The organism is Kitasatospora cinereorecta (assembly GCF_024172095.1).
In the GTDB taxonomy this organism is placed as follows: domain Bacteria; phylum Actinomycetota; class Actinomycetes; order Streptomycetales; family Streptomycetaceae; genus Kitasatospora; species Kitasatospora cinereorecta.
The window spans coordinates 1-57,671 of the sequence record NZ_JAMZDX010000004.1; the positions used below are offsets into that span (position 1 = coordinate 1).

Consider the following 57,671-nt stretch of genomic DNA (forward strand, 5'->3'; position numbering starts at 1 on the left):
CCGTGTGGCGCCACCGTGGGGCGGCCAGCACCTGGCTCCTGGGATTCCAGACGGTCGAACGATCGGGTGGAAGCGTTGGACAGCGGTGTGGATGGATGCACGACTTCCGTGAACCCGAGGCCGTCCTTCGGGCCCATGCCGGCTCCTGGCTCGGACAGTTGAGCGGCCTGGACCGCGCCGACTACGACGACTGGCCGTCCTACCTTTCTGCGACGCACCAACGGCTTTGCGCAATGCACGGGCTCGACCCGGGCCACATGAAGGGCGACAGCGCTGTGACCTGGATCGGTATGGCTGCCTCCGAGCTGCTTCACGGCGGCGACATGGGGGCCGCCTTGGCCTTCCTGGCCGATGCCGAGGTCTTGGTCGCCATGGGAATGGTGGCTGATGGGCCGGATCGCTGCTGCTGACCCCAGACCGGTGGATCCGGGCTCAGCCACCCGACATCAGGAGTTCAACCTGAGTAACGCGACAGCGCGCCGGCCACTCCGGCGACAGCCTCCACGGCGGCCTGACGGCCACCCAGACCCCCACCACTCAGGCACCGGCATCCCGGCACCCAACAGACCCGCCAAGCCCGAACGAGGGCCGGCCCGAACGGCAGCACAACAGGCAAGAAGGCGGGGCACAGCGGGCGGCCACCCCGAACGGCAGGCAGACCGGCGGGCGCAGCAGCGGCGTCTAAAGCACTACAGATGATCTTGTCAGCTACGTTTCGTCCGTGACGAATCAGCAGCAGGGCGACGACCAGGACGACATCCACAGCATCCGTGAACGCAGTGAGATCCCGGAGCGGTTGCCCACCAGGACGTGCGAGTGGTGCGGGGAGGAGATGACCTACCCGCCACGGCGCTGCGAGGACAGCTGAGAGTTGTGCGCCGCGTGCAGCGCATGCTTGTGCGACGACGAAGGCGACGAGGTGTGCCGGAAGTACCCCGACCAGTCGCACCGGGGCTGACGACGGCGCGCTCCTGGTCGTGCTCGTCGTCCCGGTGCTCGTGGCCGGTGGGACTGTCGGCCGGAGGTCACGGCGGTAGGTGATCCGGATGACGCGCGGTACGCGAGTCCGCGGCTGCCGGCGAACCAGTCCCGGCTCGATCCGAGCGGCCAGGAGTCGGCCTGGGGCGAAGCCTCGGTTCCGGACGCCGGCACTCCTCGACGAAGACCGGCCACCATCCTTGGCCCCGGTCACCTTGGCCCGGGCGGCTACCTGGACCGGCGCAAGGAGCAACAGGCCAGCTTCGGAGTGCACCCAACAACCCCGCCCCGGACGGCGGCGTAGCACGCCACTCGGCGCATGTGTCGGCAGCGGTGGCGAAGGCCGTCTCGCCCCCGGTGTGGGCGTGCCGGCGGACGTCGCCGAGCTCACCGGCCGGTCCCTTGGGCTGACGCCCATCATGACAGCCAGGATTCGAACCGCTGACGCAGTCGCCGAGTCCGGGCGCAGCCGGCGTTCCAGGCGCAGGGCCGCCGCCCGCGTGCACCGTCAGGAAAGCTGTCGGGCGCCAGGAAGGCCGCCCGACAGTAAGTTGCCAGCCTCAGAGCGAGTCTAGGTAGGCCACGGCTTCGTGTGGGGGCATGATCATGTGCGCGCCCAGCGCCGCGAGCGGCGACTTCTTCGTTTCCTTGAAGAAGTTCTGGTCCGAGGTGACGTACACGTCAGCACCCGCCTGGATGTGGGTGTGCAGCCCCAGACCATCCAGCCGCTGGTTCCGCCACTTGCGTTCCGCCCTGTTCTGCGTTCGGCAGACCGTCGGGCACTGCCTGGTCATGATCGAACGGTGCGTCGGGAAACAGCACGTTGTGGATTGCCTCGAGTTCGGTTGCCGGTCGACTCGTTGCCCCAGACTGCCCAGTCCCAGTAGGTGAAGTTGTAGTCCCAGATTACGACCGGCTTGAGGATCTCGAGATGGTCCAGCCCCGCGGGCCACAACCCGCCGCTGGAAAGCCGCGATCCTCGGTGCAGACCCGTCCGGCTTGGTTCCTCCGCCGCAGTCGTGGCCGCCAGCCGAACTATGGCAATGCCAGCGTCATGGCGCTCGATCAAGGTCTGCACGCTCGCGGCAGCAGGCCGGTTCTCTTCGATGTCGATCAAGCAGTTTGTTCCAAGGTGAAGGTGAGCACGCACGTTCCTTATGGCAAGAGGTGGTACGGCGGATCCCCGTGCACTCGCAACGCGCGAACCACGACGTTGTGCTCCCCGGCGGTCACAACGAACTGGATAGGAGAAGCCGCGGCCCACCGAACTGGCGGACCGCGCTTCGGCTCCTTGGCAGCATCAGGCCGCAGCGTGCTGAGGGGAACATCGGCTGGGCGCCCGTGACGCGCTCAGGAGGGCCGTGCAGCCGGTCTCGCCCAGGTACTGGACAGGTCGGGCTGTGACTATCCGGCGGAGCCGCAGGCGGTCCGCGGTACCTGGCGGGGTGGGGATGCGGTGGTGGCCGGTGGCGGGTCGAGGTCGGCCCGCCACAGCATGACAGTCATCTCCAGGTGCTGCACCCCTGGTAGCCGTCCGGCAGGATCCGGCCAGGCTCTACCTTCAGGCCGCGCAGCGCGTCGTGGAGGGGGGTTTGAGTCCCAGAGCAGCACCGTGCGACCGGCGTCAGGCCGGCCAGGTCGGCGAGTGCCGGCCGAGCTCGACCGCGTCGGCGGGAGCGCTGGAGGTGCGGGGGCCCCGGTCAGGCGCAGCATGCGGTCGTAGAGGGTGGCGCCGTCCCGGTCGAGGTCAGTGAGCCGGCGGGGTGGCGGGGGTGTCCGAGCAGCCAGGACAGCGGCGCAGCGCGACCCGCACACGGCCCCGAACGGCGGCGCAGCGAGGCGAATTTACACCACCACCAGCAACCAATCCGCCAAAACAACCCAACGGAATTACCGGCGGAATTCATACCCGAAAACCCGCCCACCACACCCCACCGACCCCCGCCCCGGCCCCACCGACCCCGACCTGCATCGACCACCACACACAGTTACCAATGCCCGGACACCCACCACCCTCGGACACCCCCAACAGGTCCAACCAAAGGTCCAGACAATCCAGCGTACGGGGCCATTCCACGCCCAACAACCCAAACAGGTCACACCCAGCGGTGGGGCGGCGGGTAGAGCTTCGCGTGCAGCACCCGCACCTCCCACCACGGATCGTCCGGGACGGAGACCAGCGCGGCGTTCGCCGTGCAGCCGCCAAGTCGGCTGGTGACGGGAACGCGGAACTTCACCCAGGTTCTGCTGTTCTCCGCAAGGCTGGGCTCATGGCTTCCGTGGTCTTCCGTATCTCTCCGATCGCCGGGGAGACGACCTTCTCGCTGGTTAGCCGGGTCGCTGCCCGCTACGGCCTGGACGACGCCGCTGTGCTGACGCACTGGCAGTTGCTCAGCCACCAGCCTCGGCATGAGGGCGGTGCGCTGCGGGCGGACGCCGAGGTGCTGCCGGATGCGGCGGGGCGGCGGGTACTGGCCGGGTTGTGCGGGGTCGACGAGGACGTGCTGGGGCGGGCGTTGCCGGCGTGGGGGCTGGACGACAAGAAACTGGCCTCGCAGGCGGCTGGCAGCGGCCCTGGGGCGGTGTGGCGGGTGGGCGGCGCGGCGGTGGGGCCGGTGGCGTTCGGGTGCCGGTGGTGCGCAGCCCGGCGGGCCGGAGCGCCGGTGCGGGTTATGCGGTACGCGCAGCGGTGGGAGCGGGTGTGTACGCGGCACGGGCGGTGGCTGCTGGACGCCGATGCGGACCAGGCGTTGGAGTTCCTGGACGTGCGCGGCCTGCCGGAGATCGTCGAGGCGCAGCGGCGGTGGGTGCGGGTGGCGAGGCGTGCGGTGCGGGCGGGGGTTGGGCCTGGGGAGGTGTTCGCGGTGGCGTATGCGGTGGTGTGCCGGTGGTGGGATCTGGCGTTGGAGTGGCCGGACGAGCGGGTGTGGCCCGCGCGGCTGCACGCCCTGGCGGGCGGGGACGCGAGCGGGGACTTCTGGCGGTGGCGGGCGGTGGCGCGGGACGCGGCGGTCTTCCCGGAGGTGGTGGAGGTCGCGCGGGCGCTGCTGGATCCGGTGATGGCCGAGTTGGTCTGGCAGGACAGCGGGGCCGGGCGACCCCGGGCGTTGCCGGCGGACGGGGCGTTCTGCCGGCAGCTGGGTGAGCGGGTGGGGCGCCGGTGGTTGGGGCCGCTGGCGGCGGTCGACTTCGGCGGGCCGCTGATCGCGTGGTGGAGCGGTGATCCGCCGGCGCCGCGGCGCGGCCGTGCCCCGCGGCCACAGGGACGAGTTGTGGTGGGTGCGCCGTGAGCTCCAGCCGACGAGCATGGCGGCGCAGCTGCGGGCGCTGACGAAGGAAGCGAAGCTGCCGGGGTCGGGGACGGTGTGGCGCTCGGCGGTGGCGCCTGAACGGCGCGCGCTGATCGGCAACTTGCTGGACGACGCGCAGGAACAGCTGATCCAGCTGCGCGGGGCGCAGCGGGGCAGCAGTGCGGAGGCGGCGGAGCGGCTGCTGAAGGGCCTGGGTTGCGGCATCGACCGGCTGCAGCAGGCGGTGCGGGAGACGGTGGGGGCCGCGTTGGAGGCCGGAGTGCGAGTCGAGGACGTCGCGGCGTGGGCGGGGCTGTCCCCGGATGCGCTCGCCGAGGTGCTCGGGGATGGTGGCCGGGCGGTGCGATAGAAGGGGTCTGGCGGGTCGTCGGGCCGGGGCAGGCCGGCGCTGTGTAGGACGGCACCGGGCTTGGGCTTGGTGGTGGGGTGTGGGCCCGGGTGAGAACGCGGGTGCGTATGGGGCGCTCTACCGCACCAGGTCACGGGGTGGGGCGGGAACGGGGAAAGCCGTCCGCGTGGGCGTGTGTGGCGGGTTGGCTGAGAACCGTGAGCAGCGTGAACGGTTGGGCCGGGGCGGGTGGGTCCGCGGGCCCGGTGGATGTGGATGGGCGGGCGGGGTTCGAGGCGGTGTTCCTCGATCCGGTCGGCCAGGAGGTGCGGCAGCGGTGGGAGGACGCCTGCGTGACGGTGGCCTTCGAGGACCTGGCGCCGGTGTCCGCGTTCCCGGTGCCGCCCGGGAGGCGGTGGGGGCCGGGGCTGTGGTGGTCGGCCACCACCGGGCGGCACGTGGTCGCCGGGTCCAACGCGATGCGCGCCCAGCTGATGGTCCTGGACCGCGACCCGCAGGTGACAGGGCTGGCAGGGCGGCCGGTGCGGCTGGTGTGGCGCGACCATGGGGGCTCGGTGCGCTCGTGGGTGCCGCAGCTGTTCGCGCGCTACGCGGACGGCACCGCCCTGCTGGCCGACTGCCCGGGGCATGCAAAGGCGGGCGGTGAGCGGGCGCTGCGCGGCGCGCAGGCGGCCCGGGCGGCGTGCGACCTGGTCGGCTGGCACTACCGGCGCCTGGAGCCGCTGGATGCGGTGTTCGCGGCGAACCTGAGGTGGCTGGCCGGCTACCGCCATCCCCGCTACCAGGGCCGCCCCGGGGTGGCGGACGCGCTGCTGGAGGCGTTCGAGCGGCCGCGGCCGCTCCTGGAAGGCGTTCAGGCGCTCGGCCCCCCGATGACGGTTCTACCCGCCGTCTTCCACACCCTGTGGCACGGCCGGCTGAGTGTGTCGTTGGAACGCCCGCTGCACCAGGGCGTCCTCGTCGGCCCGGGATCCGTACAAGCCATGGCAGGAAGCAGCGGGATGGGGACAGCCGGGGTGGCCGGCGATTGTGGCGGGGGTGGGATGTGAGCGCGGCGCCGCGGCGGCGTGGCGGGCGTCCGGTGCTGGCGGTCGGCGGGCAGGTCCGTTTCCGGGGGGCGCGCTGGCAGGTCGTCGGCCTGGCCGGACAGCGCGTCCACCTGGTTGCCGACGAGGGGGAGGAAGTGGTGCTGGCCGGGCGCCTGTTCGCCGACCCCACGTTCGCCCTCACCGGCCCCGAGGCCGACGGGAAGGCGGAGGCGGCGCCGCAGTGGGGCCTGTTCGAGACCGCCCCGGCGGCGGCCCGGGAACGGGCGCTCACGTGGCGCCGGCACATCCGCGAGGTCGAGACCGGCCACCCCGACGGGGCCGACGCGGGCGCGGTGTCGGGCTTCACGCTGCCCATCGCGGCCGCAGCCTCCTCGAAGGTCTTGTCCTCGAGGTAGACCATGCTGACAACGGTCCGCTGCCGCTCGGGCAGCCGGCCGATCAGCTCCACCACCAGCGCCCCGAGGTCCGTGGCATCGGCGTGCGGCATGGCGCCGTCCCACGACACGGTGAAGTCGTCCTCGGCCGGCAGTTCCACCACGACCAGCCTGCGGTGGCGCCGGTAGAAGTCCCTCGCGGCGTTGCGGACCGCCGTACGCCCGTACGCCTTCAGACTCCCGGGCCGGCCGCTGATCCGCTCCCAGGAGCGGAACAGCCGCAGGTGCGCGTCCTGCAGCACGTCCTCGGCCACGTGGTGGTCGCCCCGGCTCTCGTACAGCGCCACGGCCCACAGCGCGGGCCGCGTCCGGGCGACGAAGTCCGGGAACCCGGAGTACGACTCCGGTTCCCCGGCCGCGTCCTTGATGGAAGCGTCCTTCGTCACGCAGCGCTCCGCAGCGCCGCCCGGGCGTCCGGCGTCTCACCGGGGACCCACACCGCCCACAGCGGCGCCCCGGCCTCGAACTGGACCACGGCACCACCCGCGGGCAGCGCCCGCACCACCTCCACGAAGGTGGCGCGTCTCTCGCGTTCCATCACCACGCTGTGCTGCAGGCGGAGCATCAGCTCCGCCGCAGCCAGCAGGCGACGCGAAGCGAAAAAGATCAAGGGCGGGACCAGCATGGGCGCGAAGGCCCACACGGGTCCCGACCCGAGCAGAGGCGACCCCATCGGTCGGTCCCCTTTCTCGTGCAGTCGTTGGCATCTGACGTCTCGTCGGCCCAGCATCCCGGACCTCACCCACAACCACTCCCCCAACCACCCGAATCCGGATACCCACCCCCGGGAAGTGACTCAGATCACATCGAAGCTCGGTTTCGGCCCCGCCCCCGTACCCCGCCGCCCGGCCGCGCAGACACCCGACACCCGCGCTGCGGCAGGCACGGGCACCGGGTCTCCCGGGAGCAGACCCCGGCCCAGACACCCCGCCCACCCGGAACCCGGCGCAGCACGCCGCGGCCGACGGGTGCGCTGGCGGCGCCACCGCCCCGGCCGGATTCCGCGGGGACGCGGGGCCGGGCTGTACGGGGTGGCGGAGATACAAGAACCGTCACCTCCCCGGGGCGGCACGGGGACCGGGCTACAGCGCAGGGCAGGCGAGGCCGAGGTGCGGCCTGGCGGCCCTCTGGTGCGGGGCTCTCCCCGGGCCAGCCACCGGCGACCGGCCCCGAACAGAGGCAGACGGCCCAGGCCAGCCGGAAGGACGGACCCGGGGCGTCCGAGAACGAGCGGAGCAGAAGGCTGCCGAAGGCACTGCGGAACCGGGCCGGCGAGGTGGCATGGACGGACCGGTGAAACCCGGCCGGACCGGTCGGGCCCCAGCCCCGTGGGCGCAGCCGGGCGCGGCCGGTGGATCGGTGCAGGCCCGGAGAAGGCGGGCGTACCCAGGGATCGCAAGCATCCGCGTGACCCGGAAGTCACAGCGCTCTTCGCACATGCAGCCGAGCGGTCGAGCGGTCGAGCAAGCCCACCCCCGCGCACAGGCGTCCCTCTCCTTCTGGCGTTGGTCGTGGGAGGCCCGGTCGTCCGGGTTGTCCAGCGCGTCGAGCAGACAGTGCGGGCCTGCTGGTCAGCCTGGCGACAGCCAAGATCCACGACCTCGACCATGAGAAGCCCAGCTCAACAAGCTTTTGAGCTCAGCCAACCCACTGCCACCCAACCCGCTGACGCCACCCCACCCACTCACACCCTGGGGCGGGGCCTGCGCTACATCCTCTCCTCCGTGAAGGTGCTGTCCGAGGGCGTGGACACCTTCGACTGCGACAGCGTGTTCTTCGCCGAGAGGAGATGTAGGGGTGCAGGTTCAGGCGTGGAAAAGGGGCGGCCCGCCGGTGAACCGACGGGCCGCCATGAAAGATGAGATTAGCGAGTGAACGGCTGGCGAAACATCCGATCAAACTCGCGCGTATGAGATTTACATTTCGAGAACTTCACTAAGCGTCAGAAATCGACATTGCCAAGTTTGCGCGTCGACTCGAACCGGGAGCGCCCCGATATAAGATTCACCAGTTCCCTCAAAAAACTCCCTCGAGTTACACGGGAAAATAACCGCCCCATCGATCTCGTAATATCGACAAGGATCCACTACGAGCTCCTCGCCAGGCAAGGAGACCAGGCTCGAGACGAATTCCTCGGCCACCTGTCGCGCAAAATCGATATCCGCAGACAAAGCCCCTGCCACCACTAGGGATTAGTCGCCATAAACTGAAAGTTAGTCATTCTTGAAACATAATTCGCATGTCCGGTTTGTCCATCAAGGAATAGCACATCACCCTTTTTATTCAAAACATTGAATGCGTGATAGATTCCTGGAGTTTTCGCAGTGGGGGGGATATATCCAATCACGATCCCCCTTGCACCGTCACCCGACTTATTTATGTCACTTACTATATTACTCAAACTACGAACATGGAACCGGCGGCCCATAATTTGCTCGATGAGCTTCTTATCTCCACCCTGCAGCCAAGGAACGGCCGACGCGGGCTTTCCGGCCAGCAGGTAATCCAGCGCGACGGCACATGCCCTGCAGTTGGTTTCCCCGCCACCAGGATTGATCATCGCCTTCAGGGTGGGAACGTTCGGCGTCTTGTACTTCCCCCCGAGGATTGTAACGCCTTCGCCACCTTCAAGGAGTCTGATATTTCCAACTTCGGCAGCTCCACCCTCTGTGGCGGCTAGGTCACCCAGGGTGGCCTTGAGGAGTGCGCCTTCCCCGGCTGTGAACATGGTGACAGCTGTCCACATGCATGCCTCGTCTTGATGATTCCATCCGCAATTCCAGCCGTCCCGGACAGGCTGCGTAGCAACGTCCCACCAAAATTTTCCAACGTCACTCATTGAAATCGAGCTGCCGGGCCCTCCACACGCCCCGCCTGACAATGTGCAGGGTCCATGCTTGTCCTCGGGAATATCGGAGAACTCAGGATTCCCGGCCGCATCATCCTGGCATTCCTGTTCGCATGTTGCCCCACCTGCCTCGCCGCCACCGTAGAAGTCAGGCTGGCGGAGCAGGCCCGTCGGATCACTCCCGCCGATGGGGTTGTCGCCGGCGTAGGTGTAGCCGCCGAGTTGTTGGGCGTCGGTGGTTTCGAGGACGGGGTCAACGCTGATGAAGCGGCCGAGGATGGGGTCGTATTGGCGGGCGCCGACGGTGGTGAGGCTGGTTGCGGTGCTGGTGGGGGCGTTGAGGAAGCCGCGGTTGTCGGGCCAGGTGGCGGGGGTGCCGCGGGGGGCGCCGTAGGGGGTGAACTGGCGCCAGGTGGGGGTTTGGGCGGTGTTGTCGAGGTTGAGGCCGTTGGTGCCGTGGGGGTCGGCGATTTCGAAGCGGTAGTTGGTGCCGGTGCCGGTGCGGACGACGGTGCCGCCGCCGGGGAGGGCGTAGTAGCGGACGGAGCTGAGGGTGTTGGTGGTGGTGTTGAGGGTGACCTGCTGGCCGGGGAGGTAGAGGGTGGTGGTGCCGGGGTCCTTCTGGAGGAGGACTTGGCCGTCGGCGTCGTAGACGTAGCTGGTGTTGCCTGCGGTGCCGCCGGTGATGGCGGTGAGGTGGCCTGCGTTGTCCCAGGTGAGGTTCTGGGTGCCGCCGGTGGGGGTGGTGCGGGTGGTGGTGTTGCCGGTGGCGTCGTAGCGGTAGCTGGTGCTCGCGCTGGTGGAGGTCAGGGTGTGGGGCTGGGCGGCGCCGTTGCCGTTGTAGGTGTAGGTGACGGTGGTGTCGGTGCCGCCGGTGGTGGAGTGGTCGGTGTGGGTGGTGCGGTTGCCGAGCTGGTCGAAGGCCCAGTCGGTCCAGTAGGCGCCGCCGGTGATGGCGTCACCGACGGTGGAGTGTGCGGCGGGGGTGGGGGTGGCTGTGCAGGAGTCGGTGGCGGTCCAGGCGGTGGTGAGGCGATCCAGCTGGTCGTAGCGGTAGCACTGGGTCTCGGTGGTGGCGCCGAGGCGGGTGGAGGTCTGCCGGGTGGTGTTGCCGGCGAGGTCGTAGTCGTAGTGCTGCAGGTCGACGTCGCTGGGGGTGCCGGTGTTGGAGCGGGAGACGCGCTGGTCGGTCAGGCGTCCGGTGTGGTCGTCGTAGGTGTTGGTGATCCAGCCGAGGTTGGTGTCGCCTCCGAGGGTCGTCTGGCCTACGTGGCCGTAGGCGTCGTAGGTGACGTCCTGGACGTAGCTGTAGCTGGTGGTGCCGAGGCCGGCGGGCAGGTCGAAGGCGGTGCTGTAGGCGTGGCCGACGATCTCGGACGGGAGGCCGGAGCCGAGGGGCAGGGTGTCGTTGTCGAGGAGGCCGGTGTGGGGGGTGTAGCTGTGCTTGAAGGTGTAGTTCTTGCCGAGCAGGGCGCCTTCGGTGCTGGAGGGGATGGTGTAGGTGTCGCCGAGGGACTCGCCGAAAACGTTGAAGCCGAGGGACTGGGTGATGTAGGCGGCGCCGCCGTTGTACGCGGTGGTGGTGGTGGCGTGGCCGATCGGGTAGGTGACGTTCGCGACGGCGTTGTCGTTGTCGTACACCCAGGCGGCGAGCTGGTTGGCGCTGGACTGGCCCGCGGCGGGGGCGGCGTAGGTTGCGGTCTTGCGGTTGAGGGTGTCGTAGGTGTAGCTGACGGTCTTGGCGCGGGAGTCGGTGGACTCCTTGAGGTTGCCGGCGCCGTCGTAGGTCATGGTGCTGGCGCCGGCGTCGGGATCGGTCTTGCCGGTGGCCTGGCCGAGCAGGTTGTAGGTGGTGGTCCAGGTGGATCCGGCGGCGGTGGTGGTGTTCTGCTTGCCGTGCCCGTCGAAGCCGTAGGTGATGGCCTGGCTGGTGCCGCCCGAGACGGTGTAGGTGCCAGTGAACGGGTCGACGGGCGGGGCGACGGTCGGACGGGCGGTGAAGTCGTCGAGCTCGACGGTCCGGCCGAGCGGGTCGACGACGGTGGTTTTGACGGTGCCGCCGGCCGGCGGGACGACGGTGGTCCGGTCACCGTTGTAGACGGTGGTGGTGACCTCCTGGACCGCCGAGTACTTGAAGGAGGTGTCGACGACGGTGCGGCCGAGGCCGTCGTAGGTGTAGACGTCCTGGTTGGGGACCGTGGCGTCCTGGGGAGAGGGCGCGAGCGCCAGGACGGGGTTGTTGTCCTTGTCCCAGAAGGCGTTGTTCTTCTTGCGGACCCAGCCGCGGGAGTCGTAGGACGACTCGCTGAGGAGCCGTCCGCCCATGGGGGTGGGGTCCTGGGTCTGGCGGACACGGCCGAGGGAGTCGTACAGGGTGTACGAGGTGATGTAACCGAGGCCGTCGTTGAGCTTCTGAGTGGTGGTCCCGGACACAGAGGTCTGGGACACCGTGTAGCCGAAGACCTGGTTGGCCGCCGCGGTGGTAGGGCGGGAGTTGAGCCACACCGAGGTGAGGCGGCCCAGCGTGTCGTACCGGGTGGTGGAGACAACGCCGTTCGCGTCCGTCGCGGTCAGCGGCAGGCCGCGGACCGGGGCGATCGTCGAGCTCGCGGTCTGGTTCTTGGCGTTGGTGACGGACCGGCCGGTGGTGAGTCCGACCGCGTTGGTGGTGTAGGCCGTGGTGGTGGCGTTGCCGTTGCCGTCGTAGGTGACGAGCGGGCGGCCGTAGGTGTCGTAGGTGGCGCGCTTGGCGGTCTGCCAGGTGAACGCGCCGGCGGTGTAGTCGGCGGCCTGGCGGACCATGGTCACGTTGCCGACCGTGGGCGCGGCGGCCTGCGGGAACGCGGTGGAGAAGCTGGGGTCGTCGTAGAAGGTGCGGGTGGCGGAGACGACCTGCGCGGGGCGATTGACCGAGGCCGGGGCCGTGAGCGTGTTGTAGCCGGCCGGGGCGGACGGCTTGGCGCCCTGGGTGTAGCCGGCGCAGGCGACCGAGTCGCTCTCCTGGGAGGCGGCGAGGCCGATCAGGTTGAGCGTGGTGTTCGCCGGCGCGTACGTCACCGTGGCACACGCGTCGTAGACGGCGTTGACCGGGACGGTGTGGGTGTAGGTGGCGGTGAGGAGGCCGAAGCCGGCGTCGCCTGTGTTGGCGTTGTAGGTGCTGTCGGTCTCGGTGTAGCGCCAGGTGGTGCTGCCGCCGGTGGTGACGGCCTGCCGGGTGAAGGTCTCGGCCGGCTTGACGGTGTTCGCGGTCAGGGCCGCAAGGCCGGTGCGGGTGCGGGTGGCGGTGGCGGGCGAGATCCAGTACGAGGTGATGCTCGAGTGGTCGACCACGCCGCCGTCACCGAGGTACGCCGAGGTCTCCAGGGCGCTGCCGGACAGCTGTGGGCTGTCGGCGTGGGTGCCGCCTTGGGAGTCGGTGAGGGTGATGCTGCGGGTGGTGGTGGGGGTGAGGTAGTCCCCGTCCATACCCCGGTAGTAGTCGGTGACGCTCTTGGTCTTGTGCTCGCTGGTGCCGTTACCGCTGCGGCTGGTGACGGTGGCGTACCCGCGGAACTGTCCCCAGGTGCGGTACTTGGGCTGGACGATCTCGTTGTCGTCGTAGTGCCAGGCCGCGCCGCCGGCGTAGTCGTAGGTGGTGGTCCTGTCGGTCGCGGCGCCGGTGATGTCGGTCTCGAGGACCTGGGTGACGGCGTACTTCTGGAACCAGTCGGTGACCGGGGCGCTGTAGAACGGCGGGGTCCAGCTCACCGGGTAGCAGGAGCCCGTGTTCGATGCCGGGTTGGCGGTGGCGATGTAGGCGGGGGTGCAGGGGTTGGGCAGGCCGTAGGTGATGCCGGTGACCGCGCCGAGTTCGCCGGTGATGGAGGTGAGGCGGTAGCGGAACATGCCGGGGAAGTTGGTGGTGTCGACCCGGTTCTGCATGGTCGTGCCGCCGAACGTCACCGCGGGCAGGGTGATGGTGCCGCTGCCGCCGCCGCTGGTGTCGCTGCCGGTGCGGGTGATGGAGGACAGCCACAGGGTCGGGGAGGTGCCGTCCCCGGTCGGGGGCTCGGTCTGCGCGAGGCCGTAGCTGTCGACCGGCTTGTAGCCGGCGGAGGCGGTGTCGTACTGCGTCGTTGCGATCTGCTTCAGGCGGACGGTGGAGAAGAACGACGGCGAGTGCGAGGAGCAGGTCGCACCGGAGGCGCAGATCAGGTCGAACGGCACGTCCGGGTACTGGGTGGCGCTGTTACCCGCGGAGATCGGGTCGCAGGTGGTGGCCACGCAGCGGGGGGCGGTGGTGAAGGAGACCTGGTCGGGGACGGTGTTGTAGGCGCCGCCGTCGAGGAAGCCGTAGTCGATCCGGGCGAGGTGGGAGTCGCGAACGTACTGGGTGTTGGTGGCGCCGTTGTTCTGGCCGTAGTAGTTGGTGTCCTGCGCGTAGTAGTAGGCCATGGCCTGGCCCTGGATGTTCTTGACGTAGTCCAGGTGCCACTTGTAGGCCGTGGTGCACACGGAGGCGTTGAAGCCGCTCGCGTTGTAGCAGGGGTCGCCGGGGTGGGCGGAGTAGACGGGCATGGAGTCGACCGAGTTGGTGGCCGGCTTGCCCGCCGACCAGCCGGGGAGCTGGTTGCGGCCGAAGGAGTAGACGGTGCCGGAGCGGTCGGTGACGGTCCAGTAGTCGGTGTTGTAGGTGCCGGTGCCGTTGTTCGCGCCGGTGATGTGCGCGATCTTGGCGCCGTCGTCGCCGCTGGAGGTGTAGGTGCCCTTCGACGCGTCGTAGACGAGCGAGGTGGAGGAGCCGTTCAGCGACAGGGTCAGGATCTGCCCGGCGTAGCACTCGTCATTGGTGGCGGACGGCGAGGGGCTGCCCTCGGGGCTGTCCGAGCAGGGGATGAAGGTCTGCTCGATGAAGGAGTCGGGGGTGGACCAGCCGTCGCCGAGCCAGGAGGCCTGGGCCTGGGTGCTGGCGGTCTTGCCGTCGACCTCGCCGGAGTCGTAGCCGAGGGAGACGCTCGGGGTGAGGGAGGTGGTGGCGCCGGGGACGGTGACGGGGTAGCTGTAGGTGAAGGAGCCGCCGGAGCTGCCGCCGGTCCACGAGCCGCTCGGGCTCAGGGCTCCGGCGGAGTAGGAGCCTCCGGCCGAGCCCTCCTGCCCGCTGGACACGGTCGCGGCCAGGACCTGCGGAGTGGACGCCGTCGAGGCCTGCACCGCCGTGGCCGTGTCACCGGACCAGACCGCCGAGACCACGTGCGACCCGGTGTCGGTGCTCGCGGGGACCGTCGTGCCGATCTTCGACGGCGTCGCGGCCGCCGCGGTGCCAACCTCGACCTGGGCGGAGACCGTGCTCGAGCGCGGGTCGCGGTCGGTGGTGAGCGGGGTCTGGACGCGGCAGGCCGGCACCTCGGGGGTGGTGAGCGCGCAGGCCGGCAGGGACACTAGCTGCAGGCGGGAGCCGTAGTTGCCGCCGTAGGCCTCGGCGAACGACGAGTAGTCCAGGCCCACGCGGAGCTTGCCGCCGGCCGCTCCCGCGTCAATGCTGAAGACCACACCGGACACGCCGAGCTTGGTGCTCTTCGCATGGTCCAGGACACTGACCGCGACACTGCCCGGAGCGGTGGCACCGTCGGCAGGCTTGGGAGTCTGGACCCACACCGGGCTTCCGGACACCTGTGCCTTGGCGCCCTCGGCCTGGCCAGCCGTCGGGGCGGCCGGCTTTGCGGTGCCCGAGGCGGCCTTCGGCCAGGCGGTGGCCTTCGGCTTGTAGGTGCGCTTGGTGTCGTCCTTCGGATGGATGGGCTGGGCCTGGAGCGGACGGCCGACCTTCACCGACGGAATGCCAGGCACCGGCGGCGGCGCGGTGTCCGGTGCGGCGGCGAACGCCGGAGCCGCCGTCAGAGACGCGGTCAGGGTGGCGGCACACAGCACCCCCAGCCATCGAAGACGGCGGTGCCCAGATATGGACCACGGCCGGGACACTCCACGTCGGGGTCCGTCAGCGGTTCGAAGCATGTGAAGGTCGCACCTCTGCTGTTCGTCGCTGCACGCGGGCAGCACCCACCCCCGGCGTGATCAACAGCCGGCTCGGGTCGACTATCGCAGCGACGACATGGCTGAGTCACCGTCAATCCTGCGCACACAGCCGAAATTTGAAGGATTTGTTACCTGGCGCGCTGCTGACATAAGTGGCATAGCGGAGGCAAACCACCCAAGGACGTGACACGGACCCGGGATAGCCTCGGCAAACACCCAGGCTGCGCCATGTTCCGGCGCGGGGAAGGCCGGAACTCCACAGCCACGCACAGGAATGAGCAGAGGAACTCCGTTGATGCGCCCCTCCACACCACCTACAAGAAATCTGGCCGCAGGGCTGGCCGCAGGGCTTGCGGCGGCGGCCCTGAGCGCGGTGGCACCCGTGGCACACGCCAGCACCACGGGCACCGCACCGGCACCGGCGCCAGCGCCGACGGCTGTCACGGCGCCTCGGGCCGCCGCTCAGGCCAAGTCGACCGGCAAGGCCGTCCCGGTGGACGCGGCGACCACCACCACCGATCAGCTGACCGCGAACCCGGACGGGAGCTTCACGCTCAACCAGGCCCTCGCACCGGTCCGCAAGCACACGACCAACGGGTGGAAGCCGCTGGACGCGACGCTCGTCAAGCGCTCCGACGGCTCGATAGGCCCCGCTCTGACCACGAGCGACCTCACCCTGTCCGGAGGCGGAAGCGGCGCCCTGGCCTCTATGAAGTCCGCCGGCCGCACCCTGTCCGTCACGCTTCCCGCCTCACTGACGAAGAACCTCCCCGCGCCGGCCCTGGACGGGCCGACCGCCACCTACGCCCTCCTGACCGGTGTGGACCTGAAGGTCACCGCCGACCAGCAGGGCGGCTTCTCGGAAGTCCTCGTCGTCAAGGACGCCACCGCCGCGGCCAACCCGGCCCTGAAGTCGCTGGCCTTCACCACGAAGACCAGCGGCGTCGACCTGGCCGCCGATGCGGCCGGCAACATCTCCGCCCGGGACAAGCAGGGCAGGACCGTCTTCTCCGCCCCCGCCCCGGTCAAGGGCGTCTGGGACTCCGCCGTCGACACGAATGCCCCCACCGTGACCGACCCGACCACCGGCACCAAGGTCGACGCCCACAGCGGCGCACCCGCCCTCTCGAGCGCCAGCGAGCCCGGAGCAACCGCCCACACCGCCCCCCTGGCCGCCGGCCTCAGCAGCGGCACGATCACCCTCACCCCCGACCCGGCACTGCTGTCAGGACAGAACACCGTCTGGCCGCTGTACATCGACCCGACCTACGCGTCCGCCGGCAGCTCCGCCCAGGCCTGGACGTACGTCAACTCCCACTACGGCAGCACCAGCTACTGGCACACCTCCGACAGCACCGGCCTGCGGGTCGGCTACAACGGCTGGGAGTCCCCCTACTACGTCGGGCGCACCTACACCCGGATGAATGTGCCGAGCAGCATCTACGGCGCCCAGGTCACCTCGTCGCGCTTCTACGCGACCGAGACCTGGTCGGCCTCCTGCACGGCCAAGCCGGTCGAACTGTGGTGGACCGGGGCCATCTCGGACACCACCACGTGGAACAACCAGCCCGGATGGATCAGCAGGCTCGACACCAAGACCGTCGCCAACGGCTGGTCCAACGACTGCCCGGCCGCATCGGTCGGCTTCGACACCACCTCGGTGATGCAGACCGCGGCGAACAACAACTCGGTCGACGTCACCCTCGCGCTGAAGGCCTCCGACGAGTCCGACTCGCTCGGGTGGAAGAAGTTCCAGCCGTCGACGATGTACATGTCGACCACGTACAACCATGCGCCGAACACGCCGAGCCAGCTCGTCACCTCGCCGTCCACCGCGTGCGACGCGAGCACGCCGACGGTGGTCGGCAACGGCGACGTGACCCTGTTCGCGGCCGTCAGCGACCCGGACGGCGGTTCGCTCGGCGTCGGCTTCAACCTCGTCAACACCACCACCGGCCAGAGCATCGCCTCCAGCAGCACCGGCTCCCTGTACGCCACCTCCGGGACCTCGTCCTCGCTCAACGTCACGAGGGACACGCTCGCCAAGTCCGCCGCAGGCCAGCCCACGACGTTCGCCTGGAACGTCTACGCCAGCGACGGCATCACCAACGGCCCGACCAGCACGACCTGCCGCTTCACCTTCGACGTCTCCGTGCCCGGCCGGCCGGGCATCACCCAGAACACGACCACCTACAAGGTCGGCGCCGACGCCTCCTTCACTTTCACCGCGAACCCCTCGGCGCCGACGCCCAGCAGCTACCTCTACCAGCTGAACGGCGCCGCCCCGCAGACCGTCACGGCCTCCGCCGGCAACGCCACCGTGACCCTCAAGCCCACGCGCCGGGTCAACACCCTCACTGTCACCGCCGTCTCGGTCGGCGGGAACATCGGTGACTCCGCCGTCCTGCCCATCGACGCCGCGGCCCCCGCCACCGCGCCGGAGAACGACTTCACCGGCCAGGGCCGCGCCGACCTCACCGTCGTCGGCAAGACCGCCACCCTCCCCCCGGGCCTGTGGCTGTCCTCCGGCATCAGCACCAGCACCCTCAACACCGCCGCCGACAACATCGGCGTCAAGGGCAACCTCCTCAACACCCCCGGAAGCCCGGCCGACTGGAACACCACCCAGGCCATCGCCGGCCACTTCGCCTCCGGCGACGGCTTCAACGACATCCTCGACTACAACCCCGCCACCGGAACCGCATCCGTCCTCTTCGGCAACGGCGACGGTTCCGCCTTCACCGCCGACGCAGGCACCTCGGCCAAGGTCGCCGACAAGGTCTTCACCACCGCGGCCGGCAGCAAGGCCACCCAGGTCGCCAACGGCGGCGCCCTCTACAACACCCTCAACGACGTGCCCGTCAACGGCTTCCCCGCGCTCATCCTCCTCGTCGACAACAAGCTCCAGGTCGAACAGGCGAGCGTGAGCCCAGGTGCCTTCGCCGGCGCCTCCGCCGCCATCGACGTCACCACTACCAGCCCCACCGGCACCGGCAGCTGGGCCGGCTGGACCATCACCACCACCCTCGTCGGCGGCCTGCCCGCCCTCTTCACCCGCAACGACACCAGCGGCGCCCTCTACTACTACAGCCCCCAGAACCTCATGGACCTCACCGGCGGCACCGGCGCCCCCACCCCGCTCAAGCTCGCCGACAGCGGCTGGAACGCAGCCGCCAAGCCCGTCATCCAGGCCGCCGACATCAACCGCGACGGCACGCCGGACCTGTGGTCCGTCGACTCCACCGGCAAGGCCACCGCCAACCTGTTCAACGGCACCACCCTCGCCACCCAGGCCAACCAGCCCCTGACCGCCCCCACCCATGCCTGGCCCCTCGGCGACAACACCGTCGACCAGACCACCCACATCCTCACCGCCCAGGACACCGTCGGCACCGCAACCCTCAGCGGCCCGAACCCCGACGCCACCTACAGCAGCCAGGACCTCTTCAACCCCGACGTCCACCTCAACGGCACCACCGGCGCCCTGACCACCACAACCCCCGCCGTCACCGCCAACACCAGCTTCACCCTCTCCGCCTGGGCCAAGCCCGACACCACCAGCGGAACCGTCCTCTCCCAGGACGGCAACCACACCGCAGGCATCAGCCTCTACGCAGACCCCACCACCAAGCAGTGGTACTTCTGCATGGCCACCGCCGACACCGCCACCCCCACCTACGACTGCGCCCACCCCGCCCCCGGCAGCGGAACCGTCCAGACCGGCGCCTGGACCCACCTCACCGCCACCTACGACAGCACCACCACCACCATGACGCTCTACGTCAACGGCGTCAGCGCGGGAACCAAGACCCACACCCCCGTCACCGGCTTCACCGGCAAGCTCCGAACCGGAAACGCCCTCCACGCCGACACCTACGACACCTACTACAAGGGCGCCCTCTCCACCATCCAGGCCTGGAACGGCACAGCCCTCACCGCAGCCCAGACCGCCGCACTCTCCGGCACCCCCGGCTACATCCTCTCCCCCGGCGCATCCGTCAAGAACAGCCTCAGCAGCCGCTGCCTCTTCGTCTCCTGGCGCACACCCGACAACGGAGCCCCCGCCCAGCAGTACGACTGCGACGCCACCTTCACCGACCAGCTCTTCAAGATCGAGCCCGTCACCGGCGGCGGCTACCAACTCCGCAACGTCTTCAACAACCGCTGCCTGTTCGTCTCCTACACCACGCCCGGCAACAACGTCCCCGTCACCCAGTACGACTGCAACCCCGCCTTCACCGACCAGGTCTGGTATCTCGACCCCGTCACCGGCGGCGGCTACCAGCTCCGCAACGGCTACAGCAACCGCTGCATGTACATCCCGTGGAGCACCCCCGGACCCGGCGCGGCCGCTCTCGTGTACGACTGCAACCCCGCCTTCGCCGACCAGGTCTGGAAAATCTGAACCCCGAGACCGCCTTCGCAGCGAACCACGACCGCCCCGGGCCACGGCCCGGGGCGCTCCCCGTAACGAGCGGAACGCGCGTGCTGACACCGGCGGCGGGCAGAGAGACCCGCCTCCGGACTCCCCGATACGATCGGGCCCAAACAACTTCGCGCGCAACAGCTGACGAGGACCCCCGTGAAGATCACCCGCTTCCGACGCGCTCGGCATGATCCGCGCGTCGAAGCCGACGCCGCGTTCAGCTGCCTCCGCGCCACGACCAGGCCACCGGGCTCCGGGCGCACCGAAGTCCTGGCCGAGTTCCGCTGTCTGCGCAGGGGGACGAGGGGCGTCATGTACGCGGGTCGCAGAGCCCGCACGAGGCCTGTCCGGAGCCTTCTACGGGCCGCCGGGCCCTCAGGGCGCGGAAGTGATCGCGCCAGAGCGCCGTACCGGCAGGAGTGAGGGCGGGCCTGTCCCGGCAGCGGACCTCCGAAGGCGCGTCCCAACCCGACCGCTCCCGGCCCGGCAGGGCTGTGCCGACACGCCCCGATCACCTCGGCGGACGCCGGACGATGCCTCCGGACGCCGGCGCCCGACCGGCGCTGATCGCTCCTGAGCGGCACTGCCCGCCGTGCTACCGCACCACTTGCTCCGCCCAATACCGACTTTGCACTGTCAGCCATTTCAGACCCAGGAACAGACTTGTCATCCTCGACAATTACCGAATCGCCCTCGAACGTCATCGAGGCGAGAGTTGACTACGCGAGACGCGTAAGGTCACCGCGAATATTCGTGCTCGACGGCCTCCGGCTGTGTGCGGCCCTGATGGTGCTGGCCTTCCACTATCTCGGCGACGACGGGCGGCAACTGTGGAAGCAGTCCACCGACCGCCTGCATCCGCTGCACCGCGTCGCCGAATACGGGCACCTCGGGGTACTGCTGTTCTACATGATCAGCGGGTTCGTGATCTCCATGTCCGCGTGGGGCAGCTCGCTCGGGAAATTCTGGCGCGGCAGGATCATCCGCCTGTTCCCCGCCTACTGGTTCGCGGTCTTCCTGACGTCCGCGTACCTGCATTTCTCCCCCCATTACCCGGACACGCAGCATGTCACGGCCACCCAGGCACTGACCAACCTGTCGATGCTCCAAATGCCACTGGGCGTCGAAAATGTGGACACCGTCTACTGGACGCTCTGGGTCGAACTGCGCTTCTACATCCTGTTCTCGGTGGTGATGTGGATGGGAACGAACGATCGGCGTGTCGCCACCTTCTGCTGGATCTGGGCGCTCGCTGCGGTCCTCGCGCCCCAGTCCGGCGTCCCACTCATCGTGACGCTCGCCATCGCCAGCTACGCCCCGTTCTTCATCGCCGGGGTGGCGTTCTACCTGGTCCGCCGTCGAGGAGGAGTCGACGGCGAACTGCTCTCGCTCCTCGCGCTGACGTGGCTCCTCGCCCAAGCCCGGATGTCCGCCATCTGCGGCACCCACGGCAGGGCCTCGCTCGCGACCGTCGCCGTCAGCGCGATGTACGGCGTCATGTACCTCGTCGCCTCGGGCCGGACAGACCGGATCACCTGGGCATGGCTGCCAGTGGCGGGAGCGATCTCCTACCCCCTGTACCTCCTCCATCAGGCAATCGGCATCAACCTCATCCATGTGTTCCAGCCGACTCTGGGCGGCTGGCCACTGCTCGCACTGCTCACCGTGGGAATGTTGGCAGCGGCATGGCTGACCCACCGCCTGGTCGAACGACCAGGAACACGCCTCCTGCGCAACCTGACCAAGAAGAGGGTCGCGACCGAACACGCTTGGGTGGACAGGCCCGGAGGTGCTGCCACCGGCTGAAACCCGCACCTCGCTGCTCTCGCAGTTCCCCAGCTCTCCAGGACCGCGAAGCAGTGGCGCCCGGTACGCACCACGGGGGCACGGGCGGGACTGGGCCTTGACGGCGTCGGCAACGTCGTCGGGGGTACCTCGGAAGTCGGCCACGGTGGCGAGAGCAGGACGGTGGCGTACGCCGCGGCCCGGAACACGCCCGGCACGACGTGGCAGGAGTGGAAGTGGAACTGCCGTGTGCACCCGGACAAGGGGCGGCTGTCACCCTCGCCGCATCGCCCCTTGGGAATGACAACAAGGCCGGGACGGACGGAAACGACGGAGCTGGAGCCCGAGGCCTGATCGGGGCTCCAGCTCCGTCCGCGCGGGTCCGTGCGGTTACGACCGGGGCGAGCTGCAGCCCAGCTGACGGTCGAGTTCCGCGCCGGTCATCGCACCTCTACCGGTCCAGTACTCGCACCTGCCGCCAGGTGTTCGGCAGCGGCCCTCTCGGTATCCACGACGTCGGCCGCCACCGGGCCATCGGAGTTGCTGAACCCGACTTCGAACAGCTTCGGGAGCCTGTCGACGTCGTGAAGCACCCGGTGGTCCGAGAACTCGCCGGTCGCCGTCGCCAAGGCGCCTGCGGACCAAACGGTGACATAACCGGACCTCGCCCTCCCGGAGAGCGGGTTGCCCAGCCTCAGGAGTTCAACCGGGCCGCGGTCCACAGCACCGGGGTCGTGATGCGGACCTCGGTTGTCTTCTCCCCCGGGCAGAGCGGAATCCTCACCTCGTAGCGCCCGTCGGACACCCTCAGCCCGAACCGCCACCCCTCCGGGTCGGACATGAAACATCCGGTCAGGGAGAGTGCCAATCCCCCCGCCACCACGCTCCGCGCGAAAAACAGTGCTGTCCGAGACACTCGTCGTACCCCTCTTCGTGCTGAATCCTTTCCGCGGTAACGAACCCCGGGGTTGTTGCGAAAGGTGCTCCCGCTCGTCGTACCCACCCGCGCGTGGAACTGCATCAGCCCCGGCAGACACGCATGCCAAAACGGTAGCTGCACCGGTATCCGAGAAGTCCGGCGAGGTTCCTGGTCTGAGCAGTCGGCGCGCCTCGCCCACGTTGGCTTTGTTCAAGTTGGACCAGAAACCCGCTCTCATGAACGGAGCCCACCAGCACCGTCAGCGACCAGGGCAACCGCGAACTCGCAAACTACCGTGCTCCACAGTCGCAAACTAACGCGCAAGGCCAGGCCGCAGACCTGTGGTCCTTCCGCGATCACTCGCAAACCACGGTGCTCCGTCACACTGGCCTCACATGGAGATCCTGGATGGCTGCCGCGAGGACTGCGACGGCACCGGCTGGGAGGATCTTCGGTATGACCTCCCCGCTCCGTGTCCTGCGCGTCCTCGGTGAGCGCCCGTTTGCCGAGGCCGGTGAGCCTGTCCTGGCTGTGTCCGACGAGGGGCGTGGTCTGCTCGCCGTGGCGGGTGAGCCCGGGTTCGCCCAGATGGCGACGGTGGCGGTGTACGGCGTAGGGGACCTCGGCTGCCGGACCGTGCTCCGGACCCGGTTCCCGGTGCACGCCCTGGCTTTCCACCCGACGGAACCCCTGCTCGCCGTCGGGACCGGGGAGTACGACGGCGGCTACTTCTTCGAGGGCGAGCTGCTCCTGCTCGACTGGGAAACGGGCTCCGCCACCACCCTCATCGAGCACGACTTCGGCCGCCAGGTCCTCGGACTGACCTGGCTCGACGGGCAGGCCCTGCGCGTGCTGATGGCACCGCCCGACGACTACAAGGACGAACGGAAGGCTCACACCGAGGGCCACGTCGCCGTCGTGCGGCGGCCCGACTGGCGTGCTGCCGCACCCCGTTCGCTCACCGCCGCCGACCTGGCCGGCCCCCGGGTACCCGCCCCGCGCCCCGACGGACGGGACGAAGCCCATCGAGCGCTCTCCGCGCCGAGCCCGGACTGGGAGCCCCGGCGCCACGTCCTGGCCGTCGAGGAACTGCCGGACAGCACCGTCCTGGCCACCCTCGACCAGGAGGAGGGCACCCCGGAGCGGTCCGTAGGCACCGCCCTCACCGACGGCCTGTTGATCCAGCATCGGACCACCGCGTACGTCGACCGGCGAGACCGCCTGCGGATCCGGCGCGGCAGCCGGGACTAGGTTCGCCAGGTCGCACGAGCCCGCCGGGGACCCAAGCAGGACTGGCTCGCGGCGCGCTCCCCCAAGGGGCCGGGCGCCCAACCCCTGTTCCCGCTCTCCTGGGAGCCCGGGCAGACGCACTTCCCCGGCCCGGGTGCGGAGACCGGGGACGGTGACCTGGTGTACGCCGGCACCGTCTATGACGGCCGAGGCCTGCAGCCCGGCGGCTCCTTCGTCGTCCGCCGCGCGGCCGCCGACGGCGTGCCCCGCTGGATCTTCCGGACCGACCACGTCGCCACCGACCTCGACACCCGAGCGGACACCGCCTACCTGGCCTACCGCGACGGCGAGCTCCTGGCCTTGGACCTCCATGACGGCACCCTCCGCTGGCGCCACCGGCTGACCATCGCCGGCGCCCCAGCCGTCCCGACCGCGCTCACCGCAACCCAACCCGGCCGCCTGCTCGTCGGCACGTCCGACGGCCGAATCCTGGACTGCGCCACCACCTAACCCCACACCCAGCAGCAGCCCAACGAACCCGAACGTCGTCTACTCCCCGACCGTCGAGAACGACACCCCCTGATACCGGCGGTCAAACTTCGGTGAGACGGGTCAGAAACGGCCGTGCCGTGGGCTCGTCCGGGCTCTCGGGTGGCGCGAGGCCCGACCAAGATCAGGAGGCGCGGCATGCACGAGACCGCGATCCACCGCTGTGGTGCCGACGTCACCGTCGCCGTCGACGCCTCCACCGACTCCTCCGCCGCAACGCCCGCGATGACCCTGACCCTCTGCGCCGACCACCACGCGCGCAGTCGGTGGCACCGCCTCCACACCGCGGACCGGCCGGCCCGGCGGAGGGCCCGTGCGGCTTGGTCAGCGACTTTCGCGAACCGCGGACCGGTATCGGGCCCACGCCGACGGCTGGCTGAACGAGCTGAGCGGCACCTACCCCGCCGACCACCCGACCTGGGCTGCTTACCTGACTGCAGCCCACCGCGCACTGTGCGCCCGCCACGGCCTCGACCCCGCAGAAATCGGCGGCGGGGCGATCGGCTGGATCGGCCTCACCGCCGACGAGGCCACCGCCATGCCGGACAACCACCAGGGCCCCGCGGTCTTCCTCGCCAACGCGGAGGTCCTCGCCATCATGGGCCTGGTCGAGGACGCCCCGGAACAGTGCTGCTGATCGCCCCAACCCCCGGGCGCGGGGCAATGGCGGCGCAGGGCGCTACGATCACGCGGTCCACCCGGCGAACCGCGACGAGAGTACACACCATGAACGACCTAGGCGACGCGGAAGGCCGCACCACAGCCACCCGACCGCACCCGAAGCCGGCGCACGCCCTGCTGGCCGGAGCGGGTGTCCTGGTGCTGGCGGCCATTGCGGGAGTGGCGCTGCTCGGCGGCACCCCAGCGACCCCGCCGGCCCCCGCGCCCAGCCCGACGTCTGCGGCCGCCCCGCCCACTTCGAGCCAGTCCACCGAACCGTCCGACTCGCCCACACCCGCGCCGTCGCCCACGGAGGCAAGCGCCACCCCCGCCGCCGAGACGTCCGCACCGCCCACACATCCCACGCCCTCAGCCACCAGGCAGAGCACCAAACCGACCGCCACCAGGTCGACCCCGGCCGGACCGGGGCCGCGTCCCACCAACTTCCCCATCCCCGAACCGACCAGCTGCCCACCCGGCCAGATCCTCATACGGACGACCAGGGCCGAGTGCATCACCCTGGTGTCCGCCACCCCGCTTCCCCTACCAGGCGTCTCGCACAGCCCCACCCACTGACCGCCGACTCCCCACAGATCAAAGAGGTCCTGCGGCAAGCCGGATCCCCCCGAGGTCCCGGCACTGGACCACGACGGCAAGCCCCCGTCAGTCTGGTCGCATGGGGTCCCCCGAAGCCGCCGGACCCATCGGCGGCAGCACTCAGCACGGGCATGGCGGTGACACGGGGGGAGATGAGTGCGGCCAGGTCCAGCAGGTATGGGGGCGCCAGGTGCATGTTGCTGCTGCGCCGTCCACACGGATTGTGTCCCAAGGCGTTGGACGTGTCGGTGCGTGATCAGGCAGGTGGCGAGACCGAGGAACGCCTCGTGAATGTCGTCCCGTCGCTCCCAGCGGATGCGTAGGCGGCGGAAGCCGTGGAGCCGGGCGATCGTAGAATCGACGACCCAGCGGTGGACGCCGAGACCTGACCCATGGGGTACCCCACGGCGGGCAGGCCATCGGCCTGCGGGACTCGGTCCGCGCGGATCGCGGTGCGTCCCTGGTTGATCCGGATCCTGGTCGCGCAGGAGACCGTCAGCACGTAGCCGACATCGCTGGCCTCTGGCCCGGCTCGCAGGGCCGGGTCCTGGCCGCAAACCACCTGGTCCGGGCCCTGGACCAGATGGGTGCGAAGACTCGACGGCACCGCCCGGCGCCGACGCTCCGACCGGACGGCAACCCTCTGCCACCCGCAGACTAGCCGGGTGTTGCCGGCCGTCGCCTCGGCGGCGAAGGAGATGACCGGACTGCCGGCGCAGCCGTACTCCGGCGTGCCGGCCTTGGTTCCGACGGTGAACCGCGGGAAGGGCGGCCCTGCTGCACGTGACAGGGTTGCCGACCTGCCCGCCCCGTCTGTCGCACCCGGCACGCGCCGTCCAGGATGGCAGTGCCCCTTCGTGGGATGACCGCATCGCTGGAATCCGGACGACGCGCAGGCCCCCGCCGCGTCAGTTTTCACGACAGGCCCGCACTCCGCCTCGGGGCGAATGTCAGCTGCCGATCGCCCCGCAGGCCGAGTCGAGCTTGGCGGCGTCGGCGTCCAGACGGGTGTCCAGGTCCGGGCTGGGCTTCGTTCGACTCTCGTACGCCTTGTCCAGTTCCCTGAAGTCATCGGCGACCTTCTGGATCGCCGAGCCCGCGTCGGACTCGCCGCCCTTGACAGCCGCGGCGTCGAGCCCGCTGACCAGAGCCTGGAGATCGGCCTTGAAGGCGTTGGGGTCGTCTTTGTCCGCGGTGAGCTTCTCGCGGCCATACATTGCGACGGTGTCGTTGGCGGAGATGCAGCCCGCGTTCGACGCCTTGAGCAGGTGCGGGGCGAGGTAGGCAACCGGGATGAGCCACAGGACCGACAGGGCGATGCCCACCCAGGACATCACTCTGCCTTCGCCGACCTTCTTCGCACGGTTCAGACCGGCGATTCCGAAGGAAATACCGGGGACAGGTCCACCGATGAGGCCGAAGACCAGCGATGCGACAGCGAATCCGTTCGACCGCTTCTCCTGCACGTGAGCCGGATAGCCTTCCGGCGCCGCGCCGGCGTCCGGGGTGGCCTCGTTCATGGGTATGGGCACGTCGTTCCTTGGAGGGAGTGTGAATTCAGGCGCTGCATCCCGGTAGCGATGCATAGGAATATCGGTGATTCACGGATCTGGCAATTCCGTCGCGAAAAGTCGACCGCCACGTTTGCTTCCGGGGACGCACCGTCAAATGATGATGTGTCACCGCCGCTCTCCCAGAAGGGGGGTGGGCCGCGTCGCTCGCCATTCGGGGATCCGGCGGTCGGATTCGAGCCGATCGCGGCCCCGGAGCCCTTGAGCCCCAGCGGCAGCCGGTCATTTGGGGTCGACCGGGTCGTACACACCGTGGCATCCGCCAGGACCGCCCGAAACGCGCACAACTCGATCAGCTGGTACCAATCCCGCCCGGATTGGGCCGGACTGGACATCTCGACCCGACGACCAGCCCGCCGAGGTCCGGCCCCGATCCCGCCGACCGGCCGCTGGAACCCCGTCCGGGCCATCGCGGACGCCCAAGACATCCCCGGAACGTCGTCGATCACCACAACCCGCCGGCAGCGCGTACTTCCAGCTGCCGAACCAGGCGCCCACCGCGCAAGGAGCTCAGCGTCGGGCAGAGATCGCTGAACCGGGGCCCACGCCCGACTCCTTTACCCGGTCGAACGCGGCGTGGCCACGCTCAAGCGCCGGCGAATCCTCCGCCACACCCGCTGCAGTCCGAACTGGCTGAGGTCAGCGGCCAAGGCCGTCCTCACCCTGGAGCTGCACCGCTGAACAGACTCAGTCACGTGCAGACCTTCACCAAGGTTCTGACGATCTTTCCTGTGTACCACCAGGATGCGTCCGCAGTGCCGGACCGGACCTTCCGCACGCTCTCCGGGCAACTGCTGGTGGTCGGCCGGGGCCGCGATGGACGGTGGTCGAATGAGCACCACCGACCTCGTCGGCGCTCGGCGACGGATCAGCCCATTGCCGGGGCAACGGGCCTGGAATGGTCGGCGATGCCGGGGTGGTCGGCTGCCCAGAGGTGGGCCAGGCGGGCGAGTTCGACCCGGGAGCTGAGGCCGACCTTCCGGAAGATGTTGCGCAGGTGGTAGTTGACGGTGTGCGGGGAGCGGTGGATCCGGGAGGCCACCTGCTGGTTGGTGAGGCCCTGGCTGACCAGGTGGGCCACCGTGCGTTCGACGTCGCTCAGGGCGTCGGCGTTCTCCTCGGCCGCACGGGCGCCCGGGTCGGCGACGTGCAGGGTCGGCACCGGCACCGGCGTCGGGATGGCCGGTACGGCCGCCGACGGGAGCTGTGCGAAGGCGCGGCGGCGGGATCGGGGGTCCAGCAGGGCCGCGAGGTCCTCGGCCGCGGCGGTCCGGGCCCAGTGGTGACCGTGTTCGGTGGCGGCGCGGACCAGGCCGTCCGGGTCCCCGTGCAGCAGGCTGACGGCGTGCCCTGCGGCGGCCGCGAGGGGCGCGATGCCTCGGTTGTCCTCGGCCAGCCGCTCGGCCTCGTGGGCGGCGATCGCGGCCCAGTGCGGGTTCCCGGCCTCCAGGGCGGTCCGGACGAACCAGGCGGCGGCGCCCGGTTGGCGGGTGAAGAGCGCGGCCCGCTGCGCCCGGTCGGGGTAGTGCAGTTCGAGCTGTTCCAGGGCGGCGTGCGCGCCGTGCCGGGCGGCGGTGACCTGCAGTTCGACCCAGTCGTAGACCGGTGAGGGCAGTCGGCTGGCGCCGTCGGCGAGGATCCGGCGGTAGCGGCGGACGAAGGCCTCGGCGCCGTCGTGGTCGCCGAACCTGAGGGCGAGTTCCCCCAGGGTGGCCAGCAGCGGCGGCACGTACAGCAGGGTGCCCTGGCACACCGCGGCCGTGAGCGCCTGCTGGGCCTCGTCGCGGGCCTCGGCGAGCCGCCCCCGGTGGTCCAGCAGCCGGGCCCGGTGCAGGGCGACGACGGAGTCCATCCCGCCGCCCAGCCCGAGCAGGTCGACGCCGGCGGTCCGTACGGTGGATTCGGCCTCGGCGTGGGCGCCGACGTCGACGAGCCGGTCGGCGAGCACCAGGTGGAGGTAGGCGCGCCAGACGGGTGAGGGCATGGCGGCTGCGCCGGCCACCGCGGCCCGGGCCAGCCGCAGTCCTTCGGCCAGGCGGCCGTCGGCGAGCGCCAGGTCGGAGAGGACGGCGGTGGCGGCGAGGACCTCGGCGTCCGGGGCGATCCGCTCGTCGTGGCCGCGCAGTACGGACTCGGCATGCCGGCGGCCCCGGTCGGCATCCTGGAAGTACCGGCCGAAGGCGCGCCCGGCCAGCACGGCGCTGCGTACGGTGTCCGGCAGTTCGGCCGTGTCGCGGCCGAGGATCTCCTCCGCGGCGGCAAGGGTCCGGCGGACGTCGCCGCCGGCCAGCCGCAGTTCGACCAGCAGGCACCACAGGCGGGCGTTGAGTTCCGCGGGCAGGCCGAGGGTCAGGGCCGTGTCGAGGAGTTCCACGGCGCGGTCGAGGGAGCCGACCGAGGCAAGGGCCCGCAGCAGCCCGAGCGGGTCGGTGACGAGGGCGCGCAGCAGGGCGCTGATCTGGGCGGCGCTGCCCTGGGCGGCGAGCAGGCGGGCGGAGGTCAGGAGTGTCGAGTCCGCGCGCTTCTCGGTGGTGCCGACCAGCGGAGCGGTGGTGCCGACCAGCGGAGCGGCGGCGCCGGTGGGCGCCGCCGACGGCAGTGGCAAGGACAATGGGTTCACACCACTCTTCCCGTGTCCGCGGTCCGTGGAGTGGCCGCGGATCGATCGTCTCGCGTTGGATCACCATAGTGCCCGGGACGGTGTCAAGTTCCGGGCACGAATGGAATTCTACGATCCTCGATCGGGCTCTGGCATGAACAAGCCGTTAAATGTGACGGGTACGGAGCATTCGTGTGCGGTCCGCGGTCAGGGGATGCCGTGGGCCTCCGACTGCGCTCTGTGTGAACGGCGTTCGGCCGAGGCGCTGACGAGGGTGAGCAGCAGGGTCAGTGCCGCGCCGCACAACACCGCCGCGCCCGGCTCGGCGTTGGCCAGGATCAGCGCGGCGAGCGAGGCTGTGAGGCTGTAGCCGACGCCCTGCACCGCGTACATGACGGAGTATCCGGCGGCGAGCATCCCGGCCGGCACCCGCTCGCGCAGGGACAGGTTGCGCGTGACCATCACCCCCGACTTGAACGCGCCGGCCAGGATCAGCCCCACGGCGATGCCCACCAGGCCGGGCAGCACCGCGATCACGGCCACGAACACCGCCATCGCGACGAGGAGAACCAGGCTCTGCGCCCGCGGCCCGCCGGGCCACCGCCTGGCGCCGTACAGCAGGCCGCCGACCACACTGGCGACCGAGAAGGCGGTCAGCAGCGGGCCGGACCAACTGACCTGCAGCCCACGGGACTCCAGCAGTGCGGGCAGCACCAGTTCGGCGGTGGCCAGCAGGGCCATCGCGGCGGCGCTGGTCAGGTAGACCGGCCAGCCGGCGGCCAATGCCCGCCGCCGCGAGACCTGTTGACCGGATCCCTGGCCGGCCTGCTCCTGATCGGCGCCGACGTCGGGCAGCAGCCGGACCCCGAACGCGGCCAGTGCGGCGCAGCAGGCGGCGAGCCCGAGCGGGGCGCCGGGTGCCGCGGACAGGGCCAGGAACGCCACCGCTGCCGGGGCGACGGCCCAGATGCCCTGGGTCAGCGTGGTCTCCACGCTCAGCGCCCGGGGCACGCCGTGCTCCGGTACCGCGGCGACCAGCAGCGCGCGCAGCCCGCCGGCGTGCGCGGCCGGGGCGGCGCCGGCCAGGAAGGCGAGCGCCACGGCGAGGGCGGGCGGCGCCGAGTGGCAGAGGGCCAGCCCGGCGAAGGCGAGCGCGCCGCCCAGCAGGCCGAGGGAGAGCTCGCGTCGCAGCCGGGTGCCGTGCAGCCGGGCGCCGAGCAGCGGCGCGCCGACCACCTCGCCCACCACGTACGCCCCGCCGAGTACCGCGCCCAGGGTGTAGCCGCCGGAGGTGTCGCGGACCAGGAACACCAGGGCGAGCGGCGCCATGGCCACTGGCAGCTTCGCCGCCAGGGTGACCAGCAGCCAGGGGCGCACCCCGCGGCGGGCGAGCAGTTCCCGGTACCCCATGGCCGGGGGGCCGGCCCGGTCCTCGTGCTTCACGGCGGCGTCCGCCTCCGCGGTGTCCGGCGCGCTGCCGTTCCCGTTGCCTTCACTCACGTGCGTCCTCGCTCACTTGGGTCCTCGCGCACCTGGGTCCTCGCGCACTTGCCCGTCAGTCACCTGTGTCTTCTGCGACCGGTTCCGCCGGCCCGCCCCGGTCACTCGCCCGCGCTCCCGAACAACGCGTCCACCTCCTCCTCCAGTACCCGCGCGGCCGTGTCGTCCTCCGCGACCAGGCAGCAGCCGCCGAAGCCGCCGGTGCGTCCGTTGTCGTGGACGGTGACCACCACGCCGGTACGGGTGGCCGGGTCGAAGCCGAGTGAGGCGGCGGTGAGCTTGTCCAGGGTCGTACGGAAGTCGGGGAAGGCGACCCGGCGCTTCTCGATCAGGACCCGCTCGGCGGTGTAGTCGCCGCCGACCAGTTCCTCTCCGATCCGGTGGATGTGCGCGGAGCCGACGACCCGTCCGTTGATCTCGTTGACCAGGATGGTGTCGTCCGGGGTGACGATCGCGTCGACGCTCAGGCTGCCCCGGTAGCCCATCCGGTGGAGAGTCCCGGAGAGCTGCCGGGAGTGGTCCAGGAAGTCGGCGAAGGCGGGCAGCCGCACCGAGGGTGCGGGCACGATCAGGCCGTTGATCACCGGCTTCATCCGCATCTCGCCGTGGCCGACGAGCCGTACGCCCTCGTCGGTGACGAGCAGTTCCGCGTAGATGGCGGGCGACTCGGGGGTGTAGTGCTCCAGGACGACCCGGCCCCGGTGCGGGCCGGTGTAGTGCGGCCAGCGCCGGTCCAGGTGGGCGGCGAGCGCGTCCCGGTCGGTGACGAGTTCGGTGCCGGTCGCCCCGATCGGGCGGACCCCGGGCACCGGGCTGACGATCTCGTTGCCGATGCCGCCGACGTGGAAGTCCTGCTTGACGATCACCGGCTGCCCTGCGTCGAGCGCCTCCCGGAGGAATACCTCCGCCTCCTGCCGGTCGTCGGTGACCGTGCCGAACGGCACCGGGACGCCGTGGCCCACGGCCAGCGCCCGGAAGGCGGCCTTGCTGTTGAGCAGGGCGGTGCCGCTCTGCGCGGCGAACGGGAAGCCCGGGGTGTGCTCGTCCAGCCCGAGGGTGCGGGCGAGCCGCACGCTGACCCGGTCGAAGTGGAACGGCAGGATGGTGCGGACCTCGTGCTCGCGCACGGCGGCCCGCAGCCGGGCGACGAACTCCGGGGCCTCCAGCCGGTCCCGGGAGAGCACGTCCTCGCCCAGGCTGCCGACCGGCGGCACGACGACGGCCCAGGAGGCGCGGTCGATGCCCTTCAGGGCGGCGACGTAGGAGAGGAACTCCTCGTCCAGCCCGACCGGGAGGACGAGGACGTCGCCCTCCTCGGCGAGCCAGACCATCCGCTGGGCCTGGCCGGCCACGTAGCGGCGGTACTCGGGGGTCAGCGAGCCCAGGTCGCCGATCATCTCGTCGGTCCGCTGGTTGCTCACGATCAGTTTCGGCATGACAGGTCCTCACCGGAAGGAAAGCGGGTGGGTGGTCGTGCGGGATGGCGGGCGCGGGCGGGTCGTCCCAGTCGTCGGCCCGGGTTCAGGGAACCCGCACCGCCTCGGCCGGGACGGCGAGCAGCCCCGTCACCGACTCCCGCAGGATGTCGAAGCCGTCGGTGCTCAGGACGGACTCGGGGTGGAACTGCAGCGACCGGAAGTGCGGTCCGCGCAGGCCGTGCACCTCGCCGGTGGCGGCGTCCCGGCTGACCGCGACGGTCCCGGCCCGGCCGCGGGGTGTGACGTCGTCGCGGTCCGCGAGTGCGGCGAAGCTGTTGTAGAAGCCCACCCGGCGCAGCCGGCCGAACAGGTCGACGACCTGCTGCCGGCCCTGGTTCGGCCGCGCCTTGCGGACCAGGGGGAGGCCGAGCTCACCGGCGAGCACCTGGTGGCCGAGGCAGACCGACAGGAACGGCCGGTCGCTGTCGAGGAGTTGCCGGGTCAGCGCGCGGAGCGTGGCGATCTTGGCGTCGCAGGCCGCCCGGGGATCGCCGGGGCCGGGGCCGACCAGCACCAGGTCCGCTCCGTCGAGCTCGATCCGGCTGTCCGCGCCCCGGGTGAGGGCGTCCCAGCGGCGGATCTCCGGTTCCATTCCGAGAGCGGCGAGTTGATGGGCGATCATCGCGGTGAAGGTGTCCTCGGCGTCGACCAGCAGCACCCGGCCCCGGACCCGCCCCCCGGCCGGGCCCCGGACTGCGGGACCGCCCGGGCCACCGCCCACCCGGCTCAGCCAGAACGGCGCCAGCCGGGCGTTGCGCCCGGCCAGTGCGGCCTGGATCCGGGCGTCCTCCGCCCAGGTCGCGGTGCCGGTGGCGACCGGTGCCGGGGCGCCGCCGTCCGGGGTCCCTCGGACGGCCGCGAGCATCCCCGCCGCCTTGGCGTACGTCTCGGCGACCTCCGCCTGCGGGTCGGAGTGCCGAACCAGGGTGGCGCCGACACCCATCCGCAGCCGGCCGTCCAGGTCGATCCGGGCGGTGCGGATCAGGATGGCCGAGTCCAGCCACTGTCCGCCGGTCGCGTCGCGGCCGACCAGCGCCAGCACGCCGCTGTAGTAACCGCGCCCGCGCGGCTCGTACCGGCTGATCAGCTCGCACGCGGACTCCAGCGGGCTGCCGGTCACCGTGGGCGCGAACAGGGTCTCCCGCAGGATGTCCGGCACCGGCCGGGTGCTGTGCCCCTTGATCAGGTACTCGGTGTGGGCCAGCCGCGCCATCGGCTTGAGGTACGGGCCGACGACGCGCCCGCCGTCCTCGCAGATCCGGCCCATCATCTTGAGTTCCTCGTCGACCACCATGAGCAGCTCGTCGGTCTCCTTGCGGTCCGCGAGGAAGTCGAGCAGCCCGGGCACGGACGGCCCGTCGGCCGGGTAGCGGTACGTCCCGCTGATCGGGTTCATCACCACTTCCCCGCCGATCGCGCTGACGTGCCGCTCCGGTGAGGCCCCGACGAACCAGCGTTCGCCCGCGCGGACCAGGAACGTCCAGTAGGTGCCGCGCTCCTGGGCCAGCAGCCGGCGGAAGACCGACAGCGCGGCCCGTGCCCCGAACGCGTCGATCGCGGCGACGAAGGGCCGTTCCAGGACGAAGTTGGCGCCGCGGCCGCGCCCGATCTCCTCGGCGAGCACGGTCCGGACGAGTCCGACGTACGCCTCGTCCTCCAGCTCGAACTCGGCCGTGGAGAGCGCCAGTGGGTCGTCCGGCAGCAGCCGCAGCACGTCCGCGAGGTCGACCGTCTCCTGCTCGGTGATCCGCAGCGCCAGCAGCGGGGCGCCGTCGTCGGGGGCAGCGAAGCCCCGCTCCGCGACCTGCCGGAACGGCACCACGACCAGCAGCTCGTGCCGGGCCCCGGCCGACGCCTCCGGCCCGGTCCCGAGCGGCAGTTCGGCCAGCGAGGCCGGCTCGGTCAGCTCGCCGGCCACCACCTCGACCCGGTCGGCCGCACCGCTCTCCGGACGGTGCAGCAGGGCGTACGCGGCGGGCTCACCGCCCGGCGCGAGCAGTCTGTCGAACAGACCTCCCGGGGCCACGTCGTGCAGCGGCGGGTTGTGCCCGATCACGGCGCCTCCTGGAACGGCTGGAATGAGCGGAAGGGGGGATGCCGATCACACTTCCGCATGGCCGGGAGGGTCACAACTACTCGAATGCGCAGGTCAGTCGGGGAATACCGCAAGCAGGTGGAGCAGACCCACTCGGTCGAGTAGTTCCGCCCGTGTCGAGACCGCGGCTAGCGTCGGACACGATCACCTTCGTGACGGACCTCCGGGTCGCGGAACAGCCGGCTGCGGACCATCGAGCCTCCTGCTCTCCTGCGCCCCGCGAGGGTCCCCGAGGCCTTCCCGGACGCCCCCGAACAGCTCCCGGGATCCACCCGCCAGTGCTCCGCCAGTGCCCCCAGTTCCCGCCACTCCCCGAGAAAGGGACGCCGGTGTCGGTCGCCCATCAGAACCGTGCCGAAAGGCTCACCGAGGACGAGATATTCCAGGCCCATCGGGGCGGCAAGCTCCGCACCCTGGTGCCCATCACCCCGCTGGACGCCCGCGCGCTGTCCGCCATCTCCACCCCCGGCGTCGCGCGGGTCGCCCGGGCCATCGCCGAGGACGGCCGACTGGCCGCCGACTACACCTGGGCGCACCGGCTGGTGGCCGTCGTGAGCGACGGCACCGCCGTACTGGGCCTGGGCGACGTGGGCCCGGCCGCCGCGCTGCCCGTGATGGAGGGCAAGGCCGCGCTGTTCAAGGCGCTCGGCGGACTGGACTCCGTTCCGCTGGTGCTGGCCACCCGGGACGTGGACGAGATCGTGGAGACGCTCGTCCGGCTCCGCCCGTCCTTCGGGGCGATCAACCTGGAGGACATTTCCGCGCCGCGCTGCTTCGAACTGGAGCGAGCCCTGGACGCGGCCCTGGACTGCCCGGTGATGCACAACGACCAGCACGGCACGGCGATCGTGGTGCTGGCGGCGCTGCGCAGTTCGGCCGACCTGCTCGGCCGGCCGCTGTCGTCGATGCGGGTGGTGGTCTCCGGCGCCGGCGCGGCGGGCAGCGCGTGTGCCCGGATGCTGGTCACCGCCGGGGCGGGCGAGGTCGTGGTACTGGACTCGCGCGGCACCATTCACCGGGAACGCCCCGAACTCACTCCCGCCAAGGCCGAGTTGGCCGAGCTGACCAATCCACGCGGACTGCGTGGCGGCCTCGCCGACGTGCTGCCGGGAGCCGACGTCTTCATCGGCGTCTCCTCGGCGACCGTGCCGGAGGAGCTGATCGCAGCCATGGCGCCCGGGGCCGTGGTGTTCGCGCTGTCCAACCCCACCCCCGAGATCGCACCCGAACTGGCCGCCCGGCACGCCTCGGTGGTCGCCACCGGACGCAGCGATCACCCCAACCAGATCAGCAACCTGCTGGCGTGCCCCGGGCTCTTCCGCGGCGCCCTCGACGCCGGGGCGCCCCGGATCACCGAGCGGATGATGCTGGCCGCCGCGGACGCCATCGTCGCCCTGGCGGCGGAGGAGCTCGCGCCGGACCGGGTGGTTCCCAGCGTCCTGGACCCGCGGGTGGCCCCGGGGGTCGCCGCTGCGGTCGCCGCGGCGGTACGGGAGCCGGGCGCTCCCGCTGCGCCGGGCGCCGCCGTACCGCCCGCCGTCCCGCCCGCCGTCCCGTCCGCTGTCTCTGCCGAGGAGCGCAAGTGATCGCCCGCAGTGGCACGCTCACCGCACTGGACTCCTTCCGCACTGCCCTGTCCGAGGAGGAGCTGCTGCCCTACCGCAGCCGCCCTGCCGGACAGCAACCCGACTGGGGCGACAGCTGGTTGGTCGACAAGGTGCGCGCCGACCTGGCCGCCTTGCCCGGCCTCGTCGCCTGGGAGGAGGTGCGCCAGCTGCGCACCCTGCTCGCCGAGGCGGCCGCCGGGCGCCTGCTGGTCATCCAGGCCGGCGACTGCGCCGAGGACCCGGCGGACTGCTCCCCGGAGGCGATCTCCCGCAAGGCGGGACTGCTGGACGCGCTCGCCGGAGTGCTGCGGATGAACACCGGGATGCCGGTCCTCCGGGTCGGCCGGATCGCCGGCCAGTTCGCCAAACCCCGCTCCCGGCCCACCGAGGTCGTCGACGGCGTCGAACTGCCGGTGTTCCGGGGCCTCGTCGTCAACGCGCCCGAACCCCAGCCGATGGCCCGCCGCCCCGACCCGCTTCGCCTGGTCACCGGCTTCCGGGCCGCCGCCCGGGCGATGGCCCAGCTGCGCCGGCACGAGGAGACCTGGTCCCCGCTGCCCGACCCGGTGGTCTGGACGAGCCACGAGGCCCTGCTGCTGGACTACGAACTGCCGTTGCTGCGCCGCTCGTCCGACGGTCGGCTGCTGCTCACCTCCACCCACTGGCCGTGGATCGGCGAGCGGACCCGCGAACCGGACGGCGCCCACGTACGGTTGCTGGCCGACGTGGTCAACCCGGTGGCCTGCAAGGTCGGCCCCGGCTGCACCCCCGCCGAACTGCTGGAACTGTGCCGCGCCTTCGACCCGGATCGGGTGCCCGGCCGGCTGACCCTGATCGCCCGCTTCGGCGCGGGCCGGGCCGCCGGCCGGCTGACCGACCTGGTCCGGGCCGTGCGCGAGGCCGGCCACCCGGTGAACTGGCTGTGCGACCCGATGCACGGCAACACGGTCAGCGCCCCCTGCGGCCGCAAGACCCGGGCGCTGAGCGCCATCGTCCAGGAGATCGGCGAGTTCCTGACGGCGGTCCGCCAGGGCGGCGCGGTGGCGGCCGGCCTCCACCTGGAGGCGACGCCCGACCCGGTCGCCGAGTGCGTCGCCGACCTCTCGTCCCTCTCGGACGCCGGCCGGCTCGGCCCGTACACCACGCTCTGCGACCCGCGCCTGAACCCGGAGCAGTCCCTGACCGTCGCGGCGGCCTGGCGCCCCTGACCACCGCGACCGCGTCCGCTGCTCCCGCCGCTGCCGTGTCCGCACCTGCCGCACCCGCCACCACACCCTGACGAGGCCCGCCTTGAGTATCAGTCCCATCCCGCCGTACCCCATGCCCACCGAACGCGACCTACCGGAGAGCCGGGTGTCCTGGAGCCCGGACCCGGACCGCGCCGTGCTGCTCGTCCACGACATGCAGGAGTACTTCCTGCGCCCGTTCACCGCCGACCGCTCGCCCGCCTCCGAACTCCTCCACAACTGCCGCCTGCTGCGAACCCGCTGCACCGACCTCGGGGTCCCCGTCGTCTACTCCGCCCAGCCGGGCGACATGGACGACGAACAGCGCGGCCTGCTCAAGGACTTCTGGGGCTCCGGCATGCGCGCCGAACCCGGTGACCGCCGGATCGTCGCCACCCTCGCCCCGCAGCCGCACGACCGGGTGCTCACCAAGTGGCGCTACAGCGCCCTACACCGCTCCGGGCTGCTCGATCTGCTCCGCGACAGCGGCCGGGACCAGCTGATCCTGTGCGGGGTCTACGCCCACGTCGGTGTCCTGATGACCGCCGTGGACGCCTTCTCGCACGACGTCCAGCCCTTCCTGATCGCCGACGCGGTCGCCGATTTCTCGCTGGACCGGCACCGCCTGGCCCTCTCCTACGCCGCCAACAACTGCGCCGCCGTCACCACCACCCGCAGCGCCCTCCTCACCCTCGGCACCACGGCCCACGACCGCTCCGACACCCCCCTCCCGGTCTCCTGACCGCTCCCGCCCTGAGCTTGGAATCCATCCTCGCCGGACTTCCCAGTCCTTGACCGTTCCGGCGCGTCCGACCGCCTTCCCGACATCGCGACGCGCGACCCACTGCCTGTCCTCCGAGCCGCGAGGCTGTCCCGGGCCAGGCTTGAACGGTTTCGGTGCCGCCGCTGGGCGAGTGGGAGGCTGTCGCACGACTTCCCCCGACCGAGAGTCAAGAGCGCTGCGTTGTTCCAGCTACGGGTGGGGAGAGGCAGGGCGGCGCTACCGCTCCTTCGCCCGGGCCGTCGTACACCGTGGCGGCACTCGCCCCCATCGGCAGTCCGTGCCGCGGCCGGACCGGCAGCGGCTATCTCTGCCTGTTCAGCGGCGTCAACTACACCGGCAGCGAAATCGACGTGCGCCAGTGCAGTTCCTCACCCCTGGCAACGTACATCCGCACCGGCACCCCCATCGGTATCGGCACCCCTTTCGCCTTCCTGTCGACCATGAGCGATCTGAAGGACCCCGACGCCGACTGGACGACCATCCCCTGCTGAGCCGGCCATATTCGAGCGCTGACAGGGCAACGACGGGCACAGCAGATTCGGACCCACGACCGACAGGCCACGGCCGGCGGCGCAGCCCTGACCGCGCCGGGCTGCGGAACGGCACCGGCCGGACGCGGCTCGAGGCGGCGAGGGTCAGGGGGCGGCCCGGGGGGTGTGTGGTCCCCGGGACCGCCCGGCGCGGCACCCACCGATCCTCAGAAGCCCTGTTCGCTGGTGGACGGAGATGCCGCGCGCGACGGCCTGTCGGCGGCATCGGTCCAGTCGTACTGCAGCGCCCGCCCCGCGCTTGCGCCGCAAGCGGCGCCGGCGTGCGGCGTGCGACAGCTCCGCCCGGTGGCCCGGACGCAGCGGGCCGGGCGCCGGTCAGGGCAGGGCCAGCGGAGCGGCTACAGGTGGACGGGCGTGTCCGGCACCGGCCGGCCCACCAGCTCCAGGACGTGGACCAGGCCGCCCTCCACCTCGGCTCCGTCACCGACGCCGACCACCACCGCGTCGAGCAGGCCCGCGAGCCGTCCCCTCGGGCTCCTGCAGGATCGGGCCGTTCGCCGGCTCGTGGCCCGCCTGGACACCGGACGAGACATGGCCGACCCCGGTCCTGCCCGACGGCGCGGAGCCGGCGGGGCTGTGGAGGGGACGAAGCCGATCAGCCCGATGGTGGCCCAGGTGAGGTAGGGGAACAGCCACATCCGTACGGTTAGCTTCTCGGGCGACTTCCAGGGCGCTGCGCGTGTACGTGAACGCCGACGGCCGGGAGCAGATGATCCTCTCGCTGGTCGCGCGGTGGTGTTGGCGGCCGCGAAGATCGTCGCCGGCCGCCGGAAGGCGGCTCGCATCTGATGACGCGCGGCTGACGGCCGGTGCCCCTGATCCGTTGGGATCCGGCGGCACCGCCGTTCGCGAGGCCGGGAGCGAATCCTCACCGTTCACGGCATCCAGGCTCGGCGCACCGCGGACCTCGGCGACGCCGAACGCCGGCCGGGCGCCCCGCGAGCTCCCGCGTTGCAGTCGCCATAGCCACAGCGCACGGTGGAAGTGAAGGGTCCGACACCAATGGCCCTTACCGGCGCGGGGTCCGAGTTCAGGGACCCGGCACCTTCCCGGCTGGTCCACCTCTCGGCGCGGCGTGCGCGTGGCGCGGAACCGGCGCGTCCGGGCGGGGACACCTGCCGCAGCCCCGCTCCGCCCCGCCGCCGGGGCACTCGTCCATGCTCAGCAGAGAGGAGACCGACCATGGGCTTGCAGCCTTTCCCCGGAGCAGGGTTCTTCCACAACGGACAGGTCAGCCCGATCATCACCGCGATGGGCCAGCGCCTCGTCGAGGAAGGATGCAGCCAGTACCAGGTGGGGCCCGGTCCCGAGTTCAGTGACGCCGATAGGGCGTCGTACGCCGCGTTCCAGCGCAAACTCGGATTCTCCGGCGGCGATGCGGACGGCATCCCCGGCCAGACCTCCTGGGATCGCCTCCGAGTCCCGGCCCCCAACGGGACAGGCGACCGTGCTGACTCCCCCGTCCCCGCCCACGGCGTCACCACCGCTTATCACATCCCCGGGCCTTGGAGCCTCGGCTACCACACCGGCGCCGACTACGCCGCCGACGAGGGCACACCGTGCGTCGCGGTCCTCGGCGGCTCCATCAGCCACACGGGCGAGTCCCCGAATGACTACGGGAACTACCTCGTCCTGCGCGCCAACGGCTCCGACTACTGGTACTGCCACCTCTCCGAGCGAGACGTCGGCGACGGCGCGGGCGTAGGCGCAGGACAGCAGATCGCCCGGGTCGGCCACACCGGCAACGCAACCGGACCGCATCTCCACTTCGAGAAGCGACCCGCCGGCGGCGCATTCGGAAGCGACGTCAGCCCCGACTGGTGAACCCGTGGGCGGCGAATGCCTGGGCGGTGAACCCGGCCCGACCGGTGAACCCGTGGTGCCGTCGGCAAGCCGTCCGCGATCCCCCGCCGCCCGCCGACACAACTGACCGCCGGAAGCCCAGCAGGTGGACTCCCGGCGGTGGAAGGGCGAGCCGGCGGTGCGTCGCCGGGAGGCGGCACATCCGCTGTGATCACACGACCCTCGGCACCTGCAACCTGTCCCAGCTCGTGCTGCCGGGGATACCGTCGGCGTCCGCGCCGGAGAAGCCCAGGCTCTGCTGGTACGCCCGATAGGACGCCACGTCTCCGCTCCCGAAGACATCCTTGTCAAGGCTCGACTGGTAGCGGTTGCAGCCGACGGCAACGAGGCGCTCGTGCATCGCCGCGATGATCGGACTGCGGCGGCCGGCCGTGAAGAACGAAGCACCGGGGAACGGCTGGAAGCCGGGGCCTTGCTGCGGCGCCGAGTCCACCCCGGGCCAGAAGTCGGCGACCACCGACTTGTCGAAGGCGTGCGTGCTCTGGTATTGCTTGGCGACCGCCCCGGCGGGAATCGACGCGTCGCCGTCGAAGTCCGCGATCCAGTAGTGCGGCTGCGCCACGCCGACGCTGTCGAAGGCGGCACGCACCGTCGGCCATCTGCTCGAGTCGCAGTACACCGTCGGGTCGACGCCGGCACTCCGGCGCATCTGCACCCATCCCGGGGCTTGATCCGGCCGGGCGTCGCCGGGTTCCACGTCGAGCACCACTCCCGCGTTGGTCGACGGGAAGACGGCGATCGGCACATGGACCGCCTGCGGGAACCTGGCCGACATCTCGGTCATGTTGGCGAATTTGCCGTCGACGTACCCGGCGACCATCTCCGCCTCGGACGGAATGTTGGCGACCGTCACCGCGTCATACATGGTTCTGGACATACCGAGCCACCTCCACGAGGCTGGCTAGAGCTTCGAGCTGGAGCTTCACATTTCGAGATCGACGAACTCCCGGACGCCGATCACCCTGACCGCTGCGACCTGGAGTGCCGCGCGGTCTGTGCGTCGGGACAGGGCACGAGAAGGCCCTCACCTCCCAGCATGGCAGCCGTCCCCGCATCGATCGAGCCGGAGCGACCCGCCGCCCGGAACTGCCCGGCCGAGCGAGGCCGTTGCCTCCCGGCCGTCGAGCCATCAGCCGCAGTGGATTCCTCCGTACGAGCCGCCGGAGGCGTCATGGCCGTTGTGCGTGATGCAGCCCTGGCCTCGATGCAGTGTCCGGCTGCCGACAGGGTGACCGGCCCGGCACAGTACTTGGCCGATGATCGACGCGGTCCGTGATCGTGGCCAACCGTCCCCGGAGGCACGCAGCAACGGGCCTGGTGGTAGGACTGCATGGTGATCCCTGAACCTCGGCGAACCAGCCGAGACGACCCAGGAGTCGGCCGTTTCAACCTCTGGGGCGGCCTTGCGATCCCGTTGCTGTTCCTGCTCGGCGTGGTGGGCAGGGGGATCACCGACATAGGGCCGGCCAGCGCAGAGCACGCCGGCCGGGGGATCCCGGGCATCTATCGCGTGACGGACCAGCACTGCGGCTCCCACGGCTGCTCGATCTCCGGCGACTTCACGTCAACCGGCGCACGGTCGGTGGTCCTGACCGGCGTGGACCTTCAGGATGATGACACGCCCTCCACCGGGGACGTAGTGGCCGCTGTCGATGTTGACGGCATGCTCGCCACCATGAAGATCAAGATCTACAGCTGGAGTACTGGGCGGAGCGGCTCGCCTCGCAGTGCGAGGGCCGCGGCACGAGTGCGCTGCAGCCAGTTCATGACCAGGCGCAGCGTGGCGGGGTCTGGGTCGTGGGTAAGGTCGCGGACGGCCTGGCGGTCGTCGTCGGTCAGCGTGTAGAGGCCGACGCGGTCCATATCCCTCCAACCGCACGGCAGAGCCGGCACTCCGCCCGCGGGCGTCGGACAGTCCGCCAAGGACAGCATGCTGACGTAGGCAGTCTTCACCCACGTCTGTTTCTCCGTGTGCTCAGCCCATACCCTGAAGTCGTGGACTGGGGGACGATCGTCGGTACCGTCGTTGGCGGAGTCATGGCCGTGGGCGCCACTTCTTTGGCGGACCGGTCCCGATGGCGCCGGGAGGAAGCGCTTCACCGGATCGCGGTCAAGCGAGAGTTGTATGCCGCCTTCCTCGCAGCCGTGGCACAGACATGGAACGAAATGCACGCAGCTGTCCTCCTCAGCGATCAGCCCTGGCCGGAACGCGCGCGCCAGGCAACCCTCGCCTATCAGAACGGCCGCGTGTACGAGCTGCGCTATCAACTGTCCATCACGGCTCCGCCGGACATCGTGGCCCAGTCCGACCAGACCCTGCGCGGCATGCGCGACCTACGGGACAAGCTGAACGATGGCAAGACCTACGCCAGTTGGGAAGAACTCAAGCAAGATTGCCAAACCTGGTTCGACGCTTTCAACGCCATGCGCCGCGCAATGAGGCTGGAGCTTGATCCCGTAGCACTCCCCCTGCCGCCCGCCAATCCGTAACGCCCTGAAGCGGCCGCCGCAGGGCGATGAGAAGACCCGCTCACCACGGCTACGCGGCGGCCCCACCTCTGCCGTGAGTAAGGGTTAGAAGCGGTTCCGGCGGGCCGAGGGCCGGGTGGGCGGGACCTGCTCGCCGCGCAGTGCGAGGGCCGCGGTGCGGGTGCGTTCCAACCAGCTCATGACGTGGCGCAGCGTGGCGGGGTCGAGGTGTCGGGTGAGGTCGCGGACGGCCTGGTGGTCATCGTCGGTCAACGTGTAAAGGCCGACGCGTTCCAGGGCGGTGCAGAGGGGCCGGGCGGCGGTGCCCGCGAGGCCGCGGTGGGCGGCGTCGGTGGTCCAGTGGGCCCAGCGCGTGCTGGAGAGCGTCGTCGTGGTCGGGGTCGTAGCGGTAGCGCTCTGCGCGGGTCTGGGCGGTGTGGTCGCTCAGCCAATGGTGCCGGCCGGACGCGAGCCGGACGGAGGTGTGTTCCAGCAGGGTGGTCTTTCCCGAACCAGGTCCGCCGACAACCGCGAGGACGGCCGACCGGTCGGCGTCGAGCGGGTCGGACAGTGACATCCGGTCGGCCACCGGCCGGTCCCACACCCACCCAGGGCCCCCAACCGACCTCGTACAGCGGCCGCAGAACCGGGCTCACATCGACGAAGACCTCCTACAGCCGGGGTGTCTGGTCCTCTCTGACCCGTGCTGCCGGCGACTGGGGCTCCCTGTGGTCGGTGGGCGAGCCCCATTCGCTACACGGCGCGGTCGCGGGCTACGGAGGTCAGGCGAACGCCAAGTCAACGCCATGGAGCGGCAGCCCTCCTTGCCCGACGCTAGAGGGGCGGACGGCGAGCGAATTCTCGGCGCCGCTCACCAGATATCCGGAGAGAGGGAGTTGCATGCGCATCAAGCGTTTTCTGGGCAACACAGTCCTGGCGGCCGCACTGGCCGTTCCGGGCGCTGTCGCGGCGACCGCACCGGCGCACGCGGTCACCGGCTGCTCGTGGACCGGCGAGGGCTCGGTCGCGGACGAGTGGGTCCAGGACGGCAACGGCACGTGGGTGAAGGCCGGGTTCGTCACCGTGGAGTACGACTACTGCGGAAACACCCGTTCCACGTTCACCTGGTACAACAGCTTCCGCACCACGGCACACCCCGGCATCACCGGCGCGTGGGTCCGCACCTGGATCCAGGGCACCCTGTGGTCGAACGACGGCAGGAGCAGCGCTACCGTCGGCTCCCTCGACGGCCCCTCGGTCAGCTCTCCCAGCATTTACGTCCACGCCAACAACGAGGACAGCTGGTACGCCGCGTCTCTCCTCCACATCACTTACAGCAACGGCAAGGCGAAGGACTGCGCGGCATACAGCGGCACCTGGAATTTCCACACCGGTCAGCAGACCAGCGGAGCCCAGAACGGCTCCTGCAGCCGCCCCTAGCATCCTCTCCCCGGACACCCGCCGGGCGGCTGCCATGTCGCCGGCGTAGACCCGCAACCTCGGGGAGCGGATCAGATCCCCACAGCCCGGTGAGTCCCAACACGGGGCTCACCGGGCTGCTCCGCGGACTCAGCCAGAGCCGCCTGCAGGAATGAGTGGCGGTCAGCCGAACTCGGCTGTGAGCACGGCCGGTCGCCGAGCGCGGCAGCGTCTGCCTCGATGGCGGCGACGGCCCGGACCTGCCTGCGGACGGAGCGGCCGGTCGGCTCGACCGCGGTGCCGATGTTCGGCCGTGGACGGTCCCCCGCCCGACCCTCCGGCGCCGGGTAGTCCCGGCATCGCCTGCCGCAGCTCAGACCTGCCCGCCGGTGTTCGTGGCCCAGACCGGCCCGCCCGGGGGCGTGTACAGAACGAGATTGCCGTCGTTCTGGAGCACCAGGTGGTCACCGCCGCTGCCGACCTGCCAGAGCAGCACGCTCGCGACGTTCCGGCTCCAGTCTCACCCGTCGGCGCACGCTCCCACGACCGCCCCTGTCATCCGTCACCGACGCCCCACGATCTGTCCGGACCGTCCGTACAGGGCACGGCGCCGGCCGCCCGTTGCCCATCCACCGCCGATCGCACCCGCCGCCCCCGCAGGACCGGGCGGCCCCGGCATCCGAGGACCTGGCGGGAGAGAGCCGCTGCACGTCTCGAGCGCGGCCGCGTACCCGCCGGCCGGCCGCTCGGTTCCCGGCGGACCGCGCTCAAGTGCATCGAGCCGTGGCCCGCGCGCCAGGAGAGAGTCTGTCCAGCGAACGGCTCTGCTGACCGTACCGGCCGCCGGACGCGGGAGACCGGCGGGAGCGGACACGGCCGAGGGAACCGTCTGCCATGACGATGCGTCACAGCGAAGACCTGTACCGGAACCGGTTGTCCCTGGAGTCGACATGCCCTCACGGCTTCGCGTCGCCGTCCTCATGCTCGCCACCGTCCTCGTCGCCGGCTGCGGCAGCTCGACGGTGGCCGGTCAGCATCAACCGTCCACCCCGCAGGGCGCAGTCCCGCAGAGCCCGGACGCGAGTCCGCGGGGTTCGGGCCCAGGCGCCTGCCCGACACAGGCCCAGTGGCAGCACCAGCGGCCCACCGCACCACCGACCGACTTCGGCGGAACACCCGCGAACACGCCGGAGGCCGGGGAGCTGTCCCAGGCAGTCGGCACGCAGGGCCGGGGTGCCTTCGCGGACGTGTGGGGCTCACTGATCACCGACTACCCGGTCGGGCGGGTCGCCCTGTGCGTCACCGACCTCACCCGCGGTCAGGCCCTCGCGGCAGCTGCCAAGAAGGCCGATCCGAAGATCGACCTGTCCCGGCTCGACCTCTACCTGTGCCGCTTCTCCCACCGAACTCTCGACGGCGCGGCCGCACGGGTCTCGGCGCTCGGCCCCACCGCGGTCGGCTTCCCGCTCTACAGCGTCTCCGCCACCACCGACGCCTCGGGTGTCCGGGTCACCACCACGGCTCAGGGCGTGGCTTCCCAGGCCTTCCACGACCGACTGGCCCAGGCCGCGGGTGACGGCATCCCGGTCGTCCTGGAGCAGGGCGAGCCCGCGGTCGCACAGTGACCGCACCGGGCGAACAGGCGAAGCCGAACCCACAGTGGGATCCCGGCACCGGAGCACGGTGGTGCGGCGCGGTGCAGGTGGTCACCCCGTCACGCACCGGGTCGGAGGAGCCGTAGGCGGTCCGCCATTCCAGGGAGCGGCGACCACTCGACGAAAGGGTCACGGTACCGGCGGCGACCGGTGGAGTGGGCCGGAGCCGCACCCCCGGGGACCGCGGCGCAGCGGTGACGGCGGCAGACCGGTGCCCCGGGGTGGCCGCCGCGGTCCGAGGGCATCCGGGAGCGTGCTCGACCGGTTGTCCCACGGTCCGCCGGTTGCTGGGATTCGGGGTGTGTCCCGGTGCCGACTCCGGGGCGGAACCGACTCACTGGAGGAATTCCATGCGATTCACCAGGACCAGGAAGCGCGCCGCGGCTGCCGTGATCGCCGCGGTGGCGATGGCCGGGATCGGGATGGGGACCGCGACCTCGGCCCAGGCCTCCCAGGCCAGCCAGTCCGCCGAGGGCAGCTGGGCGTTCGGTACCGGTGGCTGTGCGGCGATCGAGAACATCGCCCTTGGGTCCAACTACCACGACTACATGGAGATCTTGCCGACCCAGAACCCCGGCCACTGCCTGTTCGGTGTCTTCAACCGGAACACCTGGAGCTGGATGGGCGGCGGCGCGAGCAGCAGCTCGGCCGAGCAGGGGTGGTTCTACGACGGTCCGGGCGAGAGCCTGGAGGCGTGCCTGATCGACACGGCCCACAACAACACCTGGGCCTGCGGCCCGATCAACTGAGCAGGACGCGGTGAGCGGGACGGGAGCGGGCCCTTGCGGGTCCGCTCCCACCTCCGACTGCCGCGGGGACCTGACGCGGGCTCGGTCGAGGTGCTGGGCAGTGCCCCGAACGGTGCGGGACGCCGTCCGGGTCAGCTCGTGAGCGAGTCGAGCAGGGCGCGGGCTTCGTCGGCCTCGGGGACGTTCAGCGAGGTGTGGATCTCGGCTGCCTGTTCGGCGTGCTCCCGAGCGGTGTCGGGTCGACCCAGGCGCTGGTGCGCGCGTGCCAGCCCGTAGTGGATGCGGCCGAGGTTGTACCGCTCACCGGTGTGGGGGAGGTACTCGATCGCGGCCCGGTAGTGCTGGAGGGCACTCGCCGGAGCGTCCATCGCCAGCAGGGCATCGCCGAGCTGGGTGTGCGACTCGGCTTGGCCGAAGGTGTCGCCGAGGCCCTGGTGCAGCTCCAGCGCCTCCTGGTACAGCTCGAGGGCCTCCGGATGGCGTTGCAGCTTCTGCTGGTGCTCGCCGAACTGGTTGAGCACGATGGCCTGGCCGAGGCGGTTGCCGCCGCGCCGGTGGAACTCCAGCGCCTCGCGGTGGTAGTCCAGGGCCTCCTCAAGCTGTCCGAGTCTGGTCAGTGTGGGCCCCAGGTTGGTCAGGGCGATCGCCTCGACCGCCGGCTCGGGAATGTCCCGGCTGAGCTGCAGCGCCAGCCGCTGGTGGTCGAGGGCCTCTCCCAGGCGACCCATCCGGGTCAGGGTGAGGCCCAGGTTGGCCAGAACATGGGCCTCACCGCTGCGGTTCCCGATCCGCTGCTGGATCTCCAGGGCCTGGCGGAGCAGGTCGAGCGCCTGGGGGAAGTCGCCGAGCTGGTACTGGACCAGCCCGAGATGCCGTAGCGCGGCAGCCTCACCGGCCGGACTGCCGAGCTGCCGGGTGGCCCGCAGGGCGCGGGTACCCAGCGCGAGCGCTTCCTGGGCGGGCATGTTGCGTTTGAGATGGCGCCAGAGCACCGCCGGCAGGTCCGCCACGTACTCCGGCAGATCCGCGTCGTCGGCGTGGCGGACGGCCGCCAGCAGGTTGGCCTGTTCCCGGGCGAGCCAGTCCGCCGCTTCCGTCCGGTCGGCGAACACCAGGGGGGTACCGCCGGGCGCGGGCGGCTGCGGCCGATGATGCCGTTCCAGCGGGGCCAGTCGGTCCATCGCCGAGGCAGCGGCGTGACGGTAGTGGTCGAACAGCCTTGTGAGCGCAGCCCGCCGGCCGGGTTCGGGTTCCTCGTGGGCGAGAAGTTCACCGGCGAAGGCGCGCAGCAGGTCGTGGAGGGTGTACCGAAAGGCCGTGTGCTCGATCAGCAGGTGGTGGTTGTGCAGCGACTCCAGGACTTCCTCGGTCTCGTCCAGCGGTGCGTCCACCAGGGCGGCGAGGGCGCGTGGCGCGAAGTCCTCGCCCGGGTGCAGCGCCGCCAGCCGGAACGCCCGCTGCTGTGCCGGCGGGAGGGCGTGGTAGGAGTCCACGAAGGCCGCCGCAACGCCTTGGTCGCCGTCGGAGAGTTCGGTCAATAAGTTCTGCGGACGCCGGATCCGCTGCAACAACTCGACGGGCGTCCAAGCGGGATGATGGGCCAGTCTGGCGGCGGCGATCCGCAGGGCCAGGGGCAGCCTGCCGCAGAGTGCGACGATTTCGTCCACGGTGGAGGTGTGGCCGGCGACCCGGTCTCGGCCGACGATCCGGGCGAACAGCTCGACGGCCTCGTCGTGGCTCAGCACGTCCAGCGGCACGCCGACCGCCCCGTCCAGTTCGGGCATGCGCTGCCGGGACGTCACCAGCGTGAGGCAGCGCGGGTCACCGGGGATCAACGGGCGGACCTGTTCGGCACCGACGGCGTTGTCCAGCACGATCAGGTACCGCCTGCCGGCCGCCCGGGTGCGCCACAGCCGGGCGCGTTCTTCGGTGCGCAACGGCAGCGCACTCTCGCTGACACCGACCGCCCGGAGCAGACTCGCCAGCGCCGCGCCCGCTTCGAGCGGTCGCTGGCCCGGAGTGAAACCGTGCAGGTCCACGAACAGTTGCCCGTCGGGGAACCGGTCGGCCAGGGTGTGCCCCGCATGGACGGCCAAGGCTGTCTTGCCGACGCCGGCCATGCCGTCGATGGCCGAGATCACCAGCGGACGAGCGCTCCCTGCTCCGGCGGCCAGCTCCAGCAGCCGCTCCACCTCGCTGCGCCGTCCGGTGAAGTCCGGCACAGCGTACGGCAGCAGTCGAGGCACCGTGCGTTCGGCCGGCTCCCTGCCCGGCTGCGGCTCCGGTTCTCCGCGTACTGCGGCCAGCAGTCGGTCGCGGTCGGTCGGGTCCAGGCCGAGGGCCATGGCCAGCCGCATCACCGACGACAGCCGAGGCCGCCGCCGTCCCGACTCCAGCACGCTGATCGCATGCGTCGAGACGCCTGACTGCTCCGCGAGCTTCTCCTGCGTCAAACCGGCCGACAACCGGTGCTCTCGCAGCAGCGTTCCGAATTCCCCCGGCATGATCGCCTCCGAACGGTGGTGACGTTGTGGGAGTGACGACGGCGGAACGGCCCGGCAGTCCCGGACGCGTACCGCCGACAGCGACTCCGGCCTGAAGCCCTGACGGGTCCCTGACAGGGGAGCATCATAGAACGCCAAGCAAACGCCATGGAGCGCTCAGCCGGCTCTACCTTCTGAGCCGGGTTGATCGGGCCATTCGTAAGGTTGGGTCGCCCAGGGGTGCTGGGTGTGGCTATCAGCCGGCTGCCGTCTCGTGGCTTCCATCGCTTCGCCGCCCGGCACCCCACGACGACTCGGCCGCCGATTAGGAAGTGCGAGCAAGTCGCTGAGTAGAGCAATGCCGGCGAGGTCGTCCGTGGTACGAACGGCAGGAACACGCACGTCAGGAGCATGATGAGTCGAATATGGGCGGGGATCGACAGCGGCAAGGGCCATCACCACGGCCTGGCCCTGGACGCCGAGGGCAAGACCCTCTTGTCGCGGCGGGTGGCCAACGACGAGCCCGAGCTGCTGCAGCTGGTCGGCGACGTCCTCGCCCTCGCCGACGGCGAGCCGGTGACGTGGGCGATCGACATGACCGGCGGGGAGCCGGCCCTGCTGCTGACCTTGCTGATCTCGCACGGCCAGGAGGTTCTCTACCTGCCCGGACGCCTGGTGAACCGGGCCTCCGACGGCTACCGCAGCGAGGGGAAGACGGATGCCCGCGACGCCTACGTGATCGCCGACCAGGCCCGGATGCGCCGCGACCTGCGCCCGATCCGCCCCGGCGACGAGACCGCGATCGAGCTCAGGCTGCTGACCGGCCGCCGAGCCGACCTGGTCGAGGACCGCACCCGCGCCGTCAACCGCCTTCGCGGCACCCTGCTGAGCATGTTCCCGGCCCTGGAACGGGCCCTGGACGTGACCAACGTCGGCCCGCTCAAGCTGCTGACCGAGTACCAGACCCCGGCGGCGATCCGGCGCGCCGGCGTTACGCGGCTGACGAAGTGGCTGGCCAACCGCAAGGTCAGGAACGCCAGGGCCCTGGCCGAGACGGCAGTCGAGGCCGCCCAGCGCCAGCACACCGCCGTCCCCGGGGAGAAGACCATCTCCAGGCTGGTCCACACCCTGGCCGAGGGGGTGATGGCCCTCAACGAGCAGATCGCCGAGATGGACAAGCTCATCGAGGGCCGGTTTCGCGAGCACGAACTCGCCGGGATAGTCGAGAGCGTCCCCGGGATCGGCACCGTGCTCGGCGCCGAGTTCCTGGCCGCCGTCGGCGGGAACCTGGACGACTTCGCCTCCCCGGACGCCCTGGCGGCGTTCGCCGGTGTCGCTCCCGCGCCCCGCGACTCGGGCAAGGTCAGCGGCAACCTGCACCGGCCTGTCGTCTACCACCGAAGACTCCAACGCGTCTTCTACACCTCGGCGTTGGTGAGTATCCGTTGCGATCCGAACTCGCGGGCGTTCTACGACCGCAAGCGCGCGGAGGGCAAGCGACACGTCCAGGCCGTGATGGCTCTGGCCCGCCGACGGGTCAACGTCCTCTGGGCGCTGATCCGTGACCGACGGTGCTACCACATCACACCTCCAGTGACCACGGCGGCTTGACACCGACATTAGGAAGCGTTGGCCAGGATGGTCCCCGGCACACGCCGGATCGGCCGATCGGGTCGATCCCTCGGAGGGGGAGATATGGCCGAGCAACCCATCGACGGGCATTCAGACCGGTTATCGGAGCAGATTTCGGCCACGATGCCCGATTCGGACGAAGCAACCACGCCGCAGGAGTTCGTTCGCCAACTCCAGGCGTTCAAAGTGTGGTCGGGCAGCCCGTCATTGCGCGACCTCGAGCGCCGCACCGGCCTTCCACGCAGCACCCTGTCGGGAGACCTGAGCCATCAGCGGAGTCGTCTCCCGCCCCTGGAACGGGTGTTGGCGCTGGTCACCGCCTTCGGCGCGTCCGCCGAGGAATGCGCACGCTGGAAGTCGGCCTGGCAGCGCATCCAGCTGCGGCAACAGTCGACCGAACCGCCGGGGCCGGCTTCGCGCTCCGCCGTCGAGCCGCCGAGCCATGCTCCGGACCTGTGGACCGGAGCGGGGACGTACGTGGAGGGCGTACCGCCCCGACCGATCCATGACGGTCTCCGAGTGGGCCAGTCCTGCAGCGCGGGCAGGGACGGAACGTCCGTGCTCAGCGTAGTCACCGCTGACGGCTCCACCGAGTCCGGTTCCCTGATCGACGAGATCGCCCGCGCGGGCGCCCGACGGCTGCTGGCTGCTGCGCTGGAGGTGGAAGTCAACCAGTACCTGGCCGAGTTGGCGGTTGAGTCCGACCGGCATGGACGGCGTCCGGTGGCCCGCAACGGCCATCGCCGGCTCCGGTCGGCGGTCACCCCGGCCGGCCCGGTCGAGGCCACCGCCTCCTGTGTGAACGACTGCCGCCTCGACGGCAGGGCCGGCGAGCACACGGTTGTCCTCGGAGATCCTCGCGGCGTGGTGCCGCAGGTCGCCGAAGATCCCGGAGGTCCTGCCGCTGCTCTGCCTGCACGGGCTGTCGTCCGGTGACATCGCTCCTGCACTGGAGCAGTTCCTCGGCGGCACGGCCGGCCTGTCGCCCGCGACCGCCACCGGGCTGACCGGGCTGACCGGGCTGACCGGGCTGACCGGGCTGACCGGGCTGACCGGGCTGACCGGGCTGACCGGGCTGACCGGACGGTGGCGCGACGACCGCGGCACCTTCCAGGAGCGGGACCTGCCCGACCCCGACGTCGCCCACGGATGGGCCGACGGGGTCCACCCGTCATCAGCGCTTCTGGGTTCGCAGAAGCCGACAGGAATCAACCTGTCGGCGTGTCGCCCTCTGCCTGTGTGGCGGCCAGGAGATCTGAGGCGGATCGGTAACGGATGGCCGTCGCAGGTGGGACGAGCGTCGTCTCCCGCGCGTCCCGGACTCCGCGGCCACCCAACCCCGAACCCACCCTGACGGGCCATCACCGATGGTCGGCCGGCGTCAGCGGTCCGCCAGCGCCTCGGACGACGCTTCCCGCTGGTGCGGAACCGGCGGGAGGGACGACGGTGCACTGTCCTGCTGGAGCGATATCGTGCGCGTGGGCGCGGGGATCGAGATGCCCTCCGTCCGGTACCGCTGGTGCAGGCGCTTGATGAACTCGTGCTTGATCCGGTACTGGTCGCTGAACTCGCCGACGCCCAGCTTCACCGTGAACTCGATCCTGGAGTCCGCGAAGGTGTGGAAACGGACGACGGCCTTGTGGTCGGGCACGCCACCGCTGATGTCGGCCATCACGCTGTCGACCACCTCGAGAGTGACCCGCTCCACGTGGTCCAGGTCGCTGTCGTAGCCGACGCCGGCCTGGACCAGGATCGACAGCTTCTGCTCCGGCCGGGAGAAGTTCGTCATGTTCGTCCGCGCCAGGCGGCCGTTGGGGATGATCACCAGGTTGTTCGACAGGTTGCGCACCACGCTGTTGCGCCAGTTGATGTCGACGACGTACCCCTCCTCCCCGCTGGTGAGCCGGATGTAGTCACCCGGCTGGACCGTCTTCGAGGCGAGGATGTGCACACCCGCGAAGAGGTTGGCGAGGGTGTCCTGCAACGCCAACGCGACCGCGAGACCGCCCACCCCGAGGGCGGTGACCAGCGGGGCGATGGACACCCCGAGAGTCTCCAGGGCCACCAGGACGCCCAGCGACAGCACCACGATGCGGGTGATGTTGACGAAGATGGTCGCGGACCCCGCGACGCCCGTCCGGGACGCGGCCACCGACTGCACCAGACCGGCCACCACCCGGGCCGCACTGAACGTCGCGATGACGATGAGCACGGCCGTCAGCGACTGGTCGACCAGCCCCCCGATCCGCGCAGTGAGCGGCAGGGCCGAAGCTCCCACCGCGGCCCCGGCGACCACGGCCGCCCACGGGACGATCGCGTGCAGCGCGTCGACGATGACGTCGTCCCCGCTCCACTTGGTCCTGGCCGCATGCTTGCCCAGCCACTTCATCAGAGCCCGCAGCACCAGAGCGGCCACACAGCCGGAGGCCAGCGCGATGCCCGCCACCAGCCAGTCGTGCAGGACCAGGTCCCGGGTCACCGCCCCGCCCCCGCAGGGTGGAGGACGAGGAAACGGGCCGCCGCCGGCCGCTGTACGAGATGTGTCGTCACCTTGTCGCCTGTCAGGTCGTGCTGCGCCCACTCACATTGGAGCGCATGAACATTCGAACGGATAGCCATCCTGCCCCACGGCACGGCACCCGCCACAGCCGGGGCGGGGCTCCGACGGCCGCGCGGCAAGCCGGGTGTCTGCCGCCGCGGCACGGCACAAGCGTGGCCGGACGCCAGGGAACGGGGTCGGACCGCGGGTGACGTGTTCGCCCCGGAGCAGGCCCGCGAGGGGTGGGGGCGGGCGAGGTCAGCTCGCGGTGAAGAGGAAGTCGTCCTTGTTGTAGTAGTTGGGTCGGTGGACGAGTGGGGAGCCGGCCTTGGCCGGGCCCGGCCAGATGTCGGCGGGGCCGAGCAGGTGGTCGGCGTAGTCGCTGGATGTGGTCCGTGGGGCGAAGTGGAGGCGGAGGGCGGCGGGGTCGCGGTCGGGGACGAGTTTCCAGGGCTGCTCCCGGTGGTCGGGGTGGCAGTCCCGCAGGACGACGGTGTGAAGGTGGCGGAAAGCCTGGAGGCCGAGGCCGCCTACGCGGCGTACGAGGCCGCCAGGATGGAGAACGCCGGGTGATCGACCTGGCCGCGCTGCGCCGGGTCCGGATCCGCCGCGGCACCGTCGTCCACGAGGTGCCCGACGGCCGGCCGCTGCGCACCGCATGCGGGAAGCCGTGAAGCGGGAGGGACCGACCGGTCGCCGGTATGACGAGCCGCTACCCGACCGGACGGTGGTCACGTGCCGCCGATGCCCGGCCACCGCGGGGATGTCCGGGAAGCCGGGCGGTGATGGGCTGGAGCCACCCGACAGCCCTCCCGCCCTCGCGTCCAACCCGCCCCTGAAAGGCGCTCAGACGGGCACTCGGGGCTTCGTCGCGTGCCGGCATCACGCTGAGGCTCAGGTGGTCTTCTTGCGGGCTTGAAACTCCTCGTTGATCGCCCGAACCTTCTCCTCAGCCGCCGCCAGGTCCGCCGCATCCAGTTCTGCCTTATGGGCCCGCACCCGCTTCCGTTCGGCGACGGCCCTGTTCAGGTCCCGGACGACCGTTCGAAGGTTGTTGAGCTGGAGGCCAAGCCACGTTTCGCCATCGTTGCTGCTGGCCGTTGCATGATCCCGCGGTCGAGACTGCAGGTGGACAGATCCGTCCTGCACGGACCCTGTGAGGCCCATTGAGCGAAGGTTCGTGCGCCCATCCTGGGTTTCGGGTCTGGCGAGAAGGAGTTCCTTGGAGCCCGTGAACGGCACAGCGGCCGTGTAAACGATATTGGAACCGTCCAGCACGGCGCTTAGCTCCGGTTCTCCAAGCTCCACAGGCTCCAGGTCGTCGATCTCTACTGCCTGGCGGAGGTCCATCGAATCGAAGAGACGGTCTGCCATCGCTCACCTCCAGGGCCCACCTCCAGATTCGTCCGGTCCGGCCGGTCATGCATCTGGGACCGCACCACGTCCTGATGCGACTGTGCCCCGCCGTGCTGCTCGCGGCGGGGCACAGTCATGGCCGGGCTCAGCGCACGACCGTCACCCGCGGCGACGCCGGCGTCACCCGGTACCGGATGTACTCCACCGCCGACGTCGGGACCACGGTGACGTCGTACTCTTCCGACTTGTCCACCTCCTGCCCGGTCCGCTGTCGCGGATCGATGTGGAGCAGGTTGCCCTCGATCGCCACACGGACGTGGTTCAGCCGGTCGAGAAGCTCCGACGAGCTGTTCGGATTCGGCACGAGCCGTGCCGCCAGGCGCAGTTCGGAGACAGCGCGCCACTTCAGATCACTCATGTCGCGCATGCTCCCAGCCCCCACCGACAGCCCCGCCGCGGCGTGCCCGCTGCGCAGGTCACGATCCCGCCCCGAACACCGCCGCGGCCTTGTCGAGCTCGCCGGCCTGCGTCGGCGTCAGGAACCTGGACGCCCGGACCACCACCGGCCCGTGCACGAAGTCGTACTCCATCAACGCCGGCAACCCCTTCACGACCGACTGAATGTACGCGGCCCGGGTCTGCGCGTCCTTCGCGCTGGCGAAGACCTCGACCGCGCCGCCACGCTCGACGTCGTCTTCCTTGAAGCCATCGACGTCGGCCGCCTGGATGCGCGAGTCGGTGAACGTGACCTTGCTCGTGTACTGGCCGGGCCTGCCCAACAGGTGGTTGGCGTCGCTTGCCTCGGTGACCACGGTGCCCTGCTTCGCGCTCGGCACTGCAGCGGCGAGGGAGGCGAGGACGGCGGCGGCGTCCTTGGCGGGAACCGGCTTCGGGGCAGCGGCGCCGGCCGCAGCTGCGGTGCCGGAGGCGGCGGGCGCAGTGGCAGGGGAGGCGCTGCTGCTGCAGGCGGTCGCAGTCAGGAGGGCGGCTGCCACGAGGAGGGTTGCGGGTCGCACAGTGATCCTTCGTACTGGGTGGAATGCTGCGCCACATGCTGGCAGTGACGGCGCGGTTACCGACGGGAAGTGCCGGTTCGTTACCTGCCGCGGTGGCCCCACCCCGCCCTCGGGCCGGCCCGCCCAGCGCGCACGCCGCTACCTTCCCGCCATGGAATCCATCCGCACCTACAACGGCGAGATCCGCATCTGCCGCAGCTGCGCCCAGCTCTGCCACCACGGCCACACCACACGAGCCCCGCCCGGTTGTCCGGCGCGGGGCTTCGGCCTTCGAAGATCGGCTGGAGAAACGCCTCGCCGCTGCTTCCGGTGCCCGCGGGCGAGCCGGGATCCCTCGCGCCCGAGCGACGGCGGGCGCTGGAGGAGATCGACCCGTTCTGGTGCCCGACCTGGCCGATCACCTGGCAGCGCGCCCACGTGGTGGCCCGGCAGTGGTGGCTGGAGTGCGACGGCCGGGTTGACTGGGCGGCGCTGCCGGTGGAGACCGACTTCGAGGGCGAGGCGCTCGGCCGGTGGGTGCGGGCGCAGCGGGCCGGGTGGGCCGGGCTCGACCAGGAGCAGCAGGACCTGCTGACGGCGATCGGCATCGCCGAGGACCAGGAGCCGGCCGTCGCACGGGCGGCAGCCGCGGCGAAGCCGGAGGTGTCCCGCGCGAACGCTTTGGTCAGCCATCCCGCGCGGTGACCCGACGCCAGATCGCCCTCTGGCAGCGGAGTGTGGCGGTGCCGACCACGATCAGCACCGCGATGTTGACCAGGAGCTGTACCAACGAGCCCCAGGCCTCGGCCCCGTTTCCGAAGGCGACGGAGACCGCGATGTCTGCTGCAGCCGGGATCGTCGTCACGGAGATGAACACACCCAGGAGCGCACTCGTCTTCGCCTCGGTGAGCGAGACCACGCCGACGATGCCGGCCAGGCCCGCAACGGCGAAGGAGAAGAAGTTGGGTGTGTCGATCAGCTCGGAGACCGGCCGGATACCTCGTCTGAACGCCTCCGACTCGAAGCCGAACCAGCGAATGATCACGCTGAAGAGGAAGGTGACAGCGATGGCCAGGAGGAAGCCGACGAGCAGGGCTCGCAGCCCCTGCCGGATCCGTGGGTGGTTCCCGCGGTAGAGCCCGAGTGCGATGCTGACGATCGCTCCGTACTCGGGACCGACCACCATGGCCGCGACGATCAGGATCTGGGAGTTGGTGACGATCCCGACCGCCCCGATGAGTCCCGCGATGACCAGGTACAGGTAGAAGCTCGGTGCGTACGTGCCCTCGGCCCGGATCCGTGCTTCGACCTGATCCCAGACGGGCGTGTGGGTGATCAGGCCCTGCTGTGCGGACGCGGTGCTGCCGCCGACAAAGGCCATGTCCACCGGTTCGATGACGATGGATCCCCGGCTGTCGCCGACTTCTGGCAGCAGTGGGTCCGCGGCTCCCGCTACCGGGGGCGGTGGCCCGACATGGTCAACCGCTCGGCCATCACCCTCAAACTGCTCACCTACGCGCCCACCGGCGCACCGGTCGCCGCCGCGACCATGGGCCTGCCCGAACAGGTCGGCGGCGAACGCAACTGGGACTACCGCTACACCTGGGTCCGCGACGGCTCGCTCTCCGTCCGGGCCCTGCTCGACCTCGGATTCGTCGAGGAGGCCACCGCCTTCACCCACTGGCTCGGCGACCGGCTGCGCGAATCTGCGGGCCGGGACGGCGAGCTCATGCAGATCATGTACCGGGTCGACGGCGAACCCATCCTGACCGAGGAGATCCTCGGTCACCTGGAGGGCTACCGCGGCTCCGCCCCGGTGCGGCTCGGCAATGCGGCCGCCGACCAGCTGCAGCTCGACATCTACGGCGAGGCGATGTACGCCCTCTCCGAGGGCCGGGAGATCGCCACCCAGGCCGGATACCAGGGCTGGAAGATCCTCTCCCGCAGCCTGGA

General features: G+C 70.7%; 41 protein-coding genes and 6 pseudogenes (1 of these 47 running past the window's edge). 26 read left to right on the top strand and 21 right to left on the bottom strand.

The annotated features are described in order from the left end of the window. Together FHR36_RS20040 and FHR36_RS20045 are read left to right on the top strand one after the other, a co-directional pair. A pseudogene (locus FHR36_RS20040) lies at nucleotides 1-410 on the top strand (hypothetical protein); the annotation flags it as partial. Nucleotides 411-721: 311 nt separating this feature from the next. Further along, nucleotides 722-868: a hypothetical protein gene (locus tag FHR36_RS20045; RefSeq protein ID WP_253799483.1), complete on the top strand. Its 147-nt coding sequence runs from the start codon at nucleotides 722-724 to the stop codon at nucleotides 866-868. Nucleotides 869-1,538: 670 nt separating this feature from the next. Here FHR36_RS20045 and FHR36_RS20050 read toward each other — a convergent pair. From FHR36_RS20050 to FHR36_RS20060, 3 genes are all read right to left on the bottom strand, one after another. Continuing rightward, nucleotides 1,539-1,772 carry a hypothetical protein gene (locus tag FHR36_RS20050; protein ID WP_253799485.1) on the bottom strand — a complete coding sequence of 78 codons (234 nt, stop codon included), beginning with the start codon at nucleotides 1,770-1,772 and terminating at the stop codon, nucleotides 1,539-1,541. Further along, on the bottom strand, nucleotides 1,769-2,095 hold the full coding sequence (locus tag FHR36_RS20055; protein WP_253799486.1) for a hypothetical protein: 327 nt from the start codon (nucleotides 2,093-2,095) through the stop codon (nucleotides 1,769-1,771). Before FHR36_RS20055 ends, FHR36_RS20050 begins: the two co-directional genes overlap by 4 nt. Nucleotides 2,096-3,074: 979 nt before the next feature. Next, nucleotides 3,075-3,215, bottom strand: coding sequence for a hypothetical protein (locus FHR36_RS20060; protein WP_253799488.1), 141 nt, complete (start codon nucleotides 3,213-3,215; stop codon nucleotides 3,075-3,077). 33 nt (nucleotides 3,216-3,248) lie between these two features. On the opposite strand from FHR36_RS20060, the gene FHR36_RS39410 reads away from it, so the two are divergent. The 4 genes from FHR36_RS39410 (at nucleotide 3,249) to FHR36_RS20080 (ending at nucleotide 6,082) form a co-directional block, all read left to right on the top strand. Continuing rightward, nucleotides 3,249-4,268, top strand: a complete 1,020-nt coding sequence (locus tag FHR36_RS39410) for a TniQ family protein (RefSeq protein ID WP_308199604.1) — start codon at nucleotides 3,249-3,251, stop codon at nucleotides 4,266-4,268. 16 nt (nucleotides 4,269-4,284) lie between these two features. Next, a complete protein-coding gene (locus tag FHR36_RS39970) occupies nucleotides 4,285-4,638 on the top strand; it encodes a hypothetical protein (protein ID WP_253799490.1) in 354 nt (117 codons plus the stop codon). 206 nt (nucleotides 4,639-4,844) lie between these two features. Then, complete coding sequence (locus FHR36_RS20075) at nucleotides 4,845-5,687, top strand: TnsA-like heteromeric transposase endonuclease subunit (RefSeq protein ID WP_253800616.1); 843 nt, start codon at nucleotides 4,845-4,847, stop codon at nucleotides 5,685-5,687. Further along, nucleotides 5,684-6,082, top strand: a complete 399-nt coding sequence (locus FHR36_RS20080; protein WP_253799492.1) for a hypothetical protein — start codon at nucleotides 5,684-5,686, stop codon at nucleotides 6,080-6,082. The genes FHR36_RS20075 and FHR36_RS20080 overlap by 4 nt, the downstream gene beginning before the upstream one ends. Here FHR36_RS20080 and FHR36_RS40335 read toward each other — a convergent pair. Next, nucleotides 6,079-6,507: pseudogene (locus tag FHR36_RS40335) on the bottom strand (RNA polymerase sigma factor); the annotation flags it as partial. The gene FHR36_RS20080 and the pseudogene FHR36_RS40335 overlap by 4 nt on opposite strands. Continuing rightward, nucleotides 6,504-6,731, bottom strand: coding sequence for a hypothetical protein (locus FHR36_RS20085; RefSeq protein WP_253799494.1), 228 nt, complete (start codon nucleotides 6,729-6,731; stop codon nucleotides 6,504-6,506). The gene FHR36_RS20085 and the pseudogene FHR36_RS40335, both read right to left, overlap by 4 nt. A gap of 1,114 nt (nucleotides 6,732-7,845) precedes the next feature. Here FHR36_RS20085 and FHR36_RS20090 point away from each other — a divergent pair. Then, nucleotides 7,846-7,983, top strand: coding sequence for a hypothetical protein (locus FHR36_RS20090; RefSeq protein WP_253799496.1), 138 nt, complete (start codon nucleotides 7,846-7,848; stop codon nucleotides 7,981-7,983). Nucleotides 7,984-8,306: 323 nt separating this feature from the next. Here FHR36_RS20090 and FHR36_RS39415 read toward each other — a convergent pair whose 3' ends face one another. Then, complete coding sequence (locus tag FHR36_RS39415) at nucleotides 8,307-14,777, bottom strand: toxin glutamine deamidase domain-containing protein (RefSeq protein WP_301330504.1); 6,471 nt, start codon at nucleotides 14,775-14,777, stop codon at nucleotides 8,307-8,309. Between the two features lie 586 nt (nucleotides 14,778-15,363). On the opposite strand from FHR36_RS39415, the gene FHR36_RS39975 reads away from it, so the two are divergent. From FHR36_RS39975 to FHR36_RS20120, 5 genes are all read left to right on the top strand, one after another. Then, on the top strand, nucleotides 15,364-19,386 hold the full coding sequence (locus FHR36_RS39975) for an RICIN domain-containing protein (protein ID WP_253799498.1): 4,023 nt from the start codon (nucleotides 15,364-15,366) through the stop codon (nucleotides 19,384-19,386). Between the two features lie 774 nt (nucleotides 19,387-20,160). After that, complete coding sequence (locus FHR36_RS20105; RefSeq protein ID WP_253799500.1) at nucleotides 20,161-21,213, top strand: acyltransferase family protein; 1,053 nt, start codon at nucleotides 20,161-20,163, stop codon at nucleotides 21,211-21,213. A gap of 1,354 nt (nucleotides 21,214-22,567) precedes the next feature. Beyond that, on the top strand, nucleotides 22,568-23,362 hold the full coding sequence (locus FHR36_RS20110) for a hypothetical protein (RefSeq protein ID WP_253799502.1): 795 nt from the start codon (nucleotides 22,568-22,570) through the stop codon (nucleotides 23,360-23,362). A gap of 159 nt (nucleotides 23,363-23,521) precedes the next feature. Continuing rightward, nucleotides 23,522-23,851, top strand: a complete 330-nt coding sequence (locus FHR36_RS39980; protein WP_253799504.1) for a PQQ-binding-like beta-propeller repeat protein — start codon at nucleotides 23,522-23,524, stop codon at nucleotides 23,849-23,851. A gap of 352 nt (nucleotides 23,852-24,203) precedes the next feature. Then, nucleotides 24,204-24,527: a hypothetical protein gene (locus tag FHR36_RS20120; protein ID WP_253799505.1), complete on the top strand. Its 324-nt coding sequence runs from the start codon at nucleotides 24,204-24,206 to the stop codon at nucleotides 24,525-24,527. Between the two features lie 874 nt (nucleotides 24,528-25,401). On the opposite strand, the pseudogene FHR36_RS20125 reads toward FHR36_RS20120, so the two are convergent. The 6 genes and pseudogenes from FHR36_RS20125 to FHR36_RS20150 all read right to left on the bottom strand — a co-directional run. Beyond that, nucleotides 25,402-25,560 (bottom strand): annotated as a pseudogene (locus tag FHR36_RS20125) (IS5/IS1182 family transposase); the annotation flags it as partial. Nucleotides 25,561-26,097: 537 nt separating this feature from the next. Continuing rightward, nucleotides 26,098-26,667, bottom strand: coding sequence for a DUF4190 domain-containing protein (locus tag FHR36_RS20130; RefSeq protein WP_253799507.1), 570 nt, complete (start codon nucleotides 26,665-26,667; stop codon nucleotides 26,098-26,100). A 919-nt stretch (nucleotides 26,668-27,586) separates the two neighbouring features. Then, the gene (locus tag FHR36_RS20135) at nucleotides 27,587-29,329 is read right to left on the bottom strand and encodes a helix-turn-helix transcriptional regulator (protein WP_253799509.1); all 1,743 of its coding nucleotides are present in this window, start codon (nucleotides 29,327-29,329) and stop codon (nucleotides 27,587-27,589) included. Nucleotides 29,330-29,524: 195 nt separating this feature from the next. Continuing rightward, nucleotides 29,525-30,817: an MFS transporter gene (locus tag FHR36_RS20140; protein WP_253799511.1), complete on the bottom strand. Its 1,293-nt coding sequence runs from the start codon at nucleotides 30,815-30,817 to the stop codon at nucleotides 29,525-29,527. A 101-nt stretch (nucleotides 30,818-30,918) separates the two neighbouring features. Continuing rightward, nucleotides 30,919-32,253 carry a preATP grasp domain-containing protein gene (locus tag FHR36_RS20145; protein WP_253799513.1) on the bottom strand — a complete coding sequence of 445 codons (1,335 nt, stop codon included), beginning with the start codon at nucleotides 32,251-32,253 and terminating at the stop codon, nucleotides 30,919-30,921. An 85-nt stretch (nucleotides 32,254-32,338) separates the two neighbouring features. Next, nucleotides 32,339-34,351: an anthranilate synthase family protein gene (locus tag FHR36_RS20150; RefSeq protein ID WP_308199605.1), complete on the bottom strand. Its 2,013-nt coding sequence runs from the start codon at nucleotides 34,349-34,351 to the stop codon at nucleotides 32,339-32,341. Nucleotides 34,352-34,719: 368 nt separating this feature from the next. On the opposite strand from FHR36_RS20150, the gene FHR36_RS20155 reads away from it, so the two are divergent. From FHR36_RS20155 to FHR36_RS20180, 6 genes and pseudogenes are all read left to right on the top strand, one after another. Continuing rightward, nucleotides 34,720-35,976 (top strand): NAD(P)-dependent malic enzyme, encoded by a 1,257-nt coding sequence (locus tag FHR36_RS20155; RefSeq protein ID WP_253799515.1) that lies wholly within the window; start codon nucleotides 34,720-34,722, stop codon nucleotides 35,974-35,976. Nucleotides 35,977-36,002: 26 nt separating this feature from the next. Then, nucleotides 36,003-37,205 (top strand): 3-deoxy-7-phosphoheptulonate synthase, encoded by a 1,203-nt coding sequence (locus tag FHR36_RS20160; protein WP_253800622.1) that lies wholly within the window; start codon nucleotides 36,003-36,005, stop codon nucleotides 37,203-37,205. Nucleotides 37,206-37,287: 82 nt separating this feature from the next. Further along, nucleotides 37,288-37,965 carry an isochorismatase family protein gene (locus FHR36_RS20165; protein ID WP_301330506.1) on the top strand — a complete coding sequence of 226 codons (678 nt, stop codon included), beginning with the start codon at nucleotides 37,288-37,290 and terminating at the stop codon, nucleotides 37,963-37,965. 290 nt (nucleotides 37,966-38,255) lie between these two features. Continuing rightward, complete coding sequence (locus FHR36_RS20170) at nucleotides 38,256-38,498, top strand: hypothetical protein (protein WP_253799517.1); 243 nt, start codon at nucleotides 38,256-38,258, stop codon at nucleotides 38,496-38,498. A 1,251-nt stretch (nucleotides 38,499-39,749) separates the two neighbouring features. Further along, nucleotides 39,750-39,983 (top strand): annotated as a pseudogene (locus FHR36_RS20175) (peptidoglycan-binding protein); the annotation flags it as partial. 105 nt (nucleotides 39,984-40,088) lie between these two features. Continuing rightward, nucleotides 40,089-40,382: pseudogene (locus FHR36_RS20180) on the top strand (M23 family metallopeptidase); the annotation flags it as partial. 190 nt (nucleotides 40,383-40,572) lie between these two features. On the opposite strand, the gene FHR36_RS20185 reads toward FHR36_RS20180, so the two are convergent. Then, complete coding sequence (locus tag FHR36_RS20185) at nucleotides 40,573-41,298, bottom strand: peptidoglycan-binding protein (protein ID WP_253799519.1); 726 nt, start codon at nucleotides 41,296-41,298, stop codon at nucleotides 40,573-40,575. Between the two features lie 1,118 nt (nucleotides 41,299-42,416). On the opposite strand from FHR36_RS20185, the gene FHR36_RS20190 reads away from it, so the two are divergent. Beyond that, nucleotides 42,417-42,911 carry a hypothetical protein gene (locus FHR36_RS20190; protein WP_253799521.1) on the top strand — a complete coding sequence of 165 codons (495 nt, stop codon included), beginning with the start codon at nucleotides 42,417-42,419 and terminating at the stop codon, nucleotides 42,909-42,911. Between the two features lie 84 nt (nucleotides 42,912-42,995). On the opposite strand, the gene FHR36_RS20195 is transcribed toward FHR36_RS20190, so the two are convergent. Next, nucleotides 42,996-43,163: a hypothetical protein gene (locus tag FHR36_RS20195; RefSeq protein WP_253799522.1), complete on the bottom strand. Its 168-nt coding sequence runs from the start codon at nucleotides 43,161-43,163 to the stop codon at nucleotides 42,996-42,998. Between the two features lie 627 nt (nucleotides 43,164-43,790). Between FHR36_RS20195 and FHR36_RS20200 the strand changes: the two genes are divergently transcribed. Next, entirely contained in the window at nucleotides 43,791-44,330 is a 540-nt protein-coding gene (locus FHR36_RS20200) for a hypothetical protein (protein ID WP_253799524.1), read from the top strand. A gap of 352 nt (nucleotides 44,331-44,682) precedes the next feature. On the opposite strand, the gene FHR36_RS39430 is transcribed toward FHR36_RS20200, so the two are convergent. Continuing rightward, on the bottom strand, nucleotides 44,683-44,805 hold the full coding sequence (locus FHR36_RS39430; protein ID WP_301330507.1) for a hypothetical protein: 123 nt from the start codon (nucleotides 44,803-44,805) through the stop codon (nucleotides 44,683-44,685). Between the two features lie 454 nt (nucleotides 44,806-45,259). Between FHR36_RS39430 and FHR36_RS20205 the strand changes: the two genes are divergently transcribed. Both FHR36_RS20205 and FHR36_RS20210 read left to right on the top strand, forming a co-directional pair. After that, entirely contained in the window at nucleotides 45,260-45,934 is a 675-nt protein-coding gene (locus FHR36_RS20205; RefSeq protein ID WP_253799526.1) for a hypothetical protein, read from the top strand. Between the two features lie 380 nt (nucleotides 45,935-46,314). After that, nucleotides 46,315-46,713, top strand: a complete 399-nt coding sequence (locus tag FHR36_RS20210) for a hypothetical protein (RefSeq protein WP_253799527.1) — start codon at nucleotides 46,315-46,317, stop codon at nucleotides 46,711-46,713. 131 nt (nucleotides 46,714-46,844) lie between these two features. Here the strand turns inward: FHR36_RS20210 and FHR36_RS20215 are convergent, their stop codons facing one another. Then, the gene (locus FHR36_RS20215) at nucleotides 46,845-49,217 is read right to left on the bottom strand and encodes an ATP-binding protein (RefSeq protein ID WP_253799529.1); all 2,373 of its coding nucleotides are present in this window, start codon (nucleotides 49,215-49,217) and stop codon (nucleotides 46,845-46,847) included. 393 nt (nucleotides 49,218-49,610) lie between these two features. Here FHR36_RS20215 and FHR36_RS20220 point away from each other — a divergent pair, with 393 nt between their 5' ends. Together FHR36_RS20220 and FHR36_RS40510 are read left to right on the top strand one after the other, a co-directional pair. Then, on the top strand, nucleotides 49,611-50,807 hold the full coding sequence (locus FHR36_RS20220; RefSeq protein WP_407660848.1) for an IS110 family RNA-guided transposase: 1,197 nt from the start codon (nucleotides 49,611-49,613) through the stop codon (nucleotides 50,805-50,807). Nucleotides 50,808-51,386: 579 nt separating this feature from the next. Continuing rightward, nucleotides 51,387-51,822, top strand: a pseudogene (locus FHR36_RS40510) (IS256 family transposase); the annotation flags it as partial. Nucleotides 51,823-52,209: 387 nt separating this feature from the next. Here the strand turns inward: FHR36_RS40510 and FHR36_RS20230 are convergent. From FHR36_RS20230 to FHR36_RS20245, 4 genes are all read right to left on the bottom strand, one after another. Beyond that, nucleotides 52,210-53,307 (bottom strand): mechanosensitive ion channel family protein, encoded by a 1,098-nt coding sequence (locus FHR36_RS20230; protein ID WP_253799532.1) that lies wholly within the window; start codon nucleotides 53,305-53,307, stop codon nucleotides 52,210-52,212. A gap of 954 nt (nucleotides 53,308-54,261) precedes the next feature. After that, a complete protein-coding gene (locus tag FHR36_RS20235; protein WP_253799535.1) occupies nucleotides 54,262-54,741 on the bottom strand; it encodes a hypothetical protein in 480 nt (159 codons plus the stop codon). Nucleotides 54,742-54,868: 127 nt separating this feature from the next. Then, nucleotides 54,869-55,141, bottom strand: a complete 273-nt coding sequence (locus tag FHR36_RS20240; protein WP_253799537.1) for a hypothetical protein — start codon at nucleotides 55,139-55,141, stop codon at nucleotides 54,869-54,871. Between the two features lie 58 nt (nucleotides 55,142-55,199). Then, nucleotides 55,200-55,718, bottom strand: coding sequence for a hypothetical protein (locus tag FHR36_RS20245; protein ID WP_253800754.1), 519 nt, complete (start codon nucleotides 55,716-55,718; stop codon nucleotides 55,200-55,202). 330 nt (nucleotides 55,719-56,048) lie between these two features. On the opposite strand from FHR36_RS20245, the gene FHR36_RS20250 reads away from it, so the two are divergent. Further along, nucleotides 56,049-56,423, top strand: coding sequence for a helicase associated domain-containing protein (locus FHR36_RS20250; protein WP_253799539.1), 375 nt, complete (start codon nucleotides 56,049-56,051; stop codon nucleotides 56,421-56,423). Here FHR36_RS20250 and FHR36_RS20255 read toward each other — a convergent pair. Further along, a complete protein-coding gene (locus FHR36_RS20255; protein WP_407660857.1) occupies nucleotides 56,404-57,285 on the bottom strand; it encodes a DUF389 domain-containing protein in 882 nt (293 codons plus the stop codon). The genes FHR36_RS20250 and FHR36_RS20255 overlap by 20 nt on opposite strands. On the opposite strand from FHR36_RS20255, the gene FHR36_RS20260 reads away from it, so the two are divergent. Next, on the top strand, nucleotides 57,193-57,671 hold the beginning of the coding sequence (locus tag FHR36_RS20260) for a glycoside hydrolase family 15 protein (RefSeq protein ID WP_407660849.1). It continues 658 nt past the right edge of the window; the window shows 479 of its 1,137 coding nt (coding positions 1-479); it begins with the start codon at nucleotides 57,193-57,195; its stop codon lies off the right edge, out of view. The two genes, FHR36_RS20255 and FHR36_RS20260, sit on opposite strands and share 93 nt — an antisense overlap.

Coding starts and splice junctions, on each gene's coding strand:
- FHR36_RS20235 (WP_253799535.1), bottom strand. CDS start 54,741: ATGGCAGACCGTCTCTTCGATTCGATGGACCTCCGCCAGGCAGTAGAG.
- FHR36_RS20200 (WP_253799524.1), top strand. CDS start 43,791: ATGCGCATCAAGCGTTTTCTGGGCAACACAGTCCTGGCGGCCGCACTG.
- FHR36_RS20110 (WP_253799502.1), top strand. CDS start 22,568: ATGACCTCCCCGCTCCGTGTCCTGCGCGTCCTCGGTGAGCGCCCGTTT.
- FHR36_RS20185 (WP_253799519.1), bottom strand. CDS start 41,298: ATGTCCAGAACCATGTATGACGCGGTGACGGTCGCCAACATTCCGTCC.
- FHR36_RS39410 (WP_308199604.1), top strand. CDS start 3,249: ATGGCTTCCGTGGTCTTCCGTATCTCTCCGATCGCCGGGGAGACGACC.
- FHR36_RS20210 (WP_253799527.1), top strand. CDS start 46,315: ATGCGATTCACCAGGACCAGGAAGCGCGCCGCGGCTGCCGTGATCGCC.
- FHR36_RS20145 (WP_253799513.1), bottom strand. CDS start 32,253: ATGCCGAAACTGATCGTGAGCAACCAGCGGACCGACGAGATGATCGGC.
- FHR36_RS20240 (WP_253799537.1), bottom strand. CDS start 55,141: ATGAGTGATCTGAAGTGGCGCGCTGTCTCCGAACTGCGCCTGGCGGCA.
- FHR36_RS20205 (WP_253799526.1), top strand. CDS start 45,260: ATGCCCTCACGGCTTCGCGTCGCCGTCCTCATGCTCGCCACCGTCCTC.
- FHR36_RS20220 (WP_407660848.1), top strand. CDS start 49,611: ATGAGTCGAATATGGGCGGGGATCGACAGCGGCAAGGGCCATCACCAC.
- FHR36_RS20130 (WP_253799507.1), bottom strand. CDS start 26,667: ATGAACGAGGCCACCCCGGACGCCGGCGCGGCGCCGGAAGGCTATCCG.
- FHR36_RS20215 (WP_253799529.1), bottom strand. CDS start 49,217: ATGCCGGGGGAATTCGGAACGCTGCTGCGAGAGCACCGGTTGTCGGCC.
- FHR36_RS39970 (WP_253799490.1), top strand. CDS start 4,285: ATGGCGGCGCAGCTGCGGGCGCTGACGAAGGAAGCGAAGCTGCCGGGG.
- FHR36_RS20050 (WP_253799485.1), bottom strand. CDS start 1,772: ATGACCAGGCAGTGCCCGACGGTCTGCCGAACGCAGAACAGGGCGGAA.